Below are 53,745 nucleotides of genomic sequence, written 5' to 3'. Positions count from 1 at the left end.
TCGGGCGTCTTGGTGTCCAGCGTCAGCGAGCGCTTGTTGCTGTTGAGCATCGTGAAGTACAGCGCGTCGGCGTCGGGGATGTCGCGCAGCTGGCTGCGCGTGACGTCGCCGGAGCCCGGGCGCTCGACCTTGATGACGTCGGCGCCGAACCAGGCCAGCAGCTGGGTGCACGCGGGGCCGGCCTGCACGTGCGTGAAGTCGATGATCTTGACGCCTGCGAGAGGTTTGGTCATGGTGAATCTCCTAGAAAACGGAAAACGGGTTATTGCTTCTTGCTCACGGCACTTTGCGGGTTCAGGCTGGCGATGCGGCCGCTCTCGGTGCCGGCCGCTTCGTCGATGACGGCGTTGATCAGCGTCGGCTTGCCCGAGGCGATGGCGGCCTCCATGGCCTTCTGCAGCTCGTCGGCCGTGACGGCGTTGACGCCGACGCCGCCGAAGGCTTCCATCAGCTTGTCGTAGCGCGAACCCTTGACGAACACGGTGGGCGCGACGTCCTTGCCGCCGCCGAGGTTCTTGTCGGTGCCGCGGTACACGCCGTTGTTGTTGAAGACGACGATGCAGACCGGCAGGTCGTAGCGGCAGATCGTCTCCACTTCCATGCCGGAGAAGCCGAATGCGCTGTCGCCCTCGACGGCGATCACGCGCTGGCCCGTCTCGACGGCGGCGGCGACGGCGAAGCCCATGCCGATGCCCATCACGCCCCAGGTGCCGACGTCCACGCGCTTGCGCGGCTTGTACATGTCGACGATCGAGCGGGCGAAGTCGAGCGTGTTGGCGCCTTCGTTGACGAACATCGCATCCGGGTTCGCCTTGACGATGTCGCGGATCACGCTGAGCGCGCTGTGGAAGTTCATCGGCGTCGGACGCGCGGCGAGCTGCGCGGCCATCTTGGACATGTTCTTGTCCTTGCGCTCGGCGATGGCGGCGGTCCAGTCGGCGGGCGCCTTGGGCCAGTTCGAGCCCATCGCGGCGTTGAGTGCGGCCACGCAGGAGCCGATGTCGCCGATCACCGGCGCGGCGATCGCGACGTTGCTGTCGATCTCGGTGGGCGAGATGTCGATCTGGATGAACTTCTTCGCGCCCTTCTCGGCGCCCCAGGTCTTGCCCTTGCCGTGCGACAGCAGCCAGTTCAGGCGCGCGCCGACCAGCAGCACGACGTCGGCCTCGGCGAGCGCGTAGGAGCGCGTCGCGGCGGCCGACTGCGGGTGCGTGTCGGGCAGCAGGCCCTTGGCCATCGACATCGGCAGGTAGGGGATGCCGCTCTTCTCGACCAGCGTGCGGATCGCGTCGTCGGCGCGCGCATAGGCGGCGCCCTTGCCCAGCAGGATCAGCGGACGCTTCGCGCCCTTGAGCAGGTCGATGGCGCGCTGGACGGCGTCAGGCGCGGGGATCTGCTTCGGTGCCGGATCGACCACCTTGATCAGCGACTTCTTGCCGGCTTCGGCGTCCATCGTCTGCGCGAACAGCTTGGCCGGCAGGTCGAGGTACACGCCACCGGGGCGGCCCGACACGGCGGCGCGGATCGCACGCGCGATGCCCACGCCGATGTCCTCGGCGTGCAGCACGCGGAAGGCGGCCTTGCACAGCGGCTTGGCGATCGCGAGCTGGTCCATCTCCTCGTAGTCGCCCTGCTGCAGGTCGACGATCTCGCGCTCGGAGGAGCCGGAGATCAGGATCATCGGGAAGCAGTTGGTCGTCGCGTTCGCGAGCGCCGTGAGGCCGTTGAGGAAGCCCGGTGCCGACACCGTCAGGCAGATGCCCGGCTTGCCCGTGAGGAAGCCTGCGATCGCGGCGGCGTTGCCCGCGTTCTGCTCGTGGCGGAACGAGATCACGCGCATGCCCGCGCCCTGCATCATGCGGGTGAGGTCGGTGATCGGGATGCCGGGCAGGCCGTAGATGGTTTCGATGCCGTTCAACTTGAGGGCATCGATCACGAGATGGAAGCCGTCGGTGAGCTCGCGCGTGTCGGCGGGCGTTTCACGGTGGCTCGTGGCCGGTGGTGTGTCGAGGACAGACGACATGGGTTTCCTTGTGCAGCGATTCGTCTTCAGGGGTTTCCCGCCGCATGGGCTCAAGACCCTTCGGCGTGCAGCGGACTATGATTCGTGGGTCCCCGTTCCTCCGTTGACCGCGGTCAAGTTTCGAGAAAACCGGATTCCATGACGTCCCTGGCGAGCCATCCCGAACGCAACGTGATCCGACTGCAGTTGAAGCAGAACGAGATCCTGGGCGTGCTGAACGACGAGGACCGCGCGGAGCTCGAGACGCACCTGTCCATCTTCGACGGCAACAAGGGCGACTTCCTGCTGTACCAGGGCGTGCGCGAGATGGAGCAGTACTTCATCATCGACGGCATCCTGAAGCGCGTGGTCGCGAACAAGGAAGGCAAGGAGATGATCCTGCGCTTCGCGAACGAGCGGGAGATGGAAACGAGCTACGCCGCGTGGCGGCTGGGCACCCCGACGCCCTACGGCATCGTGTGCGTGACGAAGACGCGCGTGGCGCGAATGCCGCTGCGCGAATGGGCAGCGTTTCTCGAATCACGTCCGCAGGCGAAGGCGGCGTTCGAGTATTCGGTGATGCGGGGAATGAGCGAGATCATGGCGCACACGATCACGCTGCACCTGCTGGATGCGCCGGGCCGGGTGCATCGCTTCGTGCGCAAGCACCCGGACCTGGTCGATCGCATCCCGCAGAAGCAGCTCGCGTCATTCCTGAACCTGACTCCCGAAACCCTGAGCAGGCTTCGGCAGAAAGGCAAGATCTGACGCGGGCCTGAACCGGCTTACTCGGCCGAGGGCACCATGCCCTGGCGCACGGCGAGCGATTCGCCTTCCACGAGGGTGGACCTGCCGGCCAGGTTGCGGCGCATCGGACGCAGCACGAACCAGGCGAGCAGGGCGGCGGCGCCGTTCATGATGCTGGCCACCACGAACACCGCATGCCAGCTGCCGGTCGCGGCGACGAGCACGCTGGAGAGCGGCACCAGCAGCGACGCGGTGCCCTTGGCGGTGTACAGCATGCCGGCGTTGGAGGCGGCGAACTTCGAGCCGAAGGTGTCGGCGCAGGTGGACGGGAACAGGCTATAGATCTCGCCCCAGGCGAAGAACACCATGCCGGTGAGGACCACGAAGGCGACCGGGTTCGAGCCGAAGTTGTAGAGCGCGAGGATGCCGACGGCTTCGATGGCGAAGGCGATGAACATCGTCAGCTCGCGGCCGATGCGGTCGGACACCCAGCCGAAGAACGGGCGGGTCAGGCCGTTGAGCACGCGGTCGATGGCGAGCGCGAACGTCAGCGCCGGCAGCACCAGGCCCATGATGTTCACCGGCACGTCCATGATCTTGAAGTCCTTGGCGATGGGCGCGAGCTGCGCGGTGGCCATCAGGCCGCCGGCCGCCACCATCACGAACATCAGGTACATGACCCAGAACACGGGCTGGCGCAGCACTTCGGAGGGCGCGTAGTCGCGGCGCGATTGCTGCAGGTGCTTGCCGGCCGCGGCGGCCTGCGGCTTCGCGTACTTGTTCGGGTCGGCGAGCAGCAGGGCCAGCACGATCACGACGAGGCCCTGGCCGATACCGAAGTTGAAGAACGCCGCCTGGTAGCCGGCCGACTTGATCATCATCGTGATCGGCAGGATCGTGAGGGCCGAGCCCGCGCCGAAGCCCGCGGCCGTCAGGCCCGCGGCGAGGCCGCGGCGGTCCGGGAACCACTTCAGCGCGTTACCCACGCAGGTGCCGTACACCGCGCCGGCGCCGACACCGCTGATCGCGGCGGCGACGTACAGCATCGTGAGCGTGTCGGCGTACGAGTTCAGCACCCAGCCGATGCCGCACAGCAGGCCGCCGCCGAGCACCACGGGGCGCGGGCCGAACTTGTCGACCAGGTAGCCCTCGATCGGCACGAGCCAGGTCTCGGTGAGCACGAAGATCGTGAAGGCCACCTGGATGGCGGCGCGGGTCCAGCCGAACTTGTCGGAAATGGGGTTGACGAAGAGCGTCCAGCCGTACTGCAGGTTGGCGATCATCGCCATGCAGATGATTCCGAAAATCAGCTGTCCCCATCGGAACAGCGAACTGGGTTGCGCTTTTGCGCCTGAAGAAGGGTAAGTTGAATTACTCATGGGGTGTCTCCTGTGCCGAAAAAGTAGGGCATGCGGCCGGAGCACTGTCGGATCGGCGGCGAAAAATCCTCTTGACGCGAGTCAATTTTTTGGCCACGGGCTCATTGCGGTTTTCCCGGGGATCGGGCATGACTTTCGTCATGACGGTTTCGTGACCGACGGGGCACGCAGGCGATGACCTTCCTCAGCGGATCCCCGCGCAGGGCGTCCCTACAGTCTATGGCATGAACAGCCCGCTCGCGCACCACCCGCTTCGCAACACCATCCAGCTGCAGCTGAAGTCGCACCCGCTGCTGGCCGGGCTCGACGATGAGGCGCACGCCGAACTGGCCGCACTGCTGTCGGTGCAGGAAGGCAATCGCGGCGAGCGCCTGCTGGACCAGGGCAGCCGCGACCTGCGCCACTTCTTCGTCATCGAAGGGCTGGTGAAGCGCGTGGTCACCAGCGCCGAAGGGCGCGAGATGACGCTGCACTTCGCCGGCGAGCGCGACATCGAGACCTGCTACGACGCCTGGCGCCAGCAATCCGGTTCGGGCTTCGCGATCGTGTGCGCCAAGCGGTCCGTCGTCGTGTCGCTGCCGATGGCGCAATGGGCAGCGTTCATCGAGCACCGTCCGGCCGTGCGCCGCCTGTTCCACGAGCGCCTGGTGCTGCTCGGCGCCTCCATTGTCGACCACGCCGTGGCCCTGCTGCTGCTCGATGCGCCCAGCCGCGTGCTGCAGTTCTCCGACCGCCATCCCGAATTGCTCGAGCGCCTGCCGCAGAAGGATGTGGCTTCGCACCTCAACCTGGCGGCCGAGACGCTGTGCCGGCTGACACGGCGCCAGCGCCTGGGATTGCAGGCGGCATGACGTCCGACCTGCTGCCCGCCAGCGATGCGCTCGCTGGGGCGCCGTATAGTGTGCCCATGCCCGCCGAACGCGCCGCTCCCAACCGCATCCGGCTGCTGGTCGTCGACGACCAGCAGCTGGTGCGGCGCGGGCTCGCGCTGATGCTGTCGATGGAGCCCGACATGGAAGTCGTCGGCGAGGCCGGCGACGGCATCGAGGCGATCGAGCAGGCCAAGCGCCTGCGCCCGGACGTCGTGCTGATGGACCTGCACATGCCGCGCAAGGGCGGCGTCGGCGCCACGCGCGAGATCACCGCGACGCTGCCGCAGACGCGCGTGCTCGTGCTCACGACGATGGAGGCCGAGCAGTCGGTCTTCGACGCCGTGCGCGCCGGCGCAATGGCCTACCTGCTGAAGGACGCCACCGAGCGCGAGGTGGTGGACACCGTGCGTGCCGTGCACCGCGGCGAATCGCACCTCACGCCGCAGATCGCGCGCAAGGTGCTCGACGAATTCCGCCGCATCCAGGACACCGCGCCGCCGCCGACGGTCCGGCCGGAACACCCCGAGGACGAAACCGCGTCACTGACCGAGAAGGAGAGCAAGGTGCTGCAGCTCATTGCCGAGGGCAAGAGCAACAAGCAGATCGGCACCATGCTGTTCCTCGCCGAAGGCACGGTGAAGAACTACGTCAGCCGCATCATGGAGAAGCTGCACGCGGGCAGCCGCACGGAGCTGGCCGTGATCGCGCTGCGGCAGCGGCGGGTGGAGTGACCGCAGACCTCACTCGGCGTGTGCAGCGCCCCCGGCCTCGCCGCCGAGTGACGCGAGCAGCTGAGGCAACAGCCCCGACAGCTCGCCCGTCGCGATCGCGGCGTCGGCATCGAAGCCGTCTTCGCCCCTGGGGGCGTCCTGGGCACCGCGGATGTCGATCTTGCGGATTGCCAGCTGCTCGGTGAGCACGAAGGACACCCGCTCGTTCCACGTCAACGCGAGCTGCACCGGCAGCTTGCCCTGCTCAATGTGCTGCCCGATCTCGTCCAGCTCCAGGCTGTGACGCGCGTAACGCACCACCGATTTGTCCTCGCCCGAATTGCGCAGCTCCAGGTCGCGGTCGATCGTGAAGCCGTCGGGCGGCTGCCGCGTCGCGAGCCATTCGGCCATCGCGGTGGCCGGTGCGACCGACGTCGAAACGGGAGCGAGCGGCAGCACATGCTTCAGGTCGGCCATCACGTCGACGAGCTGCTTGATCACCGGTTCGGCCGCCTTGGCGCTGCCTGCAGCGACGACGAGCGACCGGTTGGCCACATCCAGCCACAGCATGTGCGAGCTCCTCTTGCTGAAGGCGCGCGGCAGGAACGTGAGGACGATCTCGTCCTTGATCTCGGACTTCTCCTTGCGTCCGGGCTTGCGGCCGCGCTCGGCCTCGATCGCCTTGCAGCGCGCCTCCAGCTCCGCGCGCACGGCGCCGGCCGGCACGTTCTTGCGTTCGACGGCGAGCTTCAGGATCCACTGGCCTGCGACGCTTTCCACCATCGTGCCATGGTCCTCACCGCGTGGTGACACCCAGCCCGCCGATCGCTCCTGTGTCGGTGTGCAGGGCTGGAACGCGAGACGCTGCAATTCCGCCTCGAACAGCTCCAGGGGCGGCGGCGTCCAGCCGGCACCGATGCGGTAGACCACGATGTTCTTGAAAAGCGGCATGCGGGTGATGCGGGAGTGAAAGGAAAAGGGCTCGCATTGTCGCTTGTGCGAAGCGCTTGTCGCGCCATGCTGCAAGCGGTTGCAATTGCCCGCCCGTACACTGCCGGTGAAAGGAATCGACATGAACCAGAACCCATCCGGCCTCCAGTACGAAGACGAACTGGTGGGCAGCGGCCCTCAGGCCGGCCCCGGCAAAAAGGTGCGCGTGCACTACACCGGCTGGCTGTACGAGAACGGCGCGCCAGGCGCGAAGTTCGACTCCAGCCGGGACCGCAACGACCCCTTCGAGTTTCCCCTGGGCGCCGGCATGGTCATCCGCGGCTGGGACGAGGGCGTGGCCGGCATGAAGGTCGGTGGCAAGCGGACGCTGATCATCCCGCCGCAACTCGGCTATGGTGCGCGCGGCGCAGGCGGCGTGATCCCGCCGAACGCGACGCTGAAGTTCGACGTGGAGCTTCTGGCCGTCAGTTGAGCGCGAGTCGCAACCACCGGGCCGCGCCTTGCCCTGCGAGCCGGCCCGTGGCGAAACACGCCGTGAGCAGGTAGCCCCCGGTCGGCGCCTCCCAGTCGAGCATCTCGCCGCAGCAGAACACGCCGGGCAGGTCGCGCAGCATGCCACCGGCATCCAGCGCGGCCAGGCGCACGCCACCGGCCGTGCTGATGGCCTCTTCGAGCGGCCGGGGTCGAGCCAGTGTCAGCGGCAGCGCCTTCAGCGCGGCTGCCAGCCGCTCGGGATCATTGAGCTGCCCGGGCGAGAGCACTTCGTGCAGCAACGCCATCTTGACGCCGGCAATGCCCAGGCGGCTCTTGAGGTGCGTGGACAGGCTGCGCGAGCCGCGCGGACGGCGGGTTTCCGCCAGCACCTGGTCCGGGCTGTGTTGCGGCAGGAGGTCCATGATCCAGGTGGCGCTGCTATGCTTCGCGATCTCATCGCGCAGTCGCGCAGCAAAGGCATACACCAGGCTGCCTTCGATGCCGGTCTGCGTCACCACGAACTCGCCCTGCTGGCTGTCCTGCGGCCGCTGGCCAGCCATGCGCGCGGCGACCGGCTTGACGGGCTGGCCGGCATACCGCTGGCGCAGGTGCTCGCTCCAGCCCACGTCGAAGCCGCAGTTGGCAGGCTGCAGCGGCTCGATGGGCACACCGCGCGCCGCAAGGAGCGACACCCACGTGCCGTCGGAGCCGAGGCGCGGCCAGCTGGCTCCGCCCAAGGCCAGGACGGTGGCATCCGCGGCATGGACCGCGTCCCCCGCCGGCGTATCGAAGATGAGCTCACCCGTGGAGGATCCCCATCCCTTCCAGCGGTGGCGCGTGTGCAGCCGCACGCCAGCGGCGCGCAACCGGTGCAGCCACGCGCGCAGCAGCGGCGCAGCCTTCATGTCCACCGGGAACACGCGCCCGGACGTCCCCACGAAAGTCTCGACGCCCAGGGCGGCCGCCCAGCGCCGGACCTCCTCGCCGCCGAAGGCGGAGATCGCGCTGCGCAGTTCGGCGCTGCGATCCCCGTAACGGGCCAGGAAAGGTTCGGAAGCCTCCGAGTGAGTGAGATTCAGGCCGCCGCGCCCGGCGAGCAGGAACTTGCGGCCCACGGAAGGCATCGCGTCGAACAGGTCGACGGCGACGCCTTCCTGGGCCAGCACCTCCGCGGCCATCAAGCCCGCCGGCCCGCCGCCGATCACCGCGGCGCGCAAGGGAGTGGAAAGCGCGGTCATCCGGCGCCGTGGCACTTCTTGTATTTCTTGCCGCTGCCACAGGGACAGGGATCGTTGCGGCCCGGCTCCGCGGCCTTGCGGACCGGGTCGACGCGCGGCCCGATGCTGCGCCACAGCTGGCGCAGGTCGTACACGGCCCCGATGGCGGCGCCGAGAGCGTCGAGGCGCTCCTGGCTCACGCTCGGCGGCCCGTCTTCACGGTACATCGACACGGCGGGCCGGCCGCCATCGGCTTCCGTCAGCGCAACGACGTCTTCGAGCGCCGCGTCCAGGATCGCTGCTGCATCCCGATCGCGCGGCGGCAGCCACTCCTCCGGCCAGCTCTCCACCGCGTACATGAACCCCAGCGCCCACACCTGCGCGTAAGCCGGCAGGTTCTCGGTATCACCCTCCTCGCGCTCTTCCGAGGGCAGCGCCAGGATCGCGCCCAGTGTGTCCAGCGCTTCCGGGTGGTAGGTGGCTTGCTCGTCTTCCGGCAATTCGACCGGTTCGTCCAGCGCACGGGCGATCTCGTCGCGGCGGCGGCGCCAGCGCCACACGAACTCCATGTGGGCCATCTCCTGGAAGCCCTCTCCGAGCAGCACGGGCCAGTACTCCTCGGGCGGCACCTCGCGCCGCATGCAGACGAGCGCGGCGAGAAAGCCCTCGCAGAACTCCCATTGCGGAATCTCGTCGTCCTGCTCGCGCAGGAGGTCGAGCTCGGCATCGAGAAGATCGAAATCCTCCGGCGTCAGGGGGCCGGGATGGGGCGCGGTCGAATGGGTCACGGGCACTTCGGGCGAAACGGCGGATTATCGGTGTGCAGCCGTCAGGTGCCGCCCTGCAGCTTGCCAGTGTTGACCGCCAGCTGGGCGGCGAATGCCCGCCGGTACGCAGGTCGCGCCTCGCCGCGCGCGACATAGGCGGCCAGGCGCGGAAACTGGTCGAGCATGCCCGAAGAACGCAGCCTGAGCAGTACGGACACCATCATCAGGTCGCCCGCGCTGAATGCGCCATCGAGCCAGTGGGCATCGCCCAGCCGCGCGGAAAGCTGTTCCAGCCGGGCGCGAACGCGGTCTTCCACCAGGGGCAGGCGGTCGGCGTGCCAGGGCTTGTCGCTCTCGAAGAGCCTCGCCGTCGCCAGTTCGAGGATCGGCGGCTCCACCGTGTTCACCGCGGCAAACATCCACGTGACCGCACGCGCGCGCGCGTTGGCATCGTTCGGCAACAGGCCCGCATGGCCTTGCGCGATGTGCAGCACGATCGCGCCCGTCTCGAACAGGGTGAGGTCGCCTTCCTCGTAGGTGGGGATCTGGCCAAAGGGATGAAGGGCCAGGTGCGCCGGCTCCTTCATCGCCCGGAACGAAACCAGCCGGACTTCATAAGGCTGGCCCACCTCCTCCAGTGCCCAGCGCACGCGCGTATCGCGCGCCAGCCCTTTGCCGCCGTCCGGCGAGCGTTCGAATGCGGTAATGATGACGGTCATCGTTCGGCTCCTGGTGGGTGAAGGCTTGTCTGGACGACGAACGACGAGCGTCGGTTTCGACACGCTGACTTCGCGTTCGATTCAGCGTTCGTTCATGGTGTTCCGCGCACCATGCGGGCATGTCAACCCAAGGAGAGCGCTCCATGAACCGTTCGATCCGCTCCAAGGCCATCGCAGTGGCCGCTGTCTTGCTGGGCAGCGTAGGCCTGGCCCAAGCCGCGCACGCACGCACCGACGTCGTCCTCTCTGTCGGCGTGCCAGCGCCCGTGTACTACCCGCGGACGCCCGCGTATGTCGCGCCTGAACCGGTGTACGTGCAGCCGGGCCCGGTGTATGTCGAGCCGGCACCCGTGTACGTGGAGCCTCGCTACGTGTATGAACAGCGCGCCTGGCGCCGTGAGCAATGGCGGCGTGAGGAATGGCGGCGCTGGCACCGCTGGCACGACCGCTTCGATCACGACTGGGACTGAGCGCTCAGAGGCCGTACCGCGAGCTGTAGCTCAGGCCACCGGCCGGGAATAAACGCCATCGTCCTTGTGTTCATCCTCGCGGGCGCTGACGCGCTGTCCAACGTCTAGGGAAAGGAAAGCACATGAGCTCACGATTTGTTTGGCGCAGGATGTCTCTGCTCGCTCTCGCTCTCGTCGCTGTCCTGGCAGCGGGTTGCCAGGCGACCGGCAAATCCGCGAAGAGCGATACCTCCGACAGGACGAGCTCCAGTCCCAGCGGCGGCTACTGAACGGAAGGGGAAAAGCGCGAGAGGCTGCTCGGTCTGCCTCGGCAGGCCGAGCCCTGGGCCGTCCCCTATCCGGCCGTCTCCAGCAGGCGCTGCCGCATCGGCCTGAGCACGAACCACGCGAGCAGGGCCGCCGCGATGTTCATCGCGCCGGCCGTCAGGAACACCGCATGCCAGTCGCGCGTGGCCCAGACCACGGCGCTGGAGATCGGCACGGCGATCGCCGCCACGCCCTTGGCCGTGTAGAGCAGGCCCGCGTTGGCCGCGGCGAACTTCGAGCCGAAGGTGTCGGCGCAGGTGGAGGGGAACAGGCTGTAGATCTCGCCCCAGGCGAAATACAGCGCGCCGGTGAGCAGCACGAAGCCCAGCGCATGCGCGCCGAGCTCCGACATCGCCAGGATCACGATGCCCTCGAGCATGAACGCGATCAGCATCGTCTCCTCGCGGCCGATGTGATCGGAGACCCAGCCGAAGAACAGGCGCGTGACGCCGTTGAGCACTCGGTCGAGGGCCAGAGCGAAGGTGAGCGCCGGCAGCACGAGGCCCGCCAGCTGCACCGGCACGTCGTGGATGCCGAGGTCGCGCGCGATCAGGGCGAGCTGCGCGGTGGCGACGAGGCCGCCGGCGGCGACCATCACGAAGATGATGTACATGACCCAGAACACCGGCGTGTGCAGCGCCTGCGCCGGTGTGTAGTCGCGCTGCGACTGGCGCAGGTGCGGCGGGCGCGGCGGCAGCGGGATTCGCTCGAGCAATTTGTTCGGGTCTTCGAAGCCGAGCGCGAGCGCGATGACCAGCAAGCCCTGCCCGAGCCCGAAGTAGAGGAAGGCCGCCTCGTAGCCGCGCGAGGCGATCACCAGCGAGATCGGCACGACGGTGATCGCCGAGCCCGCGCCGAAGCTCGCGACGACAAGCCCCACCGCGAGCCCGCGCTTGTACGGGAACCACTTCAGCGCGGCGCCGACGCAGGTGCCGTACACGGCGCCGGCGCCAATGCCGGTGATCGCTGCCGCCGCATAGAGCAGCGGCAGCGAATCGACGAAGGCGTTCATCACCCAGCCGACCGCGCACAGCAGGCCGCCGCCCAGCACCACCGGGCGCGGGCCGTAGTGGTCCACAAGGTAGCCGATCACCGGCACGGAGCAGGTCTGCGCGACGACGAACACCGCGAAGGCCGCCTGGATCGCCGCGTAGCTCCAGCCGAACCGGTCGGCCAGCGGATCGACGAACAGCGTCCAGCCGTACTGCAGGTTCGCGATGGTCCCCATGCAGACCATCGCCATGGCCAGCTGCACCCAGCGGAACAGCGGGCCGGGCGGCGATTCGTCCTCGGCGTCGTCGGACCAGGGCGCGAGCATCGCGCCGCTGCGGCGCGCGAGGGGTTTGTCTCCGTTGTTGTCGTTCATGGCGTTCAACTCGTTGGGGCGTCGCCCGGTCCGGCACCGGCGGCGCGCATCTCGGGGCCGACGCGCACGCGCACCTGCACCTTGGCCCCGGCGCCGGGCGCGCTGCGCAGCTCGAGTTGCGCGTCGATCAGCTCGGCCTGCTCGCGGATGCCGAGCACGCCGTAGTGGCCGGGCTGCGGCGCGCTCGGATCGAAACCCACCCCGTCGTCGGTGATCGCCAGCTCGATGGTGCCGTCGCCAAGGTCCTTGAGGGTCACGGCGACCGAGTGGGCCTGCGCGTGCCGGTCGATGTTGCGCAGCGACTCCTCGGCGATGCGGAACAAGGTCTCGGCGCGAGCGTCGGCGAAGCTGGCCGCCTGCGGGTCCGACGTGTAGCAGACCTCCAGGCCCGTGCGCTCGGCGAAGCGGTTCACGGCACCGGCGAGCGCGGGTCCCAGTCCGAGGTCGCGCACCGCGTTCAGCCGCATGTGGCTGACGGCCTCGCGCGCTTCCTTCAGGCCCTGGCGGGCGAGCTCCTCCGCGCGCGCCAACTCGGCGCCGAGCCTGCGCGGGTCGTGCTCGTGCAGCACACGCAGGGTGCGCACCTGGACCAGCATCTCCATCATCGAGTGCGCCAGCGTGTCGTGCAGGTCGCGCGCGAGCCTCAGCCGCTCGCGCACGACGGCTGCGTAGCGGTTGTCCGCAGCGAGGCGCTCGACGTCGCGCGTGCGCGCCTGCACCCGCTCCTCCAGTTCCTGCGTCAGCTGGTCGAGGTCGTCGTGCTCGCGCTTGAGCGCCTGCAGCAGGCGACTGAACGCGCGGCCCAGCATCGCGACCTCGTCCCGGCCCTCCGGTGCGACGATGCCGTCCGCTTCCTGCCGCGCGACACGCTGCACCTGCGACGTGAGCTCGCCCAGCCGCCGCGTGAGCCGGCGGGCGAAGGCGGCACCGATCAGCGCCGCCGTGACGCTCAGCAGGACCGAGATCGCGGTGAGTTTTTCCTGCAGGCTGCCGCCGCCATGGCCGCGCTCTTCGGACGGCTGCACGGCCGCCACCTGCAGGCCGAGCTTGGCCAGCAGTGGCGTTGCCTCGCGCGGCGCGGCGACCACGACCATGCGCGGGCCGTCGTCCGAGGGCAGGACCGTCACGCCCCGCAGGATCGTGGGCAGGCGCGTGTGCACGGGCGCGGAAGGATGCGCGAACACGACCTCGTCGCGCTCATCGACCAGCACCAGGCGCGCGCTGGCATCGGGCTTGGCGCGCTCGCGTGCGGCGGCGGCCAGCGCGGCGAGCCGCTCGGGCGGCGGCAGCGCGGGCCTGGCCCCCGGCGCACCGGCCTGCGCGGCGAGCGCGTTTTCAAGCTGCGCGGCGAACTGGGCGGCGTAGCGTTTCATCAGCGCATCGCGCTGCCCCAGCATGCTGTTGGCCGCGTAATCGCTCACCGAGACGAGGGCGAGGGCGATCATCAGCGACAGCGCCACGGTGAACCAGGCGAAGGCGGTCGCCAGGCTGCGGGCGGGATCGAGGGCGCGAAAGTAACGAAACATCTTCCACGCCGATCTTGCCTGCCCTGCAGGCGCTGTCTATTGGGACAAACCGGCGGCTAGTCGAGCCGCGCGAGGGCCCGCACCACGTCCGACTGGGTGATGATGCCGACCAGGCGCTGCTCGGCGTCGATCACCGGCACGTGGTGGTGCCCGGTGCTGGCGAACAGCGGCAGCAACTCGCCGATGGGGCGATCGGCGCTCACGACGCGCACCTGGCGGGTCATGATCTGGCCCACCGCTTCGGGCTTGTCGGTGTGGCAGGTGGGCGTGGGGCGCAGCCACTCGCGCAGCCGGCGCGACCATTGGGGCTGCCGGTCGACGCCGGCCTCGCGCATGAAATCGGCCAGCGTCACGATGCCCACGATACGGCGCGCGCGGTCCAGCACCGGCAGCGCCTTCACGCGATGGCGGCGCAACAGAGCCCAGGCTTCCTGCAAAGGCGTGCCGTAATTCACCGCGAGCGGCTCGGTCGACATCACGTCGCCGCAGCGCATCTGGCCGGCGCGGCGGCGCCAGGCCTGGATCTGCGCCTGCTCGAGCAGTTCGTGCAATTCCTCGCGGCTGACGTCCAGCACCTGGTTGTGCCGCGCAAGCACGGCATCGAGGTCGGCGTCGGTGAACGAGCGGCGCCCCGCGACCACCGTCGACGCCGTCGCGGCCGGGCGCGGTGGATAGGGGCGGCCGGTCGTGCGGTTGTAGGCGACACCGGCGGCCACCAGCAGGATCGAGTCGAACAGCACCGGATGCAGCGCGAAATGCGGATCGCCGATCGCGCCCAGCGCCACCAGCAGCGCGCAGGCGCCGCCCGGCGGGTGCAGGCAGCGCAGTGCGAACATCACGCTGATCGCCAGGCCTACCGCGAAGGCGGCGGCCAGGGGCCCGTGGCCGAGCAGCGCAACGCAAGCTACGCCGGCGAGTGCCGAGAGCGTGTTGCCGCCGATCACCGCCCAGGGGTGGGCGAAGGGGCTGGCCGGCGCGCAGAACACCAGCACTGCGCTGGCGCCGATCGGCGCGACGAGCCAGGGCGACGTGCTGCCGGCCGGCAGCAACGCATAGGCGATCAGTCCGGTGGCGAGCAGCCCCAGCAAGGCGCCGAATGCGGCGCGCAGGCGCTCTCGGCCATCGACCGCCACCGGCGCGGGCAACCAGTGGCGCCAGCCGGCGGACGCGGTGAGGGCGACGGCGTCGCGGTCGATTCGCGCGGCTGCTGCTGCTGCTGGTCTCATGCTTCTTGTTCGCGGTACTGCTGTGATCCGGGGTGCGGTGATCCGGGGTGCGCGGGACTATCGCGTGCAGTGCGACGACGAGCCATTGACCGCAGTCAAGTTTCGAAAAATCGCGCGCCACATTTCTTCTCGGCCGCAGCCGTTTTTCCAAGTCTTGACCGCAGTCAACGTCGCGGGACGGCGTCGTCCCCGAGCATTCGCGCCTCGGCCCGACTTGCGGCCGCAGGAGATCAAGCAATGGCAAAGATGAAGGCCATCATGGCCGCGGTGCTGGTGATGGAAAAGGAAGGCGTGACGCAGGCCTTCGGTGTCCCGGGCGCCGCGATCAATCCGCTGTACGCCGCGCTGCGCGAGCGCCAGTCGATCGCCCACGTGCTGGCGCGCCACGTCGAAGGCGCTTCGCACATGGCCGAGGGCTACACGCGGGCCCGCGCGGGCAACATCGGCGTGTGCATCGGCACGTCGGGTCCCGCGGGCACCGACATGATCACGGGCCTGTATTCGGCGGGCGCCGATTCCATTCCCATCCTGTGCATCACCGGGCAGGCGCCGCGTGCCCGCCTGTACAAGGAAGACTTCCAGGCGGTGGACATCGAGTCGATCGCCAAGCCCGTCACCAAGTGGGCCGTCACCGTGCGCGAGCCGGCGCTGGTGCCACGCGCCTTCCAGCAGGCGTTCCACCTGATGCGCTCGGGCCGCCCCGGCCCGGTGCTGATCGACCTGCCGTTCGACGTGCAGATGGCGGAGATCGAATTCGACATCGACACGTACGAGCCGCTGCCGGTCTACAAGCCCGCCGCGACCCGCGCGCAGGCCGAGAAGGCGATCGACATGCTGTGCGCCTCGCGCAAGCCGCTGATCGTGGCGGGCGGCGGCATCATCAACGCCGATGCCTCGAAGCTGCTGGTGGAACTCGCCGAGACGCTGAACGTGCCGGTGATCCCCACGCTCATGGGCTGGGGCACGATCCCCGACGACCACCCGCTGATGGCGGGCATGTGCGGCCTGCAGACCTCGCACCGCTACGGCAATGCCACGATGCTGGCCAGCGATTTCGTGATCGGCATCGGCAACCGCTGGGCCAACCGCCACACCGGTTCCGTGGAGACCTACACCAGGGGCCGCAAGTTCGTGCACATCGACATCGAGCCGACGCAGATCGGCCGCGTGTTCATGCCCGACTACGGCATCGTGTCGGATGCGAAGGCCGCGCTCGAATTGCTGGTGCAGGTGGCGCGCGAACGCAAGGCCAAGGGCAAGCTGCCCGATTACGCCGAGTGGGTGAACCGCTGCGGCGAGCGCAAGCGCCTGATGCACCGTCGCACCGACTTCGACAACGTGCCGATCAAGCCGCAGCGCGTGTACCAGGAGATGAACGCCGTCTTCCCGCGCGACACGGTGTACGTCTCCACCATCGGCCTGTCGCAGATCGCCGGTGCGCAGTTCCTGCACGTGTACGGCCCGCGCCAGTGGATCAACTGCGGCCAGGCCGGCCCGCTCGGCTGGACCGTGCCCGCCGCGCTGGGCGTGGTCGCGTCCGACCCGAGCCGCACGGTGGTCGGCCTGTCGGGCGACTACGACTTCCAGTTCATGATCGAAGAGCTCGCCGCCGGCGCGCAGTTCCGCCTGCCTTACGTGCAGGTGCTGGTGAACAACAGCTACCTGGGCCTCATCCGCCAGGCGCAGCGCAATTTCGACATGGACTATTGCGTGCAGCTCGGCTTCGAGAACCAGAACGTCGCCGATCCCGCGCTGCAAGGCTACGGCGTCGACCACCTCAAGGTGGTCGAGGGCCTGGGCTGCAAGGCGCTGCGCGTCACCGACCCCGGCAAGCTGCAGGACGCATTGCGCCGCGCGCAGTCGCTCGCACGCGAGCACAGCGTGCCCGTCGTCGTGGAAGTGATGCTGGAGAAGGTCACCAACATCGCGATGGGCGTCGAGATCGACAAGGTCACCGAGTTCGAGGACCTCGACTGCCGCCACCCCCAGGGCCTGCAAGGCCTGGAGATGGCCGGCCTGCTGGACTGATCCGCTTCCCCTGGAGACACGCATGCCGCGCTTTGCCGCCAACCTCACGATGCTGTTCAACGAGGTGCCGTTCCTCGACCGCTTCGAAGCCGCCGCGCGCGCGGGCTTCGACGCGGTGGAGTTCCTCTTTCCGTACCCGTTCCCGGCGCAGGAGATCCGCAGCCGCCTTTCGGGCAACGGCCTGAAGCTGGTCCTGCACAACCTGCCCGCGGGCAACTGGGACGCGGGCGAGCGCGGCATCGCGTGCCATCCCGACCGCGTCCAGGAGTTCCATTCGGGCGTCGCCCGCGCGATCGAGTACGCCGGCGCCCTGGGCGTGGGCCAGCTCAATTGCCTGGTGGGCAAGGCGCCCGTGGCCGTGGACCGCTCGGCCGCCCGGCGCACGCTGGTCGCCAACCTGCGCTACGCCGCGATCGAACTGAAGAAAGCGGGCCTCAAGCTGCTGGTCGAGCCGATCAACACCTACGACATTCCCGGGTTCTTCGTCAGCCGCACCGACGACGCGCTCGCGCTGCTGGACGAAGTCGATGCCGACAACGCCTTCCTGCAGTACGACATCTACCACGCGCAGCGCACCGAAGGCGAACTCGCCGCGACGATCGCCCGGCACCTGCCGCGCATCGCGCACCTGCAGATCGCGGACAACCCGGGCCGCAACGAGCCCGGCACCGGCGAGATCAATTACGACTTCCTGTTCCGCCGCATCGATGCCCTCGGCTACGACGGCTGGATCGGCTGCGAATACAAGCCCGCCGCGCGCACCGAGGACGGCCTCGGCTGGCTCAAGCCCCACATCATTCAAGAAAGGACATCGGCATGACGGAACCTCTCAAGCTCGGCTTCGTGGGCCTGGGCATCATGGGCACGCCCATGGCGGGCCATCTCCTGGCCGCCGGCCACCAGCTCTTCGTGTACACGCTCGGCAAGATGCCGGCATCCATCGCCGAGAGCCGGGCCACGCAGTGCACCAGCGCGCGCGGTGTCGCCGAACGGGCGGACATCATCTTCCTGATGGTGCCCGACACGCCGGATGTGGAACGCGCGCTGTTCTCCGAGAACGGCGTGGCCGCGGGCCTGTCACGGGGCAAGGTCGTGGTCGACATGAGCTCGATCTCGCCCATCGCCACCAAGGACTTCGCGCGCCAGATCCGCGATCGCGGCTGCGACTACCTCGACGCGCCGGTCTCGGGCGGCGAAGTGGGCGCGAAGAACGCGACGCTGTCGATCATGGTCGGCGGCGAGCAGGCGGTGTTCGATCGCGTGCGCCCGCTCTTCGAGCTGATGGGCAAGAACATCACGCTGGTCGGCGGCAACGGCGACGGGCAGACCGCGAAGGTCGCGAACCAGATCATCGTCGCGCTCACGATCGAGGCCGTCGGTGAGGCGCTGCTGTTCGCTTCGCGCGCCGGCGCCGATGCGGCCAAGGTCCGCCAGGCGCTCATGGGCGGCTTCGCGTCCTCGAAGATCCTCGAGGTGCACGGCGACCGCATGGTCAAGCGCACCTTCGAGCCGGGCTTCCGCATCGAGCTGCACCAGAAGGACCTGAACCTCGCGCTGCAGAGCGCCAAGGCGTTGGGCGTGTCGTTGCCCAATACCGCCACCGCGCAGGAGCTGTTCAACTCGTGCGTCGCGCACGGCGGCAAGGGCTGGGACCACTCGGCGATGGTGCGCGCGCTCGAGACGCTGGCCAATTTCGAGATCGGGCAGACGCTGGATTGAACGACATCGCGCCGCCCGAACTGCTGCGTCGCATGTTCGACGCGGCGGTTGAGTCCGCCCAGCCCGGGCATTGCCTGCCGCCGCACCTGCCGCCGCCGCCGCGCGGCCGCATGATCGTGATCGGCGCGGGCAAGGCTTCGGCCGCGATGGCACGCGCCGTGGAGCGCCACTGGCCGGGGCCGCTGTCGGGCCTGGTCATCACGCGCTACGGCTACGGCGTGCCCTGCGAGCGCATCGAGATCGTCGAGGCTTCGCATCCGGTGCCCGATGCGGCAGGCCTTGCGGCCGCCCAGCGCATGCTCGCGCTGGTGCGCGACCTGCGTCCCGACGACCTCGTGTTGTGCCTGATCTCGGGCGGCGGCTCGGCGCTGATGCCGTTGCCGCTCGAGGGCATCACGCTCGAGGACAAGCAGGCGCTCAACCGCGCGCTGCTGGCCTGCGGCGCGACGATCTCCGAGATGAACTGCGTGAGGCGGCACCTGTCGGCCATCAAGGGCGGGCGCCTGGCGGCGGCCTGCCATCCGGCGCGTGTGCTCACGCTCGCGATCTCCGACGTGCCCGGCGACCGGCCGGCGGACATCGCCTCGGGCCCGACCGTCGAGGACGCGAGCACCTGCGAGGATGCGCTGGCGATCGTCCGCCGCTACGGGATCGAACTGGCGCCGGCGCTGCGCGAGGTGCTGGAAAGCGGCCGCGGCGAAACGGTCAAGCCCGGCGATCCGCGCCTCGAAGGGGCGGAGTTCCGCCTGGTCGCGGCGCCGCAGATGGCGCTGGAAGCCGCGGCCCAGGTCGCGCGCGAGGCGGGGTATGGCGCTCACATCCTCGGCGACTCACTCGAAGGCGAGGCACGCCACGTCGGGACGGTGCTCGCCGGTATCGCGCGCCAGGTGGCCGAGCGTGGCCAGCCTTTCCAAACGCCCTGCGTGCTGCTGTCCGGCGGCGAGACGACGGTGACCGTGCGTGGCCAGGGGCGCGGCGGGCGCAACGTCGAGTGCCTGCTGTCGATGCTGCTGGGTCTCGAAGGCCATTCGCGCGTCTACGCGCTGGCCGGCGACACCGATGGTGTCGACGGTGCCGAGGAGATCGCCGGCGCGTGGATCGGGCCTGCAACTCCTGCCCGCGCCGCCGCGCTCGGGATCAAGCCCCGCGACTGTCTCGAGAACAACGACGGGCACGGCTTCTTCCAGGCCTTGGGAGCCTCCGTGGTCACCGGGCCGACGCTCACCAACGTCAACGACTTCCGGGCGGTGCTGATCACCTAACCCTTACGCAAAACACCTGATGCCTGCAGAGCATCAATTTCCTCCTAGGGTTTACCCTATACTCAATGTCAGTTGAGCACAAAGAGGAAAGCAAGCATGAACGCAGCCGTCATCAGAGAGCAGTCGCTAGCCGCGCTTGGCGCGTGCGACCACCGGTCCGTGGCCTGGAGCGAGCTCGTCTCGGCCATGCCCGTCGTCATTTTCTGGCGGGCGTTCCGCGACATGCGGCGCCAGCGCGCCCACAAGCGGGCCGTACTGCAAGCCTTCCACTGAGGGCAAGGCAGGCGAGGGCAGCCCGGCCGGCTCCCAGGGCACGGCCTGCGCGATCAGCGCCGCTCCCTCGCTGAGCAGGAAGTTCTTGAACGCCTGCGCCACCGGCGGCAGGCGCTTGGTGCGCCGGTGCACCACGTACCAGTGCAGCTGCAGCGGAAAGCCCTGCACGTCCAGCACGCGCAGCTGGCCCGATTGCAGCTCCCGGCTCACCGTGTGGGCCGACAGGAAAGTCAGGCCGAAGCCCGCGATCACCGCCTGCTTGATCGTCTCCGTGCTGCGGATCTCCATCGCGACGTTGAGGTTCGTGAGGTCGCCCCCGAACGCCTCGCGCATCGATCGCCAGGTGTCGGAGCCGCGCTCGCGCACGACGAAGGGCTGGCGCATGACTTCGGCCGCCGGGATGTCGCGCCGCTTCACCATCGGGTGCGAGGGCGGGGCGACGATCACATAAGGGTGCGGCGCGAATGGCTCGTTGCGCGTGTCCAGGTCCGACGGCGGGCGCACCATGATCGCGAGGTCCGTCAGGTTCTGCTCGATGTGCGCCAGCAGCTCCTCGCGGTTGTGCACCGTGAAGTTGAGCGTCACGCCCGTGTGCCGGCCGATGAAGTCGACCAGCAGGCCCGGCAGGAAGTAGTCGCCGGCGCTGATCACGCCCACGTTGAGCCGCCCGCCGCGCACGCCCTTGAACTGGGCCATCGCGATCTCGGCCTGCTCGAACTGCTGGATGATGCCGCGGCTGATCTCCAGCAGCTCGGTGCCCGCGGCGGTGAGATAGATCTTCTTGCCGAACTGCTCGAACAGGGCGTTGCCCGCGTGCTCCTCGAGCTTGGCGATCTGCGTGGAAACGGCGGGCTGCGTGAGATGAAGCTCTTCGGCCGCGCGCGAGAAACTCAGGTGCCGGGCCACGGCCTCGAACACCTTGAGCTGGCGCAGCGTCGCGTGCTTCACGCCATCACTCTACAGCCCTCACGGCCTCTTCGACAACCTTCTTCGCGTCGCCGAAGACCATCATGGTCTTGTCCATGTAGAAGAGCTCGTTGTCCAGGCCCGCGTAGCCGGCGGCCATCGAGCGCTTGTTCACGATGACGGTCTTCGCCTTGTAGGCCTCGAGGATCGGCATGCCGTAGATCGGGCTGCCTTTCTGCAGCGCGGCGGGGTTGACCACGTCGTTGGCGCCGAGGATCACCGCCACGTCGGCCTGGCCGAACTCGGCGTTGATGTCCTCCATCTCGAACACCTGGTCGTACGGCACTTCCGCTTCGGCGAGCAGCACGTTCATGTGCCCCGGCATGCGGCCGGCCACCGGGTGGATCGCGTAGCGCACGTTGACGCCCTTGTGCGTGAGCTTCTCGACGAGTTCCTTCACGGCGTGCTGCGCGCGGGCCACGGCCAGGCCGTAGCCCGGCACGATGATCACGCTCTCGGCGTTGGACAGGATGAAGGCCGCATCGTCGGGGCTGCCGCTCTTCACCGAGCGCTGCACCGCATTGCCGGCGGCCTGCCCGCCTTCCTGGCCGAAGCCGCCCAGGATGACGTTGAAGAACGAGCGGTTCATCGCCTTGCACATGATGTACGAGAGGATCGCGCCGGACGAACCGACGAGCGAGCCCGCGATGATCAGCATCGAGTTGTTCAGCGAGAAGCCGATGCCCGCCGCGGCCCAGCCCGAATACGAGTTGAGCATCGAGACCACCACCGGCATGTCGGCCCCGCCGATCGGGATGATGATCAGCACGCCCAGCACGAAGGCCAGCGCCAGCATCAGGAAGAACGCCGGCAGGCTTTGCGTGGCCATGAACACCAGGCCCAGCGCGATCGTCGCGAGGCCGAGTACGAGGTTGAGCACGTGCTGGCCGGGGAACATCACCGGCGCCCCCTGGAACAGGCGGAACTTGTAGGTGCCCGAGAGCTTGCCGAAGGCGATCACCGAACCCGAGAAGGTGATGGCGCCGATCGCCGCACCGAGGAACAGCTCCAGACGGTTGCCCTTGGGGATGTCGTTGCCCAGCAGGTCGCGCAGCAGCGCGGCCGGTTCGAGCACCGCGGCGATGGCGATGAACACCGCAGCCAGGCCGATCATGGAGTGGAAGAAGGCCACCAGCTCGGGCATCTTCGTCATCTCCACGGTCTTCGCGCGATAGGCACCGTACACGCCACCGGCGGTGAGGCCGACGAGCACCCAGACCATGCCACTGCCGCGGCCGGAGAGTTCGATGATCAGCGCGGCCGTGGTCAGCACGGCAATCGCCATCCCGGCCATGCCGAAGACGTTGCCGCGGATGGAGGTGGTGGGATGCGACAGCCCCTTGAGCGCCTGGATGAAGCAGACCGAGGCGAGCAGGTACAGCAGCGTGACGAGGTTCATGCTCATTGGCCGGCCCCCGCTTTCTTGTCTTTCTTCCGGAACATCTCGAGCATCCGCCGCGTGACGAGGAAGCCGCCGAAGATGTTCACGGCCGCCAACGCGACGGCGAGGATGCCCATGGTGCGGCCGGCCCAGGTGTCGGTCTGTGCGGCGGCGAGCATCGCGCCGACCACCACGATCGCGGAGATCGCATTGGTCACGGCCATCAGCGGCGTGTGCAGCGCCGGCGTGACGTTCCACACGACGTGGTAGCCGACGTAGATCGCCAGCACGAAGATGATCAGGTTGGTGAGGGTGTGACTGACTTCCATGGGGTACTTCAGGCGGTGGCGACGGCGTCCGCGCGCGGCGCGGCTGGCGCGGCGGAGCGCGTGACCAGGCAGGCGGCCACGATGTCGTCGTCGAGATCGATGTGCAGCTGCCCCGACTTGTCGAGGACCAGCTTGAGGAAGTCGAGCACGTTGCGCGCGTAGAGTGCGCTCGCATCGGCCGCGACCAGGGCGGGCAGGTTGGTCTCGCCGACGATGCTGACGCCGTGGCGCACCACGGTCGCACCGCCCGACGTGAGGGCGCAGTTGCCGCCCGCGGCCGCCGCCAGGTCGACGATCACCGACCCCGGCTTCATGGACTTCACCATCTCCTCGGTCACGAGCACCGGCGCCACGCGGCCGGGGATCAATGCCGTGGTGATGACGACGTCGGCCTGCGCGACGCGCCTGGCCACTTCGGCCCTTTGCCGGTCAAGCCAGCTTTGGGGCATGGGCCGCGCATAGCCGCCCACGCCTTCAGCCGCTTCCTTCTCCTCTTGTGTTTCGTAAGGCACGTCGATGAACTTCGCGCCGAGCGACTCGACCTGTTCCTTCACGGAAGGACGCACGTCCGAGGCTTCGATCACTGCGCCCAGGCGCTTGGCCGTCGCGATGGCCTGCAGGCCCGCGACCCCGACGCCCAGGATCACGACGCGCGCGGCTTTCACGGTGCCCGCCGCCGTCATCAGCATCGGGAAGAAACGCTGGTAGAGATTCGACGCGATCATCACGGCCTTGTAGCCCGCGATGTTCGCCTGCGACGACAGCACGTCCATGCTCTGGGCGCGCGTCGTGCGCGGCGCGGCTTCGAGCGCGAACGCGGTGAGCTGCGCAGCGGCGAGGCGCTGCAGGCCTTCGGCGTCGAAGGGATTGAGCATGCCGACGACCGCGGCGCCGGGCTTCATCAGCCCGATCTCGGCGGGTTGCGGTGGGCGCACCTTCAGCACGAGGTCGCAGCCGAGTGCGCCCGCGTGGTCGGTGATCTCGACACCCACCGTACGATAGGCCTCGTCCGTGGCGCTGGCGGCAACACCCGCACCCGATTCGAGCTTGAGGGTGTGGCCTTGCGCGACGAGCTTCCTCGCGGTTTCGGGCGTGACGGCGACGCGCGTTTCGCCGGGCAATGTTTCGCGCGGGATCCCGATCAGCATGACGCGAGCTTGTGCACGTGCAACAGGTTGGTGCTGCCCGAGTGGCCGAAGGGCAGGCCGGCCACCACGGCGATGTGATCGCCCGCCGCGGCAAAGCCTTCGGATTGCGCGGTCTGTCCCGCGCGCTGCAGCATCTCGCTGACGTCGCGCACGTCCTCGACGCGCACGGCATGGACACCCCAGGCCATCGCGAGGCGGCGCGCCGTGATGATCGACGGCGTGAGGCTCAGCAGCGGGCCGGCGGGACGCTCGCGCGCCGCGCGCAGGGCGCTGAAGCCCGAAGCGGTGTAGGTGACGGTGGCGGCCGGCTTGAGCAGCGCGGCCACCTCGCGCAGCGACGCGCACACCGCATCGGCGGTCGTGTTCTGCGCCGGCTGGTGCGTGGCATCCAGGCCGGTGCGGTACGTCGGGCTGTCTTCCACGCGCGCGACGATGCGGTCCATCATCGCCACGGCCTCGACCGGGTAGCGGCCCGAGGCCGATTCCGCCGACAGCATGACCGCATCGACGCCTTCGTACACCGCGTTCGCGACGTCCGAGACTTCGGCGCGCGTGGGCGACGGCGAATTGAGCATCGACTCGAGCATCTGCGTGGCGACCACGACCGGCTTGCCCGCGCGCCGGCAGGACTGCACGATGCGCCGCTGCATCTCGGGCACGCGCTCGGGTGGCAGTTCCACGCCGAGGTCGCCGCGCGCCACCATCAGGCCGTCGCACAGGTCCACGATGGCATCGAGGCTGTCCATCGCGGCGGGCTTCTCGATCTTGGCCATGATCCAGGCGCGCGAACCGATGATGGCGCGCGCCTCCTCGATGTCCTCGGGCCGCTGCACGAACGACAGCGCGACCCAGTCCACGCCCAGCTCCAGCCCGAAGGCGAGGTCGGCGCGATCCTTGGCCGTGAGCGGCGACAGCGGCAGCACCACGCTGGGCACGTTCACACCCTTGCGATCCGACAGCGTGCCGCCGGTGACGACGCGGGTTTCGGCAAAGCCGTCGCCGTGGCTTTCGACGCGCAGGCGCAGTTTGCCGTCATCGAGCAGCAGCTCGGTGCCGTCGGTCAGCGCGGCGAAGATCTCCGGGTGCGGCAGCGGCGCGCGGCCGGCATCGCCGGGCGCCGGATCCATGTCCAGGCGAAAGCGCGCGCCGGTCTCCAGCACGGCCTTGCCGCCGGTGAGCGTGCCCACGCGCAGCTTCGGGCCTTGCAGGTCCAGCAGCACGCCGATCGGGCGGCGGTACTGCTCCTCCAGGCGGCGCACCATGCGCAGGCGCTCGGCGTGGTCCTGTTGCGTGCCGTGGCTGAAGTTGAAACGGAACACGTCGACGCCGCGCTCGAACAGCGAGCGCAAGGTGGCTTCGTCCGAACTCGCGGGCCCCAGCGTGGCGACGATCTTGGTGTTGCGCGCGCGTCTCATGCCGCCACGGCTTCCTGGTGAGCCGGGGCCGTGCCGTGCAGCCGCACATGCCCGCTCGTTTCCTCCATCGTCCGCGCGAGCAGCTTGACCAGCGCGTGCACCGTCTCGATGTGGGGCACGGGCGTTTCGGTGATGCGCGCGAGCTCGAGCACCGAGCCGACCAGGGCGTCGATCTCCGGCTCGCGGCCCGCTTCGACGTCCTGCAGCATCGAGGTCTTGTGCTTGCCGACCTTCTCGGCGCCGGCGATGCGCTTCTCGAGCGACACGCGGAAGGTGATGCCGAGCTTGTGCGCGACGGCCTGCGCTTCGGTCATCATGGCCGCCGCCAGTTCGCGCGACAGCGGGTACTGGCAGATGTCGACCAGCGTCGAATGCGTGAGGGCGCTGATCGGGTTGAAGGTGAGGTTGCCCCACAGCTTGAGCCACACCTCGGCGCGGATGTCGTCGAGCACGGGGGCCTTGAAGCCCGCGTTGATGAAGGTCGCCGCGATCTGCTGCACGCGCTCGGTCGCGCTGCCGTCGAGCTCGCCGATCGGGAAGCGCTCGCCCTCGATGTGGCGCACCACGCCCGGGCCGATGAGTTCGGAGGCGGGATACACGACGCAGCCGATCACGCGCGCCGGATCGATCCGCGCCGCGAGGCGGCCGTTCGGATCCACGCTGGACACGCGCGTGCCCTCGTGCGGGCCGCCGTGCCGCTGGAAATACCAGTAGGGAATGCCGTTCTGCATCGGCACGATCACCGTGTCCCTGTGCAGCAGGTGCGGCAGCTGGTCGACGATCGCTTCCAGCTGGTGGGCCTTCATCGCCGGAATGACGAGGTCCTGCGGGCCGGCGGCCGCGTAGTCGTCGGTGGCCTGCACGTCGCGCGCGACATGTTCGCGCCCGTCGGCGGTGACGAGCTTGATGCCGCGTTCGCGGATCGCTTCCAGGTTGCGGCCGCGCACGATGAACGTGACGTCTTCACCGGCCAGTGCGAGCTTCGCGCCGAGCAGGCCACCGATGGCGCCCGCTCCGATGATTGCGATCTTCATGGGGAGTTTCCTCGAGTTTGAAATCTGCGCGGCGTCAGCCGTAGCGGTTGGCCAGCCGGCCGATGCCTTCGATCTCCACCTCGACCAGGCTGCCCGGCTTCATCGAGCCGACACCGACCGACGTTCCGCACAGGATCACGTCGCCGGGCAGCAGGGTCATGTCCATGGAGATGCGGCTCACGAGCTGGGCCACCGAGAATGTCATGTCGCTGATCGGGTAGCGCTGGCGCTCCACGCCGTCCAGCACGGTGCGGACCACGAGCTTCGTCGGGTCGATCCCCGAAGCGACCACCGGGCCGATCGGGCAGAAGCCGTCCAGGCCCTTGGAGCGCGTCCATTGCGCGAACGAGGCGTCGCGGAACAGGATGTCGGCGACCGTCACGTCGTTGGCGCAGGTGTAGCCGAACACGTAGTTCATGGCCTCGCCTTCGCTCACCGCGGTGCAGCGCTTGCCGATCACGATGCCGAGCTCGCCTTCGAACGCCACCTTGCCGCCGCCGCGCGGCGGCGGGATGTCCACCCCGTGCGCGCTCCACGAGTTGGGCGACTTCAGCAGGTACAGCGGCTCCTCGGGATACGCGAGGTTCAGCTTCGCACGCAGCTCGCCGAAGTTGTTCCACAGCGCGATCACCTTGGTCGGCTGCACCGGCATCAGCAGCTGCACGTCGGCCAGCGCGAAAGTGCGGCCCGAGGGCGCGTTCATGGCGAAGAGGTGGCCGTAGTGTTCGACCACGCGTTCGCCCTCGAGCGTGCCGAAGGCTTCGGCACCGTCGACCCGGAAACGGATCCAACGTGCGTACATCAATGCATTCCTTTCAGTCGAATGGCCGCTTCCGGGGGGCAGCGTGGGGTCAGATGCCGACCTGGCAGGCCGCGGCCTGCGACCAGTCGAAGGCCCGCTGCGCGCAGGGCTTGTAGCGCAGCATCCGCTCGTGGATCGCTGCCGCAAGGAAGTCCGCGTCGTAGGCCTTGAGCAGGTGCGGCTGGCGCGATTGCAGGTAGTGGTGGATGCGAGCCTGCGGGTCGCTGCTGTGCTGGAGCAGCGCGGCGTAGGTGTCCTCGTCCCAGTGCCAGCGCAGGCCGAGCTCGTAGAACGCGGCGTTGTAGGCTTCGCGCGCGGCCTCGGGATGGGCCAGGGCGGGCGGCAAGTCGTTCATCATGGTCGTCTCCTCGAATGGGTTGAAGAGACTGTAGGAAGCGGGGCGCATAAATGACAGTCAATTGTTTTTATGCAGACCATCCACGCGAGGTGATGGTTCGCGCACGCATCAGATCGCGCCTTCCTTGCGCAGCTGTTCCACGTCGCTCGCCGCATAGCCGAGCTCGCTCAGGATCTCTTCCGTGTGTTCGCCCAGCAGCGGCGCGCGCGTGACTTCGGTCGGGCTGTCGGAGAGCTTGATCGGGTTGCCCACGGTGAGGTGCTTGCCGCGCGCCGGGTGCTCGACCTCGACGACGGTACCGGTGGCACGCAGTGCCTCGTCCCTGGCGATCTCCTTCATCGACAGGATGGGGCCGCAAGGGATGTCGTACTCGTTCAGGATGTCCATCGCCTCGAACTTGGTCTTGGTCTTGGTCCACTCCTCGATCCGGGCGAAGATCATCTTCAGGTGCGGCAGGCGGGCCTGCGGCGTGGCGAAGTGCGGATCGGTGATCCAGTTCTCCTCGCCGATCACCTTGCAGATCGCGGGCCAGACGGCGGCTTGCGTGATGAAGTAGATGTAGGCGTTCGGGTCCTTCTGCCAACCCTTGCACTTCAGGATGGAGCCGGGCTGGCCGCCGCCCGAGGCGTTGCCGGCGCGCGGCACGGCTTCGCCGAATTCGATCTCGGGGTACTGCGGATACTCGCGCAGCTCGCCCGTGCGCTCCAGGCGCTGCTGGTCGCGCAGCTTCACGCGGCACAGGTTCAGCACGGCGTCCTGCATGGGCGCGAGTACCTTCTGGCCGCGGCCCGAATGCGTGCGGTGGTAGAGGGCCGTGACGATGCCCAGCGCCAGGTGCAGGCCGGTGCCGCTGTCGCCGATCTGCGCGCCCGTGACCACCGGCGGGCCGTCCTCGAAGCCGGTGGTCGAAGCCGCGCCGCCGGCGCATTGGGCGACGTTCTCGTAGACCTTGCAGTCCTCGTAGCGGCCGGGACCGAAGCCCTTGACGGAACCGACGATCATGCGCGGGTTCAGTGCGTGGATGTGTTCCCACGACAGCCCCATGCGTTCCATCGCGCCGGGCGCGAAATTCTCGACCAGCACGTCGCAGTGCTTGATCAGCGACTCCAGCACCTGCTTGCCCTTGGGCGTCTTCGCATTCAGCGTGATCGACCGCTTGTTGTGGTTGAGCATCGTGAAGTACAGGCTGTCCACGTCCGGGATGTCGCGCAGCTGGCCGCGCGTGGCATCGCCTTCGCCGGGCCGCTCCACCTTGATCACGTCCGCGCCGAACCACGCGAGCAGCTGGGTGCAGGTGGGGCCGGACTGCACGTGCGTGAAGTCCAGGATGCGAACGCCGCTGAGTGCTTTTTCCATGGTCTTGTTCTCCGTTTTCAAACCGTGCTCTTGGACGCGCCGGCGCGGGCGGCCATTTCGAGTTCGGTGAGGCGCTTGCGCAGTTCGCGGTCTTCCTCGAAGCGCGCGGTCTCGTCGCGGATCACCGCGCCCACGCCTTCGACTTTTCCGTCCTGGCCGGTGAGCAGGCACACGGTGAAGGCGATCGACAGCCGCCGTCCGTCCTTGTGCGTGGCCGGCACGCGCAGCAGCGAGGTGCCGTAGCGCGTCTGGCCGGTCGCGACGGTCTTGGCATAGCCTTCGTTGTGGCGACCGCGCTGGCGCTCGGGGATGATGAGGTCGAGGGGGCGGCCCAGGGCCTCCTGCTCGGTGAAGCCGAAGATGCGGGTGGCCGCGGGGTTCCACACCACGATGGTCCCGGAAGTGTCGGCGACGACCACCGCGTCACCCATGGATTGCACCAGCTGCCCGTAATCGATGTTCCCGCTCACACGTGTCTCCTAATGCACTGCGGCCCTGCATCGCGGGCCCCGTTGCGACTGTGCGGCCCGGGGCTGTCCGCGGCCGTTGACCGCCGTCAAGTTTCAAAAAAAAGTAGCGCTTACTGATCCATCTCGCAGTCCAAATGCCCGCGCGCGCCGACACAGCCATGCGGTGCGCGCCTGCCCGCAACGACGGCCAGCCGGCGCATTGTGCATTTCATGGGCATCCTCTTCGTGGTCGATCGCGTGCAGCAGTGGCCGTTCGAGATTCCCGGCTCGAGCGTGGTCACGGCGCGCACGTACCTCACGGACGCGGCGTACGGCGACGGGATGGATGCGCAGGTGGTCAACCTGTGCCGCGCCGACCGTTACCAGGGCCGCGGCTATTACGTTTCCCTGCTGGCCGAGGCGCGCGGGCATCGGCCGCTGCCGGAGGTGAAGACGCTCGAGGACCTGCAGTCCGAGGGTTACGTGCAGGCGCTGTCCGCCGAACTCGAGGAGCTGGCGCGCGAGTCGCTGCGCGATGCGGCAAGCGACGTGTTCGAGATCGATGCCTACTTTGGCCGCGACCCCAGCCAGTCGCACGGCGCGATCGCACAGCAGTTGTTCACCCGGTCGCGGGCGCCGTTGCTGCGCTGCTGGTTCCGCCGCCAGGGCGGCGCGTGGAAGCTGGAGAAGATCGCCGCGATCGGCGTGTCGGACGTGCCTTCGCGCCAGCGCGCCGTCCTGCTCGAAGCCGCCACGGCATTCGTCACCGGCGACAGGCGCGAAGCCGCGGAACTGGCGACGGGCCGCTCACCGAAGCTGGCCATCCTGTGCGACGCGCGGGAGGTGGATCGACCGTCCAACGACGCGGCTCTGCGAAAGTTCGTCGAGATCGCGCCCGTGGTGGGCCTGACGGCGCAGATCATCGGGCCGGACGACATCGGGCGGCTGCCGGAGTTCGACGCGCTGTTCATCCGCACGACGACCAACGTGGGCCACTACACCTACGAATTCGCGCGCCGCGCGCAAGCGCTCGGCCTGCCCGTGGTCGACGACCCGGATTCCATCGTCAAGTGCACGAACAAGGTGTACCTGAACGAGCTGATGGCGCGCCACCATGTCCCGGTGCCCAGGACGTTGATGGTCCATCGCGACAACCTCGACCAGGTGGTGCCCGCCCTGGGGCTGCCGTGCATCCTCAAGGAGCCCGACGGCGGCTTCGGCCTGGGTGTCAAGAAGATCGAAAGCGCCGAAGAACTGGCGGCGAGGGCGCAGCAGCTGTTCGAGCGCTCCGAGCTGCTCATCGCGCAGGAGTGGCTGCCGACGCAGTTCGACTGGCGCATCGGCGTGTTCGATGGACGCGCGCTCTACGCGGCCAAGTACCAGATGGCGCCCGGCCACTGGCAGATCATCAAGCGCAGCGCGGGCGGCCGCGTCGAAGGCGACACGATCGCGCTGGCGGTCGGCGAGGTGCCCGAGGTCGTGGTGAATACGGCGTTGCGCGCGACCCAGTTGATCGGACGCGGCCTGTACGGCGTGGACCTGAAGCAGGCCGGCGAGCAGTGCTACCTGATCGAGGTGAACGACAACCCGAACATCGACGCCGGTAACGAGGACCAGATCCTCGGCGACGCGCTCTACCGCGAGATCCTGGGCGTGTTCGCGCGCAGGATCGGGCAGAAGCGGCGCGTCACTTCGACAGCAGGCGCATCGCCTCTTCCAGCCCCTTGATCGTGAGCGGGTACATGCGCTGGTTCACCAGCTGCTGGATCACGCTGATCGACTGGCGGTACTGCCACACGCCCTGCGGCTCGGGGTTGATCCATGCGAACTTCGGGAAGGCGTGGGTCAGGCGCTGCAGCCATTCGGCGCCGGCTTCCTCGTTGTTGTATTCGACGCTGCCGCCCGGCTGCAGGATCTCGTAAGGACTCATCGTCGCGTCGCCGACGAAGATCAGCTTGTAGTCCTTGTTGTACTTGCGGATGATGTCCCAGGTCGGGAACTTCTCCGAGAAGCGCCGGCGGTTGTTCTTCCACATGAAGTCGTACACGCAGTTGTGGAAGTAGTAGAACTCCAGGTGCTTGAACTCCGCCTTGGCGGCCGAGAACATCTCCTCGACGCGGTGGATGTGCTCGTCCATGGTGCCGCCCACGTCCATCAAGAGCAGCACCTTCACGTTGTTGTGCCGCTCGGGCACCATCTTGATGTCGAGGTACCCGGCGTTCGCGGCCGTGGACTTGATCGTGTCGTCCAGGTCCAGTTCTTCCTCGGAGCCCTCGCGCGCGAACTTGCGCAGGCGCCGCAGCGCGACCTTGATGTTGCGCGTGCCCAGCTCCTGCGAGTCGTCGTAATCCTTGTAGGCGCGCTGGTCCCACACCTTCACCGCGCTCTTGTTGCGGCCCTTGTCCTGCCCGATGCGGATGCCCTGCGGGTTGAAGCCGTAGGCGCCGAAGGGCGAGGTGCCGCCGGTGCCGATCATGCGGTTGCCGCCCTCGTGCCGCTCCTTCTGCTCCTCGAAGCGCTTCCTGAGCGTCTCCATCAGCTCGTCCCAGCCCATCGCCTCGATCATGGCCTTCTCCTCGGGCGAGAGCTCCAGCTCGAGGTTCTTGCGCAGCCACTCGAGCGGGATGTCCTTGGTGAAGTCCGCCACCATCTCCACGCCCTTGAAGTAGGACGCGAAGGCCCGGTCGAACTTGTCGTAGTGCTTCTCGTCCTTCACCAGCGACGTGCGGGCGAGGTAATAGAAATCGTCGAGCGAATAGCCGTCGTCGCTGCCGGGGCCGACCACGCCTTGCTTGAGTGCCTCGAGCAGCGTGAGGTACTCCTTGACCGAGACGGGCAGCTTGGCGCTGCGCAGCGTGTAGAAGAAATCGATCAGCATGCGGCGCTCCCGGTGCGGGCTGCGTCCATTATGTGGCGGCGCCTGCGCGAATGCAGGACGATGGTGCCGCGCCGGCGCGCCGCGGCGAGCATCGCTGCCGAGGCGATCAGGCTGATCAGCACCGCGACCACCGAGGCCTCCGCGCCGAAGTCGCCGCCCGAGAGCCACTCCGGCCCGGGCCGTATCGAGACCAGGAAACCGCTGTCGCCGTGGCCGGAGACCGGGATGCCGAACACCGTGCCCTGCGCGAAGTTCCAGCCCATGTGGATGCCCATCACCAGCGGCAGCGAGCGGGTGAGGTGGTAGGCCAGGCCCAGCAGCACGCCGGCTTCGACGGCGATCGCGACCGAGCTCCACACCGTGGCACCCTTGTTCATGATGTGCACGCCGCCGAAGAACAGGGCGGAAATGAGGAGCGCCGGCCAGGTGCCCAGGCCCTCCTCGGTGATGCGAAACAGGATGCCGCGGAAGACGATCTCCTCGGCGATCGCCGTGCCCAGCCCCGCGAGCAGCAGGGGGCTCACCCAGTCGACTGCGGGATTCGTGCCCGTCACCTCGTAGCTGCCGGCCAGCCACAGCACGGACACCACGCTGGAGATGAAGATCACGCCCAGCGCCAGGCCGAGCGCGCCGTCCGGCAGCACCTTGCGCCACGCGAGTTCCACCGGCCTGCGCCGCTCGATCGCGTAAACGAGGACCAGGTAAGCGCCGATGAACGGGACGAGCTGGCGCAGGAAGATCGAGGTGCGCCGGGCCAGCGCCGGCGAGTCCTTCGTGTTGTAGCCCAGCGCCGCGGCGCCCAGGTTCATCAGCCACAGCGCCAGCGCGACGAGCACGACGAAGATCACGATGCGCGCCACGGGCGAGTACACCAGGCGGCGCTTCCACTTCGGCGCGCTTTGCGGGGTGGCAAACGCGACGACGGCCGTCATCGCGGCTTCGCCAGTTGATAGTGCAGGTGCGCTTTCACCTCGGGCCACTCGCCCGCCGTCAGGCTGTACATCACCGTGTCGCGCACCGTGCCGTCCCGCCGCAAGGCATGGTGCCTCAGCACGCCGTCCTTCTTCGCGCCCAGTCGCTCGATCGCTTGCTGGCTGGCGAAGTTGTAGTTGTCGGTGCGCCAGCCGACGAGTTTCGCGCCCAGCGTCTCGAAGGCGTGCGTCATCAGCAGCAATTTGCAGGTGGTGTTGACATGCGTGCGCTGCCAGCTCTTGCCGTACCAGGTGTAGCCGATCTCCAGCCGCTCGATCGCCGGCACGATGTCGTGGTAGCGCGTGGTCCCGATCACGCGGCCACTGGCGATGTCGCGCACGACGAAGGGCAGCATGTGCCCTTCTTCCAGGCCCTTCAGCGCGGTGTCGACGTAGCGCTCCGCCTCGCCCGGCGCGGGCACGGAGGTGATTCGCAGGTTCCAGAGTTCGCCGTCGCGCGCGGCTTCCTCGAGGCCGGCGACATGCGCGCGCGTCATCGGCTCCAGCCGCAACTGCGGCGTTTCGAGAGTGACGGGCTCGGGTTTACGCATGTGTGCAATCAGGAGTGCTGCTGGGCGGCCGCCGCAAAGGTGGCGCCACCCCAGCCATCTGCCTGGAAACGGACGTCGATCGGAATCTCGCGCTCGCACACCGAAAACAGCCAGGTCTCGGTCCAGCTGCCCTTGAGCAAATACGTCGATTGCACCGAGCGGAAGGTGAGTGGCAGGTATTGGGCGTCCTCGATCTCGCTGCCGCGGGCCGATTTGAGAGTGGACTTGTCGCAGGATGCCCCGCCGCCGCGCTTGTACTCGAACAGGGCTGCGGCGCCGGCCATCCGGTAAGCATCGACGAACGCGCGGACCGAGGCCTTGGTATCGGGCGCGAGCCGGTTCACCAATTGCGATTGGTTGGCAATACCCTCCAGGGTCGGACTGCGTTCGCCGTTGCGCAGCAGCAGGGCGGTCAAATTCCGCGCGCGCTCGACATTGCGCGGTGCGCTGGTTTCGAAGAAATACAACGCGAGCGTCGTGGCCGCATTCACATGGCCCTTCGATGCGGCGAACGCCAAGGCGTCCAGGGCTTCGATCTGCTCCCCCCGTTTTTCCAGCGGCCGCGCGGCGAGCCGCTTGTACGCTTCCATATCGGCTCGGCCACCGACGAAATAGCTGTTCTCCGGGTCCGCGCTGAATGCCGTGTAGAGCATGAAGCCCCCTGCCGGGTCCCCCAGCTGCATCGACTGCCGCGCGAACGCGCGGGCGTCGGCAAACGGATGCTCGCTCGGCAGCAGCCGCAACAGCACACATTGGGAGCGCAATGCGAGTTCCCTGGCGTCGGTGGACACTGCAGGCAATGCCGCGCAGCTTGCCTGCAGGCCGGTCGCAGGAGCAGGGGCCTGTGCTTGGGCACCTGCGCCGACGAGGAGCATCCAGCTGCAGGCCAGGACGCGCTTCCGAATGGGTCGCACGAGCGTCATCGATTGTGGCGTTGCATGAACACGAGCTTTTCGAAGAGCGTGACGTCCTGCTCGTTCTTCAGCAACGCGCCCACGAGCGGCGGCACGGCGACCTTGTCGTCCTTGCTTTGCAGCGCGGCGACCGGGATGTCCTCGGCGACCAGGAGCTTGAGCCAGTCGAGCAGCTCGCTCGTGGACGGCTTCTTCTTGAGGCCCGGCAGATTGCGCACGTCGTAGAAGGTCTTCATCGCTGCGGCGAGCAGGTCCTTCTTGAGGGACGGGAAGTGCACGTCGACGATCTGCTTCATCGTGTCCGCGTCGGGGAACTTGATGTAGTGGAAGAAGCAGCGGCGCAGGAAGGCGTCGGGCAGTTCCTTCTCGTTGTTCGACGTGATGAACACGAGCGGCCGGTGCCTGGCGCGCACCAGCTCGCGCGTCTCGTACACGTAGAACTCCATCCGGTCGAGCTCACGCAGCAGGTCATTCGGGAATTCGATGTCGGCCTTGTCGATCTCGTCGATCAGCAGCGCGACCGGCTGGTCGGCCGTGAAGGCCTGCCACAGCACGCCCTTGACGATGTAGTTGTGGATGTCCTTGACGCGCTCGTCGCCGAGCTGCGAATCGCGCAGGCGCGAGACGGCGTCGTATTCGTACAGGCCCTGCTGCGCCTTGGTGGTGGACTTGATGTGCCACTGCAGGAGCGGCATGTTCAGCGCCGTGGCGACTTCCTCGGCCAGCATCGTCTTGCCGGTGCCGGGTTCGCCCTTGACGAGCAGCGGACGCTTGAGGGTGATGGACGCGTTCACCGCGAGCATCAGGTCCTGGGTCGCGACGTAGTTCTGGGAGCCTTGGAATTTCATGGCGGATCGTGGAAAGGGCGGTCGATATCGGTCGATATAATCCCGTGTTGACCTCAAGCAGACCTCACGTTCAGATTCTGCCCGCAAAATGAAGAACCTGTTCTCCGCGTTCCTTGCCGCCACTGTCGCTTGCGTGACCTTGACGGCGCAAGCCCAGGCGCCCGCCGCCGCCCAGCCCGCCGCCGGCGCCAAGTCCATCGAAGCGCGCACCGCGATGTGCATGGGATGCCACAACATCATCGGCTACAAATCGAGCTTCCCCGAGGTGTACCAGGTGCCGATGATCGCCGGCCAGAGCGAGAAGTACATCGCCGCCGCGCTCAACGCGTACCGCAGTGGCGATCGCAAGCACCCGACGATGCGCGCCATCGCCGGTTCGCTGTCGGACCAGGACATCGCCGACATCGCGAAGTACTACTCGCAACTCGCGGGCGAGACCAAGTTGCCCGAGCAGGCGGCCAAGCAGCCGGATGCGCAAGTCGATGCGCTGCTGAAGAAGGCCAATTGCATGTCGTGCCACGGCGCCAACTTCTCCAAGCCGATCGACCCGAGCTACCCGAAGATCGCCGGCCAGCACACGGACTACCTCTTCGTCGCGCTGAAGGCGTACAAGACCGAGAACAACCCGGCCGTGGGCCGCAACAACGCGATCATGGGCGCGATGGCCAAGCAGTTCAGCAACAACGAACTGAAGGCGCTCGCCCAGTACATCGGCTCGCTCGACAGCGAACTGAAGATCGTTCCGGAGAGCCGCTTCCACAATCATTGAGCCACAACAGCCGAACGCAAAGTTCGCGAAGATCCGCAAAGGACGCAAAGGAAGAAATTCTTTTGCGTCCTTTGCGCTTTCTTTCCGCCCTTTGCGTTCCGGGTTTCAGCGCGTCGCGCGTTTCTGAACGCACTCGACGTAAGCCGCCCCGTCCGGCGGCCGACCCGAGCGCTGGCTCTCCCACAGCATCTGCCCCAGGCACTCCATCGCCTCGTGGTGCGCCTCGTGCAGCGAGTTGCGGCGCGCCGCGAGCAGTTCCACCGCCTGGCGGATGCCGCGCGGCTGGTCGATCGAGCATTGCTCGCTGATCGACAGGTGCATGGAGAGGTGCAGGAACGGGTTCGTTCGGCCATCGCCGCCGTCATACCGGCGCGCGAGCGCCGCCTGCTCGTCGGCAAGGTCCGCGGCGTATTCGGGGTGCTCCGTGATCCATTGGCCCGCGAGCGTCTCCAGCGCATCCATCGGCTGGCCGGCCTGCGTCTTCGCCTGCACGCCGCAGAAGAAGCGGCGCACGTCGTCCTGCGAGGGATTGAACATGCGGCACAGCGTAGCACGCGAAAACGCGTGAAAATCCCGCCATGACCCAGCAAGCCTTCATCTGCGACGCGATCCGCACCCCCTTCGGCCGCTACGGCGGCGCGCTGTCGTCCGTGCGCACCGACGACCTCGGCGCCATCCCGATCCGGGCGCTGGTGGCGCGCAACCCCAAGGTCGACTGGCAGGCCGTCACCGACGTGATCTACGGCTGCGCCAACCAGGCGGGCGAGGACAACCGCAACGTCGCACGCATGGCGCTGCTGCTGGCGGGCCTGCCGCATGAAGTGCCTGGCGCCACGGTGAACCGCCTGTGCGGCTCGGGCCTCGATGCGCTGGGCACGGCCGCCCGTGCGATCAGGGCAGGCGAGGCGAGCCTGATGATCGCCGGCGGCGTCGAAAGCATGAGCCGCGCCCCTTTCGTCATGCCCAAGGCCGAGAGCGCCTTCTCGCGCAACAACGCCGTGTACGACACCACCATCGGCTGGCGCTTCGTCAACAAGCTGATGAAGGAGCGCTACGGCGTGGACTCCATGCCCGAGACGGCCGAGAACGTCGCCGCCGATTACAGGATCGAGCGCGAGGCGCAGGACCTTATGGCGCTGGCCTCGCAGCTGAAGGCCGTGGCCGCCCAGAAGGCCGGCTTCTTCGCGGGCGAGATCACGCCGGTGACGATCCCGCAGAAGAAGGGCGAGGCGATCGTCGTCGACCGCGACGAGCACCCGCGCGAAACCAGCATGGAGGCGCTCGCCAGGCTCAAGGGCGTGGTCAGGCCCGACGGCACTGTCACAGCCGGCAACGCCAGCGGCGTCAACGACGGCGCCTGCGCGCTGCTGGTCGCCGACGAAGCCACGGCCGCGAAGCACGGCCTCACGCCCAAGGCGCGCGTCGTCGGCATGGCCACGGCCGGCGTGCCGCCGCGCGTGATGGGGACCGGCCCGGCGCCGGCCACGCAGAAGGTGCTGGCACTCACGGGCCTCACGCTCGATCAGATCGACGTGATCGAGCTGAACGAAGCCTTCGCCGCGCAGGGCCTGGCGGTGCTGCGCATGCTGGGGCTGAAGGACGACGATGCGCGCGTGAACCCGAACGGCGGCGCGATCGCGTTGGGGCATCCGCTGGGCGCCTCCGGGGCGCGGCTCGCGACCACCGCGGTGAGCCAGTTGCACCGCAGCGGCGGGCGCTACGCGCTGTGCACGATGTGCATCGGCGTGGGGCAGGGGATCGCGGTGATCCTCGAGCGCGTCTAGCTGGCCTTGATCCCGGCGGCGCGCACGATCTGCTGCGATTTCGCCGTTTGATCGGCGATGAACCCGTCGAACTCAGTGGGCGCCATCACCATGGGTTCGGCGCCGAGCTTGTCCAGGCGCGCCTTCACCTCGGCGTTCGCCATGATCTTGGCGATCTCGTCGTGAAGCCGGTCGACCGTGGCCCGCGGCGTCTTCGCCGGCGCGAACATGCCGACCCAGAACTGGTATTCGGAATGCGGCACGCCCGCTTCGACCGTGGTCGGGACCTGCGGCAGCGCATCGGAACGCTTGGCCGTGCCCACGGCAAGCGCCTGCAGGCGCCCTTCCTTGACCAGCTGCAGCGCGGACACCATCGGTGCGAAGAACCAGTCGATGCGCCCGGTCATGGTCTCGGTCAGTGCTTCGGGCGTGCCCTTGAACGGGACATGCAGCGCCTGGATGCCGGCGGCGTGGCGGAACACCTCGGCATTCATGTGCGTCGCCGAACCGTTGCCGGCCGAGCCGTAGTTCAGCTTGTTGGGATGGGCCTTGGCCTGGGCGACGAGGTCGGCCACGTCCTTGAAACGGTTCGGCGGCGTGACGAGCACGTTCGGCAGCGCGGCCAGCGGCGTCACGCCGGCGAAGTCCTTCACGGTGTCGTAAGGCAGGTTGGGGTAGATCCACGGGTTCACCAGGTGCCCCGCCGAATGCACGAGCAGCGTGTACCCGTCGGCCGGCGCCTTGGCCACGATCGCCGCACCGATGGTCCCGCCGGCGCCCGCGCGGTTCTCCACGATGACGTTGGTGCCCAGGGCCGGACCCAGGCGTTCGGCGACCACGCGCGCCACGATGTCCGTGCCGCTGCCGGGCGAGAACGGCACGATCAGCTTGATCGGCTGTCCCCGCGGCCAGTCGGATTGGGCGAACGATGCCGGCGCGCAGGCCGCCGCGGCGAGCGCCAGGACGTGGCGGCGATTCGGGAAGCTCGGGTTCATGGTGTCTCCTTGGGGGTGGTTTCCAGCGCCGCGGGCGTGTTCGCCATCACGAGCACGACCATCGCCGGCCGGTTGGTTTCATTGAGCAGCTGGCGCGCCTCGCCCGGCGCGAAGCGGCACGAGTCCAGCCGGCCGAGGGTCGCGCGCTCCTGCCGGCCCTGCACCTCGCCGACCATCGTCACTTCGCCCTCGACGACGAGATAGAGCTTTTCCATGGGCGACGGATCGAGCGTCGTGCGCCCGCCGGGCAGCAACTGGCTCAGGCCCATCCACATCTGCGATGACGGCCCGGCTTCCTTGCCCTGCAGCCGCAGGCAGCGCATGTCGAAGTGGTTCGGGGCTTCATACGGCCGGGCTTGGTCGAAACGCGTGACGTGCATGGCCGTTCCTGCTCAGGGTTGCAGCACGATGCGGTCGGCCGACCCGCCCAGCACCGCGACGTAAGCCGCCTTCGCTTCCGACAGCGGATAGGCCCGCGCGACGGGGAAGGGCCTGAGCGTGCCGCGCTCGAAGCCCTCGCGCATCGCATCGAGCTGCGCCGTGGACGCCACGCAATCCATGCCGAGCGAATCGACGCCGACATAGGTGTGCATGCCGCGGTAGAAGGAAAAGATGTCAAAGGGCACGGCGCGCTCGTGCGTCGCGATGAAGATCTGCGTCGCACCCTTGGCCATCGCGCGGTTGGCCGCCTCGAAGTAGGCGCTGCCGACGGTATTGAAGACGATGTCGGCGCCGCGTCCCTGCGTGAGCTCGCGCACGCAGCCCGCTACGTCCTCGCGGCTGGCGTCGATCACCTCGACCGGTGCGCTGGCAAACCCGGCGAACGGCCCCGGCTTGCGCTGCACGGCGATCACGCGCGCACCGGCCTGCGCCGCGAGCTGGACCGCCGCCTGGCCGACCTTGCCATTGGCCCCGAGCACCAGCACCACCTGCCCCGCTTCCGGCATGCCGCTGCGTCGGAAACCCTCGTAGGCCGTCACGAAGGGAACGCCCACGGCGCCCGCTTCTTCCATCGGCAGGTTGGCCGGCTTGGCGCGCAGGGCCTGGACCGGCAGCTCCAGGAAGCGCGCGTGCGAGCCGTCGCGCGTGATGCCGAGATCGCCGCCCGAGCCATACACATCACGGCCGATCCACTCGCTGGGGCCTTCCACCACCGTGCCGGCGAAATCGCGGCCGGGCGTGCGGGGGAAGACCGCCTGCGGCATCAGGCCCAGCGTCGCCTTGGCGTCGCTCGGGTTCACCGCTGCAGCGTGCACGCGCACCAGGGCGCGGCCCGGACCCACGACGCGCTGCCGCGAAGGCGCGAGTTCGACCTGCAAGGCGTGGATCGATTCGGCGCGGGCCGGCACGCGAACGGCCTGGCCGAGTTGGTCATCGTTCATGCGGGCGTTCATCACGCGAGCTTCAGCATCGCGCGCGCCTCGCGCGGAGTGGCGATGGTGCCGCCCAGCGCCTTGACCATGTCGCGCGCCTTGGCCACCAGTTGCGCGTTGCTCGTGGCGAGGACGCCCTTCTCGAGGTAGATGTTGTCCTCCATGCCCACGCGGACGTGCCCGCCGGCGAGCCATGCCTGCGCCACCATCGGGAACTCCATGCGGCCGATGCCGAACGCCGACCAGAAGGCGCCGGCCGGCAGGATGTCGCGCGCGTAGAGCAGCGTCTGCGGCGCCGGTGCGAAGCCGTACTTCACGCCGGTGACGAGCGTCCACATGCCGGGGCCCTCGAGCGTGCCGTCGGCGATCAGGTCCAGCGCAAGGTGCATGTCGCCGCTGTCGAAGATCTCGAGTTCGGGTTTCACGCCCGCGGCGCGGATCACGGCGGCCATGCGCCGCACGTTGCGCGGCGTGTTGATCACCACGTCGGGCCCGGAGTTCATCGTGTTCAGATCGAGCGAGCACACGTCCGGCCTGAGCTGCGCGATGTGCTCCACGCGCCTTTCCGGCGGCAGCAGCGTCGTGCCGGGGGCGTGGATCTTCGGGTCTTCCTCGCTGGGCACGAAGCGTCCGCCCGGGCCGGTCGTGAGATTGATGATCAGCTCGCGGTTCTCGCGGCGGATGCGGTCCATCACGTCGCGATAGAGGTCGATCTCCATCGACGGCCGCCCGTTCTCCGGGTTGCGCACATGGATGTGCACCTGGGCGGCGCCGGCTTCGCCGGCCGCCAGGCATTCGCTGGCGATCTGCGCCGGCGTGATCGGCAGGTGCGGCGTCTGCTCGGGCTTGACGAGGTTGCCCGTCACCGCGCAGGTGATGACGGTCTTGTGGGCGAAGGGATCGGGAAGCGGCATGGTGCTTTCAGAGGTGGCGGCCGCCGTCGACGACGAGGCGCGTGCCGGTGACGAAGCGAAGGGTGGTGGCGAGGGCCTCGATGGCGGCTGCGACGTCATCGGGCTGGCCGACGCGCTTGAGCGGCGTGCCCTCCGCCGCCTTGGCGTTGAAATCGGGGCCGCGTCCGGGCACGAAGCCCGATTCGACGACGCCGGGCGAGACAGAGACGACGCGGATCGCCGGCGCGAGTGCGCGGGCCAGCGCATCGCCCACGGCGTCGAGCGCCGCCTTGGCGCCGACGTAGGCGAGGTTGCTGCCGGTGCCGGTGAATGCCGCGATCGACGACACGTTGACGACCAGCGCCTCGCCGGTCTGCTTGAGCAGCGGGGCGAACGCGCGGATCGTCGCGAACGCGCCGCGGAAATTCGCCTGCATCAGGCGGTCGATGAGGTCGTCGTCCAGGGCCTCGAGGTCGCCCGCGGGCACCGGCTTCGTGAATCCGGCGGAGTTCACGAGGATGTCGCAGCGTTTCCACCGCGCCTTGACTTCGGCGGCGGCGGCCTTCAGCGATGCGCTGTCGACGATGTCGGCGTGCAGTTCGCCGTGCGCCGGCGAGGTGGGGGCGAGGGCGCGCAGTTGCGCCTGTACCTCGGCACGGTCGCGCCGGTGCAGGAGCACGCAGGTGCAGCCGAGCGCGGCGAGCCGCGCGGCGGTCGCGAAGCCGATCGCGCCGGCGCCGCCGGCGATCACGGCGACCTGGCCGTCCAGTCGGGAAAGCGGTGAGTGGGGCATGTCGTCTTTCAGGGGATCGGCGGCTTCGGGTACACCGTCTCGCCCGGCTGCAGCGTGAAATCGTGCTGCAGGCGGGCCTGCGCGCCTTGCGCGTCGAGCTCGAAGCGCCCGACCAGCGCGCGCGTCACGCCGAACACCGGGTCGGTCTCGAGGCTCTCGTCCGTGTCGGCGAAGACCTGCGTGACCAGCACCTTGTAGCCCGGCTTGCTCACCATGAAATGCAGGTGTGCCGGCCGGTTCGGGTGGCGGCGCTGCGCGCGCAGCAACTCGCCGCAGGGCCCGTCGGTCGGCACGGGATAGCCCGCGGGTACGACGGTGCGAAAGCGATAGCGGCCTTGGGCGTCGGCGACAAAGCGCCCGCGCAGGTTCATGTCGGGCTGTTCGGGATCCTGGTTCTCGTACAGGCCTGCGGGCGAGGCCTGCCACACATCCACCACGGCGTGGGCCAGCACAGCCCCCTGTTCGTCGCGCACGACCCCTTCGACCTCGAGCGGCACGCCGGGGGTGTCGCCGCGGGCGATGCTCTCGCCGGCCGCGCACAGCGGCGCATCGGCTCGCCAGAACGGGCCGAGCAGCGCGGCGACGCTCTCGCCGCCGGGCACGAGGTTGTTCTGCAGTGCGACCACCGTGGACACGCCGAGGAGGTCCGCCGCAAGGACGACTTCGTTCTTCTTGTCGCCGCTCGCCTGGCCGATGCGCACGATGAAATCCAGCGCGTGTTCGAACTCGGCTTCCGTGAGCCGGGTCTCGAGCGCGAAGGCGTGCAGGTGGCGCGTCAGCGAGGCCATCAGCTCGCGCAGCCGCGGGTCGGGGGTGCGCTCGCTGGCGGCCAATACGGCATCGATAACGGTCTCGGGGGCAGTGATCATCGGGTGTGCTCCGGGCGCGATTCTATGCAAACGTTTGCACTGGCGTCAACCAGCGAAATCGCTGGGCTTGTTCTGGCACAATCGAGCAAACGGTTGCAGCCATGTCCTCCCAGCGAACAGTCTCCATCCGCGACGTGGCCCAGGCCGCCGGCGTGCACGTCTCCACCGTGTCGCGCGCGCTCGACCCGCGCCGGCGCGGCAGCGTGAGCGCGGAAGTCACGGAAACGATCGAAGCGGCCGCGCGGCGCCTGGGTTACCGGCCCAACCGGGCGGCCTCGGCGCTGCGCACCGGGCGCACGCACACCATCGGCGTGCTGGTGCCCGACATCACCAACCCGGTGTTCCCGCCGATCCTGGAAGGCATCGAGGCCTGCGCCGCCGCGCGTGGCTTCTTCGTGCTGGTCGCCAACGTCGCGGCGAGCGCGCTGGCCCAGCCGGTGCTCGAGCGCATGCTGGCGCAGCAGGTCGACGGCGTGGTGCTCGCCATCGCCTCGCGCAAGGACCCGCTGGTGGATTTCCTCGTCAGGCAGCGCGTCCCGGCCGTGATGGTGAACCGCGCCGACGAATCGGGCCGGCTGCCCTCGGTGGTGAGCGACGACCGGCTCGCGATGAAGCTCGCCGTCGATCACCTGCTGGACACCGGTTGCAGGCGCATCGCGCACCTCGCGGGTCCGCAGGACCTCCCCACCGGCGCCGGCCGCCTGCACGGGTTCGAGCTGGCGCTGCGGGAGCGCCGCGTGAAGTCCGCCGGTGTCGCGGTGTGCGATTCCTACAGCCGCGAAGCGGGGCGCGCGGCCATGCAGCAGCTTCTTGCCGCGCGTGAGCGGCCCGATGCGGTCGTCTGCTGCAATGACCTGGTGGCGCTCGGCGCCTACGACGCCATCGCCCAGGCCAGGCTGCGCATCCCGAAGGACATCAGCGTCACGGGCCACAACGACATGCCGCTGGTCGACATGGTCGCACCGCCCCTCACGACCATCCGCCTGCCGCATCGCGAACTGGGCTGGCGCGCGGCGCAGCTGCTCTTCGAAGGGCTGGACGGCGACCAGCTGTCCGCCGCGACCGTGGTCCTGCGCCCCGAGCTGGTGGTGCGCGCCTCGACGCGCGCTTCCTGATCGCGATGGATTGGCCGCTCATCACCGACCCGTGGTTCTACGCCGCGGCGGTCCCGGCCGTGCTGCTCATGGGCGTGAGCAAGAGCGGCTTCGGCGCGGGCTTCGGCTCGCTCGCCGTGCCGATGATGGCGCTGGCGATTCCCGTGCCGCAGGCGGCGGCGATCTTCATGCCCATCCTTTTCGCGATGGACGTGATGGGTCTTGCGGCGTTCCGCCGCCATTTCGACTGGGCGCTGATCCGCTTCCTCGTGCCGCTGGGCATCGTCGGTACGCTGGTCGGGGCGCTCTCGTTCCGCTATCTCGATTCGAAAACCGTGGCCGGCATCGTCGGTGTGTTCACGCTGCTGTTCCTCGCGCAGCGCCTCGCGTTCCCGCCGCGGCCGGACAGTGCGCATCCGCCCAGGTGGGCTGGCGCCTTGCTCACGGTCACCTCGGGCTTCACGAGCTTCGTCTCGCATGCGGGCGGCCCGCCGGTCAATGCGTACGTGATCCCGATGCGCCTGTCGCCGCTGGTGTTCACCGCGACGATGGCCGCCTACTTCTTCGTCGTGAACCTGAGCAAGTGGATCCCGTACGCCTGGCTCGGCCTGCTCGACGGACGCAACATGGCGACCTCGCTCGCATTGATGCCGCTCGCGCCGCTGGGGGTGTGGGTCGGCGTGCGGCTCGCGCATCGCATCCAGCCGCGGTTGTTCTACCGGCTGATCTACATCGGCATGTTCCTGACCGGCGTGAAGCTGGTCTACGACGGCTTCAATTAGGGGCGGCGTTCCTCGCCCCAGGTCGGGCCCTCGCCGCCCTCGCGCCGGCGCTGCGCCTGCTCGATGCGCTCCTGCGCCATCTGCTCCTCGAACTGGCGCCGGCCTTCCTTGACCACGGCGATCAGCTTGCTGCGGTTCTTGTAGTGCGGATACATCTCCTCGAACAGCTGCAGGTTGTGCCGGCGGAAGCGCATGGCCTGGCGCCGCGCCTCGCCCGGCGGAACGCCCAGGATCTCGAGCACGCCGCGCCCGGTGCGCAGGCTGGACTCGAACAGCTCGCGATCCACTCGCATCACGCCGCGATCGCGCAGCTTGTTCCAGTGCGTCACGTCGCGGGCGCGCGCCACCAATTCCAGGTGCGGGAAATGCTCGTGCACCAGATCGATGATCGCGAGCGACTGGCCGACGTCGTCGACGGCGATGACGATCACCTTCGCGCTTTCCGCGCCCGCGGTGCGCAGCAGGTCCAGACGAGTGGCGTCGCCGTAGAACACCTTCGAGCCGAAGGCGCGCGCGGCTTCGACCATGTCGGCGTCGTGGTCGAGCACGGTTGACCCGACGCCCTGCGCGGCCAGCACCCGGGCGACGATCTGGCCGTAGCGCCCGAAGCCCGCGATGATCACCGGCGCGTTCTGCGGCTCGCTGATCTCCTCCAGTTGCGGCACGCCGCAATCTGCCCAGCGCGGCAGCAGCCATTTGTCGATGACGACCAGCAGCACGGGGGACACCAGCATCGACACTGCGACGGCGCCGATCAGGAGCGACGACGTTTCGGGCGTCATCACCTTCGCGCCGGCCGCAGCCTGGAACACGACGAAAGCGAATTCGCCGCCCTGCGCGAGCAGCAGCGCAAAGATCGGGCGCTCCTGCAGCGGAATGCCCATGGCGCGGCCGATCGGGTAGATCACCGCGGCCTTCAGGGCCATGAAGCCGATCACGATCGCGGCCATCTGCCAGGGCGATTTCGCCAGCACGCCGAAGTCGATGCTCATGCCCACCGCGATGAAGAAGAGGCCGAGCAACAGGCCCTTGAAGGGCTCGATGTCGGTTTCGAGCTCGCGCTTGAATTCGCTTTCGGCCAGCAGCACGCCGGCGAGGAACGCGCCCAGCGCCATCGACAGACCGGCGAGCTGGCACAGCGCCGCGATCGCGACCACCAGCAGCAGCGAGGCGGCGGTGAAGATCTCCGGCGTGCGGCTCTTGGCGATCCAGCGCAGGAGCGGCCGCAGCGCCAGGCGGCCACCCAGCACGATCACCGCGATCACGCCGACGATGCGCAGCGCCTCGAAGCCGCGGTTGCCGTCGTTGGCATCGGCCACGCCGCCGAGCAGCGGCAAGAGGGCGAGAATCGGGATCGCGGCGACGTCCTGGAACAGCAGGATCGAGAAGGCCGCCTGCCCGCTGGATGTGGGCAAGAGGTTGCGCTCGCCCATCACCTGCAGCGCGATGGCCGTGGACGACAGCGCCAGGCCCAGCGCGGCCACCAGCGCGACGCGCCAGGGCACGCCCAGGGCGATCGCCACCGCACACAGAAGCGCGGCACACGACAGCACCTGCGCCGTGCCCCAACCGAAGATCGGCCGGCGCAGGTTCCACAGGCGCTGCGGCTCCAGCTCCAGGCCCACGAGGAACAGCATCAGGACCACGCCGAACTCGGCGAAGTGCAACATGTCCTCGACATTGCTGACGATGCCGATTCCCCACGGTCCGATGGCAATGCCCGCGGCCAGGTAGCCGATGATCGATCCCAGCCCGACGGCGCGCGCGAGCGGCACGGCGATCACGGCGGCGCTCAGGTACACGAGCGTGTGGGACAGCCAGGCGGGCAAATGGTCCATCAGGGCGTCGGCCGGTCGGTTTCGGGGACGTCGCAGGCGGGGCAGGCGGGCAGGTCCTCGATCTCGGGCCAGTCCGGGTAGGAGCGCAGCCGCTGCTCGAACACCTCCACGTGCTGCGCGATCGCGTCGTCGGAGGCACGGCGCGCGCCGTGCAGCACGAGCGGCGGCAGGAAGCGCATGCCGCACAGCGTCGCGGTCTGCTCGTAGGGCGGCAGGAAGGCGTCGAAGAAGTAGCGGTTGTAGCTTTGCGGGTGGTACGAGCTCTCGGGGCCGCCCGTGGTCGCGACCAGCCACAGGTCCTTGCCCTGCAACGCCGTGCCCAGGTGCCCGTAGGCCCACCCGTACGCGAGCACCTCGTCGAACCACAGTTTCTGCAGCGGCGGCATCGAATACCACTGGATCGGGTGCAGCAGCACGATCAGCTGCGCCTTCGACGCCGCATCCTGTTCGGCGGGAACGTCGATGTCGAAGTCGGGATAGAGGCCGTAGAGGTCCTGGACCTGCACGCCCGGCAGGCCCCGCGCGGTCTCGAGCAGGCGCCGGTTCACCCGCGACTCCCGCCAGTTGGGGTGCGCGGCGAGCACGAGCGTCTTTTTCGAATCTTGTTGGGCCTGCTCATCCATACCGGTAACATAGCGCAAGGCGGAACCCGGAGGTAGCCATCATGCCAGTCGTGGTTGTTGCGAATCCCAAAGGCGGTGTCGGCAAGTCCACGCTCGCGACCAACATCGCGGGCTATTTCGCGAGCCAGGGGCACACGGTGATGCTCGGCGACGCGGACCGGCAGCAGTCCTCGCGATTGTGGCTGGGCCTGCGTCCAGCCGCGGCGCGCACCATCGCGAGCTGGGACGTCGGCGACGACAAGCTCGCCAAGCCGCCGAAGGGAACGAGCCACGTGGTGCTCGACACGCCCGCCGGCCTGTACGGCAAGCCGCTGCAGCGCGTGGTCGAGATCGCCGACAAGGTGATCGTGCCGCTGCAGCCGAGCATCTTCGACATCTACGCCACCCGCCATTTCCTCGACGAGCTGGCCGCGCTGCACAAGGTGAGCAAGAAGCAGGTCGGCATCGTCGGCATGCGGGTGGACCCGCGCACCATCGCGGCCGACAAATTGCACGAGTTCGTCGACGGACTGGGCCTGCCGGTGCTCGGCTACCTGCGCCACACGCAGAACTACATCCACCTGGCCGCGCGCGGGCTCACGCTGTTCGACGTGACGCCGGGGCGGGTCGAGCGCGACCTGGAACAGTGGCAGGCGATCTGTCGCTGGCTCGACAACTGAAGCCTGCACGGCGCGCTACATTGCGCCCATGAAGACCTTCCAGACCCTCGCCGAGTTCGCGCAGCACGTGGGCGAGGAAGTCGCCGTGAGCGATTGGCTGACCATCACCCAGGAGCAGGTGAACCTGTTCGCGCAGGCGACGGGCGACCACCAGTGGATCCACGTGGACGTCGAGCGCGCCAAGCAGGGGCCGTTCGGCGCGCCGATCGCGCACGGGTTCCTCACGCTGTCGCTGCTGCCCAAGCTGGTCGAAAGCTCGCTGGAAGTGCGCGAGGTGCGGATGGGCGTGAACTACGGCCTGAACAAGGTTCGCTTCACCGCGCCCGTGCCGGTGAGCAGCCGCATCCGCGCCCGCGTGAAACTCCTGGCCGCCGAGCCGATCGAGCAGGGCGGCTACCAGGTGACGACGCTGGTCACGATGGAGCGCGAGGGCAGCGACAAGCCCGTCTGCATCGCCGAATCTATTTCGCGCCGCTATCCCTGAACCCGTTCTGCCGCCACGCCTCGAACACCGTCACTGCGACGGCGTTCGAAAGATTGAGGCTGCGCTGGCCGGGGCGCATCGGCAGCTTCAGCCGCTGCGCGGGCGGGAACGACTCGCGCAGCGCGGGTGCGAGGCCGCTCGTTTCGGAGCCGAACACCAGCCAGTCGCCGGGCCGGAAGGCGACGTCGTGCACGTAGCGCGTGCCGCGCGTGGTGAGCGCGAACATGCGCGTGGGATCAAGCTGCGTCGCGGCGAGGAAAGCCGGCCAACCCGCGTGCCGCCTCACGTCGGCGTACTCGTGGTAGTCGAGCCCCGCGCGGCGCATCAGCCGATCCTCCATCGAAAAGCCGAGCGGCTCGATCAGGTGCAGGGCGCAGCCGGTGTTGGCCGCGAGGCGGATCACGTTGCCGGTGTTCGGCGGGATTTCCGGCTGGACCAGGACGATGTTGAACATCAGTGAGCGGGTTCGTCGGTGCGCGCGAGCACGACGGCGGTGACGCGCGCCGCGCCCGCCTCTTTCAGCGCCTGCGCCGCCGCGTGCAGCGAGGCGCCGCTGGTCATCACGTCGTCCACCAGCACCACGCGCTTGCCGCGCACTTCGCCGGCGCGCAGCGGGTCGAGCGCGAAGGCGCCTTTCACGTTGGCCAGGCGCGCCGGGCGGTCGAGCGTCGCCTGCGCCGGCGTGTGGCGGATGCGCAGCAGCAAGGTCGCGTCATGGCGCGCCGGTGCGAGCAGGCGCGCGAGCTGCAGCGACTGGTTGAAGCCCCGCTCGGCCAGGCGTTCGGGCGCCAGCGGGATGGGCAGCACGAAATCGGCATCGTCCAGCGCCGGCTCGACCCAGGGGGTGCTGCGCATCAGGGTCGCGAATACGCGCGCCCAGCCCGCCTGGCCGTGGAACTTGTACTGCCCGATCAGCGAGGACCAGGGGTAGTCGTAGGAGACGGCGGTGTAGCAGGCGTCCAGCGGCGGCGGGTTCGTGAGGCACCGGCCGCATTGCGCCACGCCCGCACCGACCGGCAACGCGCAGCGCAGGCAGCGCGAGCGCGGCTGGGCGAAGCGCGACACGCACGACTCGCACAGCGACCTCGCGGGCCAGGCGCGGCACACGGCGCATTGGCCGGGCAGGGCGCGTTCGATACCGGCGATCAGGCGCTGGAACATGCGGGTCAATATACTCGTTGGCTCCCCATGGCCGATATGCGCCCGCCTTCCATCGACCCCGTCGCGGCGCAGCGCTGGCGGCATGCCGCGCCCGCGCATTCCCCGTGGCTGCACGAGGAAGTGGGCCGCCGCATGGCCGATCGCCTGCAATGGATCCGCCTGCAGCCGCAGGCCTGGGTCGACTGGGAGCCGGTGCGCGGCGGCATGAAGGCGCACGCGCTCGTGGCGGACCGCTACCCGCGCGCGGAATGCTGGGTCGTCGAACACGATGCGCCCCACGCGGCGGCGGCGAAGGCGGCACTCGCGCGTCCGTGGTGGCGCTTTCACGGGCCCGCCGTGCATTTCGGTCCGGCGCCCGACGGCGGCGTGCAGATGCTGTGGGCCAACATGGCCCTGCACATGTCGGCCGACCCGCAGGCGCTGATCGCGCAGTGGCATCGCGCGCTCGCGGTGGACGGTTTCCTGATGTTCTCCTGCTTCGGGCCGGACACCTTGCGCGAGCTGCGCGCGCTGTACGCGCGCCTGGGCTGGACAGCGCCGGCGCACGAGTTCACCGACATGCACGACTGGGGCGACATGCTGGTGCACGGCGGCTTCGCCGAGCCGGTGATGGACATGGAGCGTGTCACGCTCACGTGGGAGACGCCACAGCGCCTGCTGGCCGAATTGCGCGAGCTGGGCGCGAACCTGAACCGTGCGCGGTTCCCGGCGCTGCGCGGGCGCGCCTGGAAGCGCGAGCTGGAAGAGCAGGCCGCCGGGGCGCTGCGCGATGCCGACGGGCGCCTGGCCCTGACCTTCGAGATCGTCTACGGCCACGCCGTGAAACCGCCGCCGCGCGTGCGCGTGGACAGCGAGAGCGCCGTCTCCGTCAGCGACATGCAAGCCTTGCTGCGTTCCGGCCGCCGCGGGCGCTGAAACCGGCCGCCCGCAGCGGGTGGCCCTCGCGGGGCCGCTACAATGGCTGGTTGATTTTGATCAAAGACACGCAACGCCCGTGCCGAAACCGGTCTTTCGTTTCGCCACCGTTCAGGGCCAGGCCATTCACTGGTTCCTGAAGCGCAACTGCTCGGTGACCCCGCAGCAGCTGGCCTGGTTGTATGCCTCGCTGTGCGTCGTCTCGCTCGGAATCGCGGGCGTGTTCTGGTCCATGGGGGCGGTGCTGGTGCTGCCGTTCGCCTGGGTTGAACTTGCCGCCGTCGGGCTGGCTTTTCTCGTGTATGCGAGGCATGCGACCGATGGGGAGAAGATTTCCCTGAAGGGCCGCCAGCTGGTGGTTGAGCTCGAAAACGCCGGCCAGTTGCGCCGCGCCGAGTTCAACCGCGAGTGGGTGCGGGTCGAGCCGGTGGCGGACGACCGATCGCTCATCGAGCTGTCGGGACAGGGCCGGCGGGTGAACGTGGGGCGCTACGTGCGGCCGGAGCTGCGGCCGGTGCTGGCGCAGGAGATCAGAAGGGCCTTGCGGGAAGCGTGAAGGCCGCGTGAGGCGGATCCGGCCGACCGAGGAGTGGCCGGGCGAAAGAATCGAAAAAAGCGAAAGCGAATCAACGAACCATGAAGAGCATTCCCACCAAGCTGGCTTCGCTGCTGCTCGCCCTGGGCGCCCTGAGCCCGGCCGCGCATGCCGCCGTCCAAGACCTGCCCGGCGGCCCTGCGGTGCGCCAGCTCAACCTGCACACCGCCGCCACGCGCATCGCCGTGGAGCAGGGATGGCTTCACTGGTTCATGCTGATCACCTGCCTGGTGATCTTCATCCTGGTGTTCGCGGTGATGTTCTATTCCATCTGGAAGCACCGCAAATCGGTCGGCCACAAGCCCGCCAGCTTCCACGAATCGGTCACGGTCGAGATCGTCTGGACGGTGATCCCCTTCCTGATCGTGATCGGCATGGCGCTGCCCGCCACCAAGGTGCTGGTCGCCTCCAAGGACACCAGCAACGCCGACCTCACCATCAAGGCCACCGGCTACCAGTGGAAATGGGGCTACGACTACCTGAAGGGCGAAGGCGAGGGCGTCTCCTTCCTGTCCACGCTGGACAGCACCCACCGCGAGCTGTCCAACGAAGGCGCGAAGGACGTGCCGGACAACTACCTGCTCAAGGTCGACAACCCGCTGGTGGTGCCGGTCAACAAGAAGGTCCGCATCATCACCACCGCCAACGACGTGATCCACGCCTGGGGCGTGCCCGCGTTCGGCGTGAAGCAGGACGCGATCCCCGGCTTCGTGCGCGACACCTGGTTCCGCAGCGAGAAGACCGGCGACTTCTACGGCCAGTGCTACGAGCTGTGCGGCAAGGAGCACGCCTACATGCCGATCCACGTGAAGGTGCTCTCGGCCGCCGACTACACCGCGTGGGTCGCTGGCGAGCAGAAGAAGATGGCCGCCAAGGCGGACGATCCGAGCAAGGTCTGGACCCTGGCCGACCTGCAGGCCCGCGGGGAAAAGGTCTACAACGGAACCTGCGCCGCCTGCCACCAGGCCAACGGCAAGGGCGCCGGCCCGATCCTGCCGCTGGACGGCTCGCCGGTCGTCAACGACGCCGACAAGACCAAGCAGATCCAGGTGGTGCTCAACGGCCGCAACGCGATGCCGGCGTGGAAGACCTCGCTGTCGGACACCGATATCGCGGCCGTCATCACGTTCACCAAGAACCACTGGTCCAACCACACCGGCCAGATCGTGCAGCCCGCGGAAGTGCTGGCCCAGCGCAAGTGATGCGCGCATAAGACGAATACAGAACACGAGGAAACCCCATGAGCGCAGTTCTCCCCGGCCACGCTGCTGACCACGCGCACGACGAGCACCACGAGCACGCGCCCACCGGCTGGCGCCGCTGGGTCTTCGCGACGAACCACAAGGACATCGGCACGCTGTACCTGCTGTTCGCCTTCACCATGCTGATGATCGGCGGCGTGCTGGCGCTGATGATCCGCACCGAGCTGTTCCAGCCGGGCCTGCAGTTCGTGAACCCCGAACTGTTCAACCAGCTCACCACCATGCACGGCCTGATCATGGTGTTCGGCGCGATCATGCCGGCCTTCGTGGGCTTCGCGAACTGGATGATCCCGCTGCAGATCGGCGCGCCCGACATGGCCTTCGCGCGCATGAACAACTTCAGCTTCTGGCTGATGATCCCGGCGGCGATCATGCTGGTCAGCTCGTTCTTCATGCCGGGCGGCGCGCCCGCTGCGGGCTGGACGCTCTACGCGCCCCTGACGCTGCAGATGGGCCCGTCGATGGACGCCGGCATCTTCGCGATGCACGTGCTGGGCGCCAGCTCGATCATGGGCTCGATCAACATCATCGTCACCATCCTGAACATGCGCGCACCCGGCATGACGCTGATGAAGATGCCGATGTTCTCGTGGACCTGGCTGATCACGGCCTACCTGCTGATCGCAGTGATGCCGGTGCTGGCGGGCGCCATCACGATGACGCTGACCGACCGCCACTTCGGCACGACCTTCTTCAACCCGGCCGGCGGCGGTGACCCGGTGATGTACCAGCACATCTTCTGGTTCTTCGGCCACCCCGAGGTCTACATCATGATCCTGCCGGCCTTCGGCATCATCAGCCAGGTCGTGCCCGCGTTCGCGCGCAAGAGGCTGTTCGGCTACGCCTCGATGGTGTACGCCACCAGCTCCATCGCCATCCTGTCGTTCATCGTGTGGGCGCACCACATGTTCACGACCGGCATGCCGGTGACCGGCCAGCTGTTCTTCATGTACGCGACGATGCTGATCGCGGTGCCCACGGCCGTGAAGATCTTCAACTGGATCGCGACCATGTGGCAGGGCTCGATGACCTTCGAGACGCCGATGCTGTTCGCGGTGGGCTTCATCTTCGTGTTCACGATGGGCGGCTTCACGGGCCTGATCCTCGCGATGGCGCCGATCGACCTGCTGCTGCAGGACACCTACTACGTCGTGGCGCACTTCCACTACGTGCTGGTGGCCGGCTCGCTCTACGCGATGTTCGCCGGCTTCTACTACTGGTCGCCGAAGTGGACGGGCGTGATGTACAACGAGCGCGCCGGCAAGATCCACTTCTGGAGCTCGCTGATCTCCTTCAACCTGACCTTCTTCCCGATGCACTTCCTCGGGCTGGCCGGCATGCCGCGCCGCTATGCCGATTACCCGGCGCAGTTCGCGGATTTCAATGCGGTCGCCTCGATCGGTGCGTTCTGGTTCGGCCTGTCGCAGGTCTACTTCCTGTTCTTCGTGCTGCTGCCGGTGATG

The 53,745-nt window shown here is 68.3% G+C and carries 56 protein-coding genes (2 of these 56 only partly in view); 20 read left to right on the top strand and 36 right to left on the bottom strand.

Annotation, left to right across the window (positions count from 1 at the left end):
- Positions 1 to 233, bottom strand: partial view of a formyl-CoA transferase gene (frc, locus tag AC3EF3_RS16835; RefSeq protein WP_488533294.1) — the start only. It extends 1,036 nt beyond the left edge of the window; 233 of the gene's 1,269 nt are visible here — the first part of the coding sequence; its start codon is at positions 231 to 233; the stop codon falls past the left edge of the window.
- A 29-nt stretch (positions 234 to 262) separates the two neighbouring features.
- A complete protein-coding gene (gene oxc, locus AC3EF3_RS16830; RefSeq protein WP_488533293.1) occupies positions 263 to 2,023 on the bottom strand; it encodes an oxalyl-CoA decarboxylase in 1,761 nt (586 codons plus the stop codon).
- A gap of 138 nt (positions 2,024 to 2,161) precedes the next feature.
- On the opposite strand from oxc, the gene AC3EF3_RS16825 reads away from it, so the two are divergent.
- Positions 2,162 to 2,770 carry a Crp/Fnr family transcriptional regulator gene (locus AC3EF3_RS16825; protein ID WP_488533292.1) on the top strand — a complete coding sequence of 203 codons (609 nt, stop codon included), beginning with the start codon at positions 2,162 to 2,164 and terminating at the stop codon, positions 2,768 to 2,770.
- Between the two features lie 17 nt (positions 2,771 to 2,787).
- Here AC3EF3_RS16825 and oxlT (AC3EF3_RS16820) read toward each other — a convergent pair whose 3' ends face one another.
- Positions 2,788 to 4,128 carry an oxalate/formate MFS antiporter gene (oxlT, locus tag AC3EF3_RS16820; RefSeq protein ID WP_488533291.1) on the bottom strand — a complete coding sequence of 447 codons (1,341 nt, stop codon included), beginning with the start codon at positions 4,126 to 4,128 and terminating at the stop codon, positions 2,788 to 2,790.
- Between the two features lie 224 nt (positions 4,129 to 4,352).
- On the opposite strand from oxlT (AC3EF3_RS16820), the gene AC3EF3_RS16815 reads away from it, so the two are divergent.
- The gene (locus AC3EF3_RS16815) at positions 4,353 to 4,979 is read left to right on the top strand and encodes a Crp/Fnr family transcriptional regulator (protein ID WP_488533290.1); all 627 of its coding nucleotides are present in this window, start codon (positions 4,353 to 4,355) and stop codon (positions 4,977 to 4,979) included.
- Positions 4,980 to 5,035: 56 nt separating this feature from the next.
- On the top strand, positions 5,036 to 5,731 hold the full coding sequence (locus tag AC3EF3_RS16810; RefSeq protein ID WP_488533289.1) for a response regulator: 696 nt from the start codon (positions 5,036 to 5,038) through the stop codon (positions 5,729 to 5,731).
- Between the two features lie 9 nt (positions 5,732 to 5,740).
- Here AC3EF3_RS16810 and AC3EF3_RS16805 read toward each other — a convergent pair whose 3' ends face one another.
- Complete coding sequence (locus tag AC3EF3_RS16805) at positions 5,741 to 6,661, bottom strand: recombination-associated protein RdgC (protein WP_488533288.1); 921 nt, start codon at positions 6,659 to 6,661, stop codon at positions 5,741 to 5,743.
- A gap of 121 nt (positions 6,662 to 6,782) precedes the next feature.
- On the opposite strand from AC3EF3_RS16805, the gene AC3EF3_RS16800 reads away from it, so the two are divergent.
- Positions 6,783 to 7,133 carry an FKBP-type peptidyl-prolyl cis-trans isomerase gene (locus AC3EF3_RS16800; RefSeq protein ID WP_488533287.1) on the top strand — a complete coding sequence of 117 codons (351 nt, stop codon included), beginning with the start codon at positions 6,783 to 6,785 and terminating at the stop codon, positions 7,131 to 7,133.
- Here the strand turns inward: AC3EF3_RS16800 and AC3EF3_RS16795 are convergent.
- The 3 genes from AC3EF3_RS16795 to AC3EF3_RS16785 are packed head-to-tail and all read right to left on the bottom strand — an operon-like array spanning position 7,126 to position 9,838.
- Positions 7,126 to 8,373 (bottom strand): BaiN/RdsA family NAD(P)/FAD-dependent oxidoreductase, encoded by a 1,248-nt coding sequence (locus AC3EF3_RS16795; protein WP_488533286.1) that lies wholly within the window; start codon positions 8,371 to 8,373, stop codon positions 7,126 to 7,128. The genes AC3EF3_RS16800 and AC3EF3_RS16795 overlap by 8 nt on opposite strands.
- A complete protein-coding gene (locus AC3EF3_RS16790; protein WP_488533285.1) occupies positions 8,370 to 9,140 on the bottom strand; it encodes a YecA/YgfB family protein in 771 nt (256 codons plus the stop codon). The genes AC3EF3_RS16795 and AC3EF3_RS16790 overlap by 4 nt, the downstream gene beginning before the upstream one ends.
- A 41-nt stretch (positions 9,141 to 9,181) precedes the next feature.
- Entirely contained in the window at positions 9,182 to 9,838 is a 657-nt protein-coding gene (locus tag AC3EF3_RS16785; RefSeq protein WP_488533284.1) for a glutathione S-transferase family protein, read from the bottom strand.
- A 143-nt stretch (positions 9,839 to 9,981) separates the two neighbouring features.
- Here AC3EF3_RS16785 and AC3EF3_RS16780 point away from each other — a divergent pair, with 143 nt between their 5' ends.
- Positions 9,982 to 10,308 carry a hypothetical protein gene (locus AC3EF3_RS16780; RefSeq protein WP_488533283.1) on the top strand — a complete coding sequence of 109 codons (327 nt, stop codon included), beginning with the start codon at positions 9,982 to 9,984 and terminating at the stop codon, positions 10,306 to 10,308.
- Positions 10,309 to 10,642: 334 nt separating this feature from the next.
- Here the strand turns inward: AC3EF3_RS16780 and oxlT (AC3EF3_RS16775) are convergent, their stop codons facing one another.
- The 3 genes from oxlT (AC3EF3_RS16775) to AC3EF3_RS16765 are packed head-to-tail and all read right to left on the bottom strand — an operon-like array spanning position 10,643 to position 14,732.
- The gene (oxlT, locus tag AC3EF3_RS16775; protein WP_488533817.1) at positions 10,643 to 11,932 is read right to left on the bottom strand and encodes an oxalate/formate MFS antiporter; all 1,290 of its coding nucleotides are present in this window, start codon (positions 11,930 to 11,932) and stop codon (positions 10,643 to 10,645) included.
- 53 nt (positions 11,933 to 11,985) lie between these two features.
- A complete protein-coding gene (locus AC3EF3_RS16770) occupies positions 11,986 to 13,506 on the bottom strand; it encodes a sensor histidine kinase (protein ID WP_488533282.1) in 1,521 nt (506 codons plus the stop codon).
- Positions 13,507 to 13,562: 56 nt separating this feature from the next.
- Positions 13,563 to 14,732 (bottom strand): HPP family protein, encoded by a 1,170-nt coding sequence (locus AC3EF3_RS16765; RefSeq protein ID WP_488533281.1) that lies wholly within the window; start codon positions 14,730 to 14,732, stop codon positions 13,563 to 13,565.
- A gap of 237 nt (positions 14,733 to 14,969) precedes the next feature.
- Here AC3EF3_RS16765 and gcl point away from each other — a divergent pair, with 237 nt between their 5' ends.
- Genes gcl through AC3EF3_RS16745 form a run of 4 tightly spaced genes read left to right on the top strand, consistent with a single transcriptional unit; the run spans position 14,970 to position 19,741 of the window.
- On the top strand, positions 14,970 to 16,760 hold the full coding sequence (gcl, locus tag AC3EF3_RS16760; RefSeq protein ID WP_488533280.1) for a glyoxylate carboligase: 1,791 nt from the start codon (positions 14,970 to 14,972) through the stop codon (positions 16,758 to 16,760).
- A gap of 22 nt (positions 16,761 to 16,782) precedes the next feature.
- Positions 16,783 to 17,580 (top strand): hydroxypyruvate isomerase, encoded by a 798-nt coding sequence (gene hyi / locus AC3EF3_RS16755; RefSeq protein WP_488533279.1) that lies wholly within the window; start codon positions 16,783 to 16,785, stop codon positions 17,578 to 17,580.
- The gene (gene glxR / locus AC3EF3_RS16750; protein ID WP_488533278.1) at positions 17,577 to 18,479 is read left to right on the top strand and encodes a 2-hydroxy-3-oxopropionate reductase; all 903 of its coding nucleotides are present in this window, start codon (positions 17,577 to 17,579) and stop codon (positions 18,477 to 18,479) included. Before hyi ends, glxR begins: the two co-directional genes overlap by 4 nt.
- Positions 18,480 to 18,511: 32 nt before the next feature.
- Entirely contained in the window at positions 18,512 to 19,741 is a 1,230-nt protein-coding gene (locus AC3EF3_RS16745) for a glycerate kinase type-2 family protein (RefSeq protein WP_488533816.1), read from the top strand.
- 126 nt (positions 19,742 to 19,867) lie between these two features.
- Here AC3EF3_RS16745 and AC3EF3_RS16740 read toward each other — a convergent pair whose 3' ends face one another.
- From AC3EF3_RS16740 to AC3EF3_RS16695, 10 genes are all read right to left on the bottom strand, one after another.
- A complete protein-coding gene (locus AC3EF3_RS16740; RefSeq protein WP_488533277.1) occupies positions 19,868 to 20,962 on the bottom strand; it encodes a LysR family transcriptional regulator in 1,095 nt (364 codons plus the stop codon).
- A gap of 4 nt (positions 20,963 to 20,966) precedes the next feature.
- Positions 20,967 to 22,385: an NAD(P)(+) transhydrogenase (Re/Si-specific) subunit beta gene (locus AC3EF3_RS16735; protein ID WP_488533276.1), complete on the bottom strand. Its 1,419-nt coding sequence runs from the start codon at positions 22,383 to 22,385 to the stop codon at positions 20,967 to 20,969.
- Positions 22,382 to 22,690: an NAD(P) transhydrogenase subunit alpha part 2 gene (locus AC3EF3_RS16730; protein ID WP_488533275.1), complete on the bottom strand. Its 309-nt coding sequence runs from the start codon at positions 22,688 to 22,690 to the stop codon at positions 22,382 to 22,384. The genes AC3EF3_RS16735 and AC3EF3_RS16730 overlap by 4 nt, the downstream gene beginning before the upstream one ends.
- A gap of 8 nt (positions 22,691 to 22,698) precedes the next feature.
- A complete protein-coding gene (locus tag AC3EF3_RS16725; protein ID WP_488533274.1) occupies positions 22,699 to 23,838 on the bottom strand; it encodes a Re/Si-specific NAD(P)(+) transhydrogenase subunit alpha in 1,140 nt (379 codons plus the stop codon).
- Positions 23,832 to 25,253 carry a pyruvate kinase gene (gene pyk / locus AC3EF3_RS16720; RefSeq protein WP_488533273.1) on the bottom strand — a complete coding sequence of 474 codons (1,422 nt, stop codon included), beginning with the start codon at positions 25,251 to 25,253 and terminating at the stop codon, positions 23,832 to 23,834. The genes AC3EF3_RS16725 and pyk overlap by 7 nt, the downstream gene beginning before the upstream one ends.
- The gene (locus AC3EF3_RS16715) at positions 25,250 to 26,287 is read right to left on the bottom strand and encodes a ketopantoate reductase family protein (protein WP_488533272.1); all 1,038 of its coding nucleotides are present in this window, start codon (positions 26,285 to 26,287) and stop codon (positions 25,250 to 25,252) included. Before AC3EF3_RS16715 ends, pyk begins: the two co-directional genes overlap by 4 nt.
- A gap of 34 nt (positions 26,288 to 26,321) precedes the next feature.
- Complete coding sequence (locus AC3EF3_RS16710) at positions 26,322 to 27,089, bottom strand: fumarylacetoacetate hydrolase family protein (RefSeq protein ID WP_488533271.1); 768 nt, start codon at positions 27,087 to 27,089, stop codon at positions 26,322 to 26,324.
- Between the two features lie 49 nt (positions 27,090 to 27,138).
- Complete coding sequence (locus AC3EF3_RS16705) at positions 27,139 to 27,447, bottom strand: HAD family hydrolase (RefSeq protein ID WP_488533270.1); 309 nt, start codon at positions 27,445 to 27,447, stop codon at positions 27,139 to 27,141.
- Between the two features lie 108 nt (positions 27,448 to 27,555).
- The gene (gene frc / locus AC3EF3_RS16700) at positions 27,556 to 28,803 is read right to left on the bottom strand and encodes a formyl-CoA transferase (protein ID WP_488533269.1); all 1,248 of its coding nucleotides are present in this window, start codon (positions 28,801 to 28,803) and stop codon (positions 27,556 to 27,558) included.
- A 17-nt stretch (positions 28,804 to 28,820) separates the two neighbouring features.
- Positions 28,821 to 29,273, bottom strand: a complete 453-nt coding sequence (locus AC3EF3_RS16695) for a PAS domain-containing protein (protein ID WP_488533268.1) — start codon at positions 29,271 to 29,273, stop codon at positions 28,821 to 28,823.
- A 210-nt stretch (positions 29,274 to 29,483) separates the two neighbouring features.
- Here AC3EF3_RS16695 and AC3EF3_RS16690 point away from each other — a divergent pair, with 210 nt between their 5' ends.
- Positions 29,484 to 30,980, top strand: coding sequence for a RimK family ATP-grasp domain-containing protein (locus tag AC3EF3_RS16690; RefSeq protein ID WP_488533267.1), 1,497 nt, complete (start codon positions 29,484 to 29,486; stop codon positions 30,978 to 30,980).
- Here the strand turns inward: AC3EF3_RS16690 and AC3EF3_RS16685 are convergent.
- The 5 genes from AC3EF3_RS16685 to AC3EF3_RS16665 are packed head-to-tail and all read right to left on the bottom strand — an operon-like array spanning position 30,940 to position 35,414.
- Positions 30,940 to 32,130: a vWA domain-containing protein gene (locus tag AC3EF3_RS16685; RefSeq protein ID WP_488533266.1), complete on the bottom strand. Its 1,191-nt coding sequence runs from the start codon at positions 32,128 to 32,130 to the stop codon at positions 30,940 to 30,942. The genes AC3EF3_RS16690 and AC3EF3_RS16685 overlap by 41 nt on opposite strands.
- Complete coding sequence (locus AC3EF3_RS16680; protein WP_488533265.1) at positions 32,124 to 33,062, bottom strand: CPBP family intramembrane glutamic endopeptidase; 939 nt, start codon at positions 33,060 to 33,062, stop codon at positions 32,124 to 32,126. The genes AC3EF3_RS16685 and AC3EF3_RS16680 overlap by 7 nt, the downstream gene beginning before the upstream one ends.
- Positions 33,059 to 33,652 carry a GNAT family N-acetyltransferase gene (locus AC3EF3_RS16675; RefSeq protein WP_488533264.1) on the bottom strand — a complete coding sequence of 198 codons (594 nt, stop codon included), beginning with the start codon at positions 33,650 to 33,652 and terminating at the stop codon, positions 33,059 to 33,061. The genes AC3EF3_RS16680 and AC3EF3_RS16675 overlap by 4 nt, the downstream gene beginning before the upstream one ends.
- An 8-nt stretch (positions 33,653 to 33,660) precedes the next feature.
- A complete protein-coding gene (locus AC3EF3_RS16670) occupies positions 33,661 to 34,527 on the bottom strand; it encodes a hypothetical protein (protein WP_488533263.1) in 867 nt (288 codons plus the stop codon).
- A 44-nt stretch (positions 34,528 to 34,571) separates the two neighbouring features.
- Positions 34,572 to 35,414, bottom strand: coding sequence for an AAA family ATPase (locus AC3EF3_RS16665; RefSeq protein ID WP_488533262.1), 843 nt, complete (start codon positions 35,412 to 35,414; stop codon positions 34,572 to 34,574).
- Between the two features lie 88 nt (positions 35,415 to 35,502).
- On the opposite strand from AC3EF3_RS16665, the gene AC3EF3_RS16660 reads away from it, so the two are divergent.
- Complete coding sequence (locus tag AC3EF3_RS16660) at positions 35,503 to 36,183, top strand: c-type cytochrome (protein WP_488533261.1); 681 nt, start codon at positions 35,503 to 35,505, stop codon at positions 36,181 to 36,183.
- A gap of 105 nt (positions 36,184 to 36,288) precedes the next feature.
- Here the strand turns inward: AC3EF3_RS16660 and AC3EF3_RS16655 are convergent, their stop codons facing one another.
- On the bottom strand, positions 36,289 to 36,720 hold the full coding sequence (locus tag AC3EF3_RS16655; protein WP_488533260.1) for a DUF1841 family protein: 432 nt from the start codon (positions 36,718 to 36,720) through the stop codon (positions 36,289 to 36,291).
- 41 nt (positions 36,721 to 36,761) lie between these two features.
- Here AC3EF3_RS16655 and pcaF point away from each other — a divergent pair, with 41 nt between their 5' ends.
- On the top strand, positions 36,762 to 37,967 hold the full coding sequence (gene pcaF / locus AC3EF3_RS16650; protein ID WP_488533259.1) for a 3-oxoadipyl-CoA thiolase: 1,206 nt from the start codon (positions 36,762 to 36,764) through the stop codon (positions 37,965 to 37,967).
- Here pcaF and AC3EF3_RS16645 read toward each other — a convergent pair.
- The 6 genes from AC3EF3_RS16645 to AC3EF3_RS16620 are packed head-to-tail and all read right to left on the bottom strand — an operon-like array spanning position 37,964 to position 42,869.
- Positions 37,964 to 38,941 carry a tripartite tricarboxylate transporter substrate binding protein gene (locus AC3EF3_RS16645; RefSeq protein WP_488533258.1) on the bottom strand — a complete coding sequence of 326 codons (978 nt, stop codon included), beginning with the start codon at positions 38,939 to 38,941 and terminating at the stop codon, positions 37,964 to 37,966. The two genes, pcaF and AC3EF3_RS16645, sit on opposite strands and share 4 nt — an antisense overlap.
- Complete coding sequence (locus AC3EF3_RS16640) at positions 38,938 to 39,321, bottom strand: cupin domain-containing protein (RefSeq protein WP_488533257.1); 384 nt, start codon at positions 39,319 to 39,321, stop codon at positions 38,938 to 38,940. Before AC3EF3_RS16640 ends, AC3EF3_RS16645 begins: the two co-directional genes overlap by 4 nt.
- Positions 39,322 to 39,333: 12 nt before the next feature.
- A complete protein-coding gene (locus AC3EF3_RS16635) occupies positions 39,334 to 40,323 on the bottom strand; it encodes a quinone oxidoreductase family protein (RefSeq protein ID WP_488533256.1) in 990 nt (329 codons plus the stop codon).
- An 11-nt stretch (positions 40,324 to 40,334) separates the two neighbouring features.
- Positions 40,335 to 41,228: a beta-keto acid cleavage family enzyme gene (locus AC3EF3_RS16630; RefSeq protein WP_488533255.1), complete on the bottom strand. Its 894-nt coding sequence runs from the start codon at positions 41,226 to 41,228 to the stop codon at positions 40,335 to 40,337.
- A gap of 7 nt (positions 41,229 to 41,235) precedes the next feature.
- Positions 41,236 to 42,000 carry an SDR family NAD(P)-dependent oxidoreductase gene (locus AC3EF3_RS16625; RefSeq protein ID WP_488533254.1) on the bottom strand — a complete coding sequence of 255 codons (765 nt, stop codon included), beginning with the start codon at positions 41,998 to 42,000 and terminating at the stop codon, positions 41,236 to 41,238.
- An 8-nt stretch (positions 42,001 to 42,008) separates the two neighbouring features.
- Positions 42,009 to 42,869: a dioxygenase family protein gene (locus AC3EF3_RS16620; RefSeq protein WP_488533253.1), complete on the bottom strand. Its 861-nt coding sequence runs from the start codon at positions 42,867 to 42,869 to the stop codon at positions 42,009 to 42,011.
- A 101-nt stretch (positions 42,870 to 42,970) separates the two neighbouring features.
- Here AC3EF3_RS16620 and AC3EF3_RS16615 point away from each other — a divergent pair, with 101 nt between their 5' ends.
- Positions 42,971 to 43,984, top strand: coding sequence for a LacI family DNA-binding transcriptional regulator (locus AC3EF3_RS16615; RefSeq protein WP_488533252.1), 1,014 nt, complete (start codon positions 42,971 to 42,973; stop codon positions 43,982 to 43,984).
- Between the two features lie 5 nt (positions 43,985 to 43,989).
- Positions 43,990 to 44,745: a sulfite exporter TauE/SafE family protein gene (locus tag AC3EF3_RS16610; RefSeq protein ID WP_488533251.1), complete on the top strand. Its 756-nt coding sequence runs from the start codon at positions 43,990 to 43,992 to the stop codon at positions 44,743 to 44,745.
- Here AC3EF3_RS16610 and kefC read toward each other — a convergent pair.
- Entirely contained in the window at positions 44,742 to 46,583 is a 1,842-nt protein-coding gene (gene kefC / locus AC3EF3_RS16605) for a glutathione-regulated potassium-efflux system protein KefC (RefSeq protein ID WP_488533250.1), read from the bottom strand. The genes AC3EF3_RS16610 and kefC overlap by 4 nt on opposite strands.
- The gene (kefF, locus tag AC3EF3_RS16600) at positions 46,583 to 47,206 is read right to left on the bottom strand and encodes a glutathione-regulated potassium-efflux system oxidoreductase KefF (RefSeq protein ID WP_488533249.1); all 624 of its coding nucleotides are present in this window, start codon (positions 47,204 to 47,206) and stop codon (positions 46,583 to 46,585) included. The genes kefC and kefF overlap by 1 nt, the downstream gene beginning before the upstream one ends.
- A gap of 41 nt (positions 47,207 to 47,247) precedes the next feature.
- Here kefF and AC3EF3_RS16595 point away from each other — a divergent pair, with 41 nt between their 5' ends.
- On the top strand, positions 47,248 to 47,865 hold the full coding sequence (locus tag AC3EF3_RS16595) for a ParA family protein (RefSeq protein WP_488533248.1): 618 nt from the start codon (positions 47,248 to 47,250) through the stop codon (positions 47,863 to 47,865).
- Between the two features lie 28 nt (positions 47,866 to 47,893).
- Positions 47,894 to 48,349 (top strand): MaoC family dehydratase, encoded by a 456-nt coding sequence (locus AC3EF3_RS16590; RefSeq protein ID WP_488533247.1) that lies wholly within the window; start codon positions 47,894 to 47,896, stop codon positions 48,347 to 48,349.
- Here AC3EF3_RS16590 and AC3EF3_RS16585 read toward each other — a convergent pair.
- Positions 48,327 to 48,803 carry a tRNA (cytidine(34)-2'-O)-methyltransferase gene (locus tag AC3EF3_RS16585; RefSeq protein ID WP_488533246.1) on the bottom strand — a complete coding sequence of 159 codons (477 nt, stop codon included), beginning with the start codon at positions 48,801 to 48,803 and terminating at the stop codon, positions 48,327 to 48,329. The genes AC3EF3_RS16590 and AC3EF3_RS16585 overlap by 23 nt on opposite strands.
- Positions 48,803 to 49,510: a ComF family protein gene (locus tag AC3EF3_RS16580; protein ID WP_488533245.1), complete on the bottom strand. Its 708-nt coding sequence runs from the start codon at positions 49,508 to 49,510 to the stop codon at positions 48,803 to 48,805. Before AC3EF3_RS16580 ends, AC3EF3_RS16585 begins: the two co-directional genes overlap by 1 nt.
- A 27-nt stretch (positions 49,511 to 49,537) precedes the next feature.
- Here AC3EF3_RS16580 and AC3EF3_RS16575 point away from each other — a divergent pair, with 27 nt between their 5' ends.
- From AC3EF3_RS16575 to ctaD, 4 genes are all read left to right on the top strand, one after another.
- Entirely contained in the window at positions 49,538 to 50,425 is an 888-nt protein-coding gene (locus AC3EF3_RS16575) for a methyltransferase domain-containing protein (protein WP_488533244.1), read from the top strand.
- A gap of 79 nt (positions 50,426 to 50,504) precedes the next feature.
- Entirely contained in the window at positions 50,505 to 50,981 is a 477-nt protein-coding gene (locus AC3EF3_RS16570; RefSeq protein ID WP_488533243.1) for a DUF2244 domain-containing protein, read from the top strand.
- Positions 50,982 to 51,061: 80 nt separating this feature from the next.
- A complete protein-coding gene (gene coxB, locus AC3EF3_RS16565) occupies positions 51,062 to 52,222 on the top strand; it encodes a cytochrome c oxidase subunit II (protein WP_488533242.1) in 1,161 nt (386 codons plus the stop codon).
- Between the two features lie 38 nt (positions 52,223 to 52,260).
- Positions 52,261 to 53,745: the 5' portion of a cytochrome c oxidase subunit I gene (ctaD, locus tag AC3EF3_RS16560; protein ID WP_488533241.1), read on the top strand. The gene runs 174 nt beyond the window's last position; only the first 1,485 of its 1,659 coding nucleotides appear in the window; the start codon lies at positions 52,261 to 52,263; the stop codon falls past the right edge of the window.

The sequence above is a fragment of the Ramlibacter sp. GS1-15 genome (assembly GCF_057785015.1).
The sequence above is the reverse complement of the archived record's forward strand: the minus strand, read 5'-3'. Positions and strand labels throughout refer to the sequence as shown.

What these genes read in the sequence shown, in the direction of transcription:
- oxc (WP_488533293.1), bottom strand. Translation starts at nt 2,023, where the DNA reads ATGTCGTCTGTCCTCGACACACCACCGGCCACGAGCCACCGTGAAACG.
- AC3EF3_RS16825 (WP_488533292.1), top strand. Translation starts at nt 2,162, where the DNA reads ATGACGTCCCTGGCGAGCCATCCCGAACGCAACGTGATCCGACTGCAG.
- oxlT (WP_488533291.1), bottom strand. Translation starts at nt 4,128, where the DNA reads ATGAGTAATTCAACTTACCCTTCTTCAGGCGCAAAAGCGCAACCCAGT.
- AC3EF3_RS16815 (WP_488533290.1), top strand. Translation starts at nt 4,353, where the DNA reads ATGAACAGCCCGCTCGCGCACCACCCGCTTCGCAACACCATCCAGCTG.
- AC3EF3_RS16810 (WP_488533289.1), top strand. Translation starts at nt 5,036, where the DNA reads ATGCCCGCCGAACGCGCCGCTCCCAACCGCATCCGGCTGCTGGTCGTC.
- AC3EF3_RS16805 (WP_488533288.1), bottom strand. Translation starts at nt 6,661, where the DNA reads ATGCCGCTTTTCAAGAACATCGTGGTCTACCGCATCGGTGCCGGCTGG.
- AC3EF3_RS16800 (WP_488533287.1), top strand. Translation starts at nt 6,783, where the DNA reads ATGAACCAGAACCCATCCGGCCTCCAGTACGAAGACGAACTGGTGGGC.
- AC3EF3_RS16795 (WP_488533286.1), bottom strand. Translation starts at nt 8,373, where the DNA reads ATGACCGCGCTTTCCACTCCCTTGCGCGCCGCGGTGATCGGCGGCGGG.
- AC3EF3_RS16785 (WP_488533284.1), bottom strand. Translation starts at nt 9,838, where the DNA reads ATGACCGTCATCATTACCGCATTCGAACGCTCGCCGGACGGCGGCAAA.
- AC3EF3_RS16780 (WP_488533283.1), top strand. Translation starts at nt 9,982, where the DNA reads ATGAACCGTTCGATCCGCTCCAAGGCCATCGCAGTGGCCGCTGTCTTG.
- oxlT (WP_488533817.1), bottom strand. Translation starts at nt 11,932, where the DNA reads ATGCTCGCGCCCTGGTCCGACGACGCCGAGGACGAATCGCCGCCCGGC.
- AC3EF3_RS16770 (WP_488533282.1), bottom strand. Translation starts at nt 13,506, where the DNA reads ATGTTTCGTTACTTTCGCGCCCTCGATCCCGCCCGCAGCCTGGCGACC.
- AC3EF3_RS16765 (WP_488533281.1), bottom strand. Translation starts at nt 14,732, where the DNA reads ATGAGACCAGCAGCAGCAGCAGCCGCGCGAATCGACCGCGACGCCGTC.
- gcl (WP_488533280.1), top strand. Translation starts at nt 14,970, where the DNA reads ATGGCAAAGATGAAGGCCATCATGGCCGCGGTGCTGGTGATGGAAAAG.
- hyi (WP_488533279.1), top strand. Translation starts at nt 16,783, where the DNA reads ATGCCGCGCTTTGCCGCCAACCTCACGATGCTGTTCAACGAGGTGCCG.
- glxR (WP_488533278.1), top strand. Translation starts at nt 17,577, where the DNA reads ATGACGGAACCTCTCAAGCTCGGCTTCGTGGGCCTGGGCATCATGGGC.
- AC3EF3_RS16745 (WP_488533816.1), top strand. Translation starts at nt 18,512, where the DNA reads ATGTTCGACGCGGCGGTTGAGTCCGCCCAGCCCGGGCATTGCCTGCCG.
- AC3EF3_RS16735 (WP_488533276.1), bottom strand. Translation starts at nt 22,385, where the DNA reads ATGAGCATGAACCTCGTCACGCTGCTGTACCTGCTCGCCTCGGTCTGC.
- AC3EF3_RS16730 (WP_488533275.1), bottom strand. Translation starts at nt 22,690, where the DNA reads ATGGAAGTCAGTCACACCCTCACCAACCTGATCATCTTCGTGCTGGCG.
- AC3EF3_RS16725 (WP_488533274.1), bottom strand. Translation starts at nt 23,838, where the DNA reads ATGCTGATCGGGATCCCGCGCGAAACATTGCCCGGCGAAACGCGCGTC.
- pyk (WP_488533273.1), bottom strand. Translation starts at nt 25,253, where the DNA reads ATGAGACGCGCGCGCAACACCAAGATCGTCGCCACGCTGGGGCCCGCG.
- AC3EF3_RS16715 (WP_488533272.1), bottom strand. Translation starts at nt 26,287, where the DNA reads ATGAAGATCGCAATCATCGGAGCGGGCGCCATCGGTGGCCTGCTCGGC.
- AC3EF3_RS16710 (WP_488533271.1), bottom strand. Translation starts at nt 27,089, where the DNA reads ATGTACGCACGTTGGATCCGTTTCCGGGTCGACGGTGCCGAAGCCTTC.
- AC3EF3_RS16705 (WP_488533270.1), bottom strand. Translation starts at nt 27,447, where the DNA reads ATGATGAACGACTTGCCGCCCGCCCTGGCCCATCCCGAGGCCGCGCGC.
- frc (WP_488533269.1), bottom strand. Translation starts at nt 28,803, where the DNA reads ATGGAAAAAGCACTCAGCGGCGTTCGCATCCTGGACTTCACGCACGTG.
- AC3EF3_RS16690 (WP_488533267.1), top strand. Translation starts at nt 29,484, where the DNA reads ATGGGCATCCTCTTCGTGGTCGATCGCGTGCAGCAGTGGCCGTTCGAG.
- AC3EF3_RS16685 (WP_488533266.1), bottom strand. Translation starts at nt 32,130, where the DNA reads ATGCTGATCGATTTCTTCTACACGCTGCGCAGCGCCAAGCTGCCCGTC.
- AC3EF3_RS16680 (WP_488533265.1), bottom strand. Translation starts at nt 33,062, where the DNA reads ATGACGGCCGTCGTCGCGTTTGCCACCCCGCAAAGCGCGCCGAAGTGG.
- AC3EF3_RS16675 (WP_488533264.1), bottom strand. Translation starts at nt 33,652, where the DNA reads ATGCGTAAACCCGAGCCCGTCACTCTCGAAACGCCGCAGTTGCGGCTG.
- AC3EF3_RS16670 (WP_488533263.1), bottom strand. Translation starts at nt 34,527, where the DNA reads ATGCTCCTCGTCGGCGCAGGTGCCCAAGCACAGGCCCCTGCTCCTGCG.
- AC3EF3_RS16665 (WP_488533262.1), bottom strand. Translation starts at nt 35,414, where the DNA reads ATGAAATTCCAAGGCTCCCAGAACTACGTCGCGACCCAGGACCTGATG.
- AC3EF3_RS16660 (WP_488533261.1), top strand. Translation starts at nt 35,503, where the DNA reads ATGAAGAACCTGTTCTCCGCGTTCCTTGCCGCCACTGTCGCTTGCGTG.
- AC3EF3_RS16655 (WP_488533260.1), bottom strand. Translation starts at nt 36,720, where the DNA reads ATGTTCAATCCCTCGCAGGACGACGTGCGCCGCTTCTTCTGCGGCGTG.
- pcaF (WP_488533259.1), top strand. Translation starts at nt 36,762, where the DNA reads ATGACCCAGCAAGCCTTCATCTGCGACGCGATCCGCACCCCCTTCGGC.
- AC3EF3_RS16645 (WP_488533258.1), bottom strand. Translation starts at nt 38,941, where the DNA reads ATGAACCCGAGCTTCCCGAATCGCCGCCACGTCCTGGCGCTCGCCGCG.
- AC3EF3_RS16640 (WP_488533257.1), bottom strand. Translation starts at nt 39,321, where the DNA reads ATGCACGTCACGCGTTTCGACCAAGCCCGGCCGTATGAAGCCCCGAAC.
- AC3EF3_RS16635 (WP_488533256.1), bottom strand. Translation starts at nt 40,323, where the DNA reads ATGAACGATGACCAACTCGGCCAGGCCGTTCGCGTGCCGGCCCGCGCC.
- AC3EF3_RS16630 (WP_488533255.1), bottom strand. Translation starts at nt 41,228, where the DNA reads ATGCCGCTTCCCGATCCCTTCGCCCACAAGACCGTCATCACCTGCGCG.
- AC3EF3_RS16625 (WP_488533254.1), bottom strand. Translation starts at nt 42,000, where the DNA reads ATGCCCCACTCACCGCTTTCCCGACTGGACGGCCAGGTCGCCGTGATC.
- AC3EF3_RS16620 (WP_488533253.1), bottom strand. Translation starts at nt 42,869, where the DNA reads ATGATCACTGCCCCCGAGACCGTTATCGATGCCGTATTGGCCGCCAGC.
- AC3EF3_RS16615 (WP_488533252.1), top strand. Translation starts at nt 42,971, where the DNA reads ATGTCCTCCCAGCGAACAGTCTCCATCCGCGACGTGGCCCAGGCCGCC.
- AC3EF3_RS16610 (WP_488533251.1), top strand. Translation starts at nt 43,990, where the DNA reads ATGGATTGGCCGCTCATCACCGACCCGTGGTTCTACGCCGCGGCGGTC.
- kefC (WP_488533250.1), bottom strand. Translation starts at nt 46,583, where the DNA reads ATGGACCATTTGCCCGCCTGGCTGTCCCACACGCTCGTGTACCTGAGC.
- kefF (WP_488533249.1), bottom strand. Translation starts at nt 47,206, where the DNA reads ATGGATGAGCAGGCCCAACAAGATTCGAAAAAGACGCTCGTGCTCGCC.
- AC3EF3_RS16595 (WP_488533248.1), top strand. Translation starts at nt 47,248, where the DNA reads ATGCCAGTCGTGGTTGTTGCGAATCCCAAAGGCGGTGTCGGCAAGTCC.
- AC3EF3_RS16590 (WP_488533247.1), top strand. Translation starts at nt 47,894, where the DNA reads ATGAAGACCTTCCAGACCCTCGCCGAGTTCGCGCAGCACGTGGGCGAG.
- AC3EF3_RS16585 (WP_488533246.1), bottom strand. Translation starts at nt 48,803, where the DNA reads ATGTTCAACATCGTCCTGGTCCAGCCGGAAATCCCGCCGAACACCGGC.
- AC3EF3_RS16580 (WP_488533245.1), bottom strand. Translation starts at nt 49,510, where the DNA reads ATGTTCCAGCGCCTGATCGCCGGTATCGAACGCGCCCTGCCCGGCCAA.
- AC3EF3_RS16575 (WP_488533244.1), top strand. Translation starts at nt 49,538, where the DNA reads ATGGCCGATATGCGCCCGCCTTCCATCGACCCCGTCGCGGCGCAGCGC.
- coxB (WP_488533242.1), top strand. Translation starts at nt 51,062, where the DNA reads ATGAAGAGCATTCCCACCAAGCTGGCTTCGCTGCTGCTCGCCCTGGGC.